Source organism: Streptomyces sp. WAC06614, from assembly GCF_003949795.1.
Classification (GTDB): domain Bacteria; phylum Actinomycetota; class Actinomycetes; order Streptomycetales; family Streptomycetaceae; genus Streptomyces.
The window spans coordinates 1-42,873 of record NZ_RPRY01000025.1; the positions used below are offsets into that span (position 1 = coordinate 1).

Sequence of the window (42,873 nt, forward strand, 5' to 3'; positions counted from 1 at the left end):
CGTACGCACGCTGCGGCGGCCGCCGTGCCGCCGCAGCGTGCGTACGACGAGCCGCCGCCGGCCCGGCCCCGGCCGGCGGCCGTCCCGCCGGGGGCCGGTCGGCCCGGGCTTCGGCGGCCGCCGTGCCGCCGCAGCGTGCGTACGACGAGCCGCCGCCGGAGGACGAGGAGCCCCCCTTCGACCTCCACGAGGTCGAGGACCCGCCGTGGGACGACTGGCAGTGACCCCGGCCGATCGACCCGCGGCCGGGCCTCGGCTCAGGCCCTGCGGATGCCCGGGCCCCCGCCCGGAGACGGGCGGGGGTAGGTGCGGGACTGCTTGACGCTGCCGTAGGCGAAGCTCGACTCGATCGAGGCGATGCCGGGGATGGCGTGGATCGTCTCGCGGACCAGGGCCTCGTACGCCGCGAGGTCCTCGATCACCACGCGCAACAGGTAGTCGCTGCTGCCCGCCATCAGGTAGCAGTCCTGGATGTGCTCGATGACCGCCACGTGCTCCTCGAAGAGCCGGACCGCCTCCGCCGTGTGCCGCTCGAGCCGGATCCGTACGAAGACGGTGATCGGCAGACCGTAGGCGACCTGGTCCACCACGGCCGTGTAGCCACGGATCAGGCCCGCCTCCTCCAGCCGGCGCACCCGGCGCAGACACGGCGAAGGGGACAGCCGGACCCGGTCGGCGAGGTCCTGGTTGGACAGCCGGCCGTCGGCCTGCAACTCCCGGATGATCTGCAGATCCACCGCGTCCATGGGCATTCCTCCGCAGTCCTCGGTCGATCCGGCCGATCCTTGGCAGATCCTGCCCCAAACGTACGTCCGAGAGGCAGAACTAGCAATCGGCTGCCCCGCCCCAGGCCCTACCGTTGCCGCGACGGACAGATGTCACCGGACAGACGTCACCGGACGCACGTGACCGGGCAGACGTCACCGGACGCACGTCACGGGACAGACGTCACCGGACGCACGTCACCGGCCGCACGTCACCGGACGCACGTGACCGGGCAGACGTCGACGGACCCGTCACCGTATTCACCACCCCACGGTCGGAAGGCGGGCCATCCCCTTGGTCGCGACGCACCCCCCGGAGGCACCCGCGGCAGCCGCGGCACCCGCCGCCCCGGCGCAGGCCCGCGCGGCCCGCCGCGGCCCGCACCGCCGTCTGCTGCCCTCCCCCCACGCCCAGGGCATGCTCGCCCTGCTGGTCACCGTGACCATCTGGGCGGCGTTCGCGCTCAGCGCCCGCGCCCTGAGTGCCTCCTCCCTCCTGCCCGCCGACGCCGCCCTGCTCCGCTTCGGCGTCCCCGTGCTCGTCCTGCTGCCGGCCCTCTGGCGGCGCCGGCGCCGCATCGCCGCCGTCCGGCCCGGACCCGCCCTGAAGATCGTCTGCGGTGCCGGCGTCCCCTTCTTCCTCGCCGCCATGCACGGCGGCGCCCTGACCTCGGCGGCGTTCGTCGGCTCGATCGTCCCCGGCATGGTCCCGCTGTTCGTCGCCGCGCTCATGACCGCCCGCGGCCACCGCGCCCCGCGCGGCACCCAGGCCGTCGGGCTGGCCCTGATCGCCGTCGGCGTCCTCGCCCTGGTCTGGCGCTACGTCGTCCCCGTCGACACCGGCGTCCTCGCCGGCGCCGGGATCCTCCTGGTCGCCAGCGGCCTGTGGGCGCTGTACACCGTCGGCCTGCGCGAGATCGACCTCGACCCGGTCGGCTCGATCGGCCTGCTGTGCCTGCCCTCCTTCGCCGTGATCGCGCTGCTGGTGCTCACCGGGGTGCTCCCCACCGGCCTGGCGCACGCCGCCGGCGGCGACATCGCCCTGTTCCTCGTGGTCCAGGGCCTCGGCGTCGGCCTGTGCGCCGGCCTGCTCTACGCCTTCGCGATCCGGAGGCTGGGCCCCGGGCGCAGCTCCACCGTCGGCAGCCTCTCGCCCGTCGCCGTGGTCCTGCTGGCCATGCCCCTGCTCGACGAATCACCCACCCTCGCCGTGGCGATCGGCGTCCCCCTCATCACCGCCGGCGTCGTCCTCGCCAACCGCCGCCCGAAGCCGAAGGTCCCCGCCGATGCTTGAGCTGCTCCCGCCGCCCCCCACCGACCCGCTGTGGGACCTGACCGAGGCGTACGGCGCCGACGCCCGCCCCGAACGCCTCAACCTCGTGCTCGGCGTCTACCGGGACGACACCGGCCGCACCCCGGTCATGGCCGCCGTCCGCGAGGCCGAGATACGCCTCGCACACCGCTCCGACTCCAAGGAGTACCGCGGACTGTCCGGCAACACCGCCTTCAACCGGGCCATGCTGGACCTGGTCCTCGGCGCGCACGGCCCGGTCGACCGGGCCGCCGCCGTCCAGACCGTCGCCGGCACCGGAGCCCTGCGGCTGCTCGCCGACCTGATCTGCCGCACCCGCCCCGGCACCACCGTCTGGATCAGCGACCCGGCGTACGTCAACCACCGCCCGATCCTGGAGGCCGCCGGCCTGACCGTGCGCCCGTACGGCCGGCGCGACGCCGAACTCGGCTTCGACACCGCCGCGATGCTCGCCGACCTGCGCGCCGCCGGCCCCGGCGACGTCGTGCTGCTCCAGGGCTGTGCCCACAACCCCACCGGCGTCGACCCGAGCCCCGCGGAGTGGGAGTCGCTGGCCGAGCTGGCGGCCGTCGCCGGCTGGGTCCCGTTCGTCGACCTCGCCTACCACGGTCTCGGCGACGGCCTCCAGGCCGACCTGCGCCCCACCCGGCTGCTGGCCGAGCGGCTGCCCGAGGTGCTCGTCGCCGTCAGCTGTTCCAAGAACTTCGGCCTCTACAGCGACCGCACCGGCTGCGCCATCGTCCTCGGCGCGTCGCGCGCCGCGGTCCGGCACGCCGAGACGGCCCTGCAGAACGCCGCCCGCACCCTGTACTCGATGCCGCCCGAGCACGGCGCCGCCCTGGTGACCACCGTCCTGCAGGACGCGGACCTGCGCGCGCAGTGGCAGGCCGAACTGGAGGCGATGCGTGGCCGGATCGCCGCCAACCGCACCGACCTGTGCGCGCACCTGGAGGCGCTCGGGTGGGGCGGGCCGGCCCGGGCGCTCGCCCGGCAGAAGGGCATGTTCTCGATGCTGCCCCTGACGGCCGGACAGATGCTCCGCCTCCGCCGTGACCACGCCGTCTACGGCACCACCACCGGCCGGATCAACATCGCCGGTATCGCCGGGCACCAGGTGCCCCGCCTGGCCCAGGGCATCGCGGCGGTCCTCGCCACGTCCTGACGGCACTCCGGCTGGATTTGGCCCTAGCTCCGCCTCCGGGTGCGGTGATCGAATCGACGCCATGCCGCACCCGGATCCGTACGTCACCGCCCGTCACCGCGGGGCCCGGCTCGCCACGGCCCGGTCCGGCCCGTGCCCGGGGCATGTGCCGGGGGCCGCCGGAACCCCGCCACGGTCGGCTCAGATGCTCCTCCACTCCGGACCCCGCACGGGGGATGATGGTCCGGTGGCCGGCTCCGGGGGGTCACCCGGGGTCAAGAGCCGTGAGACGTAGGCGTGTCGGGGCGGCCGAGGGGTGCCGCCGGAGGACTGAGCATGAAGTTACCCGGCTCTGGGTCACCGATGTCGGAGGCCAGGCGGCGCAGGCGCCGCCTGAAGGAGGTGCACCGCACCTGTCAGGCGCTCCTCGCGGAGTGGGGCATGGAACACGGCTGCGGGATCGACGAGCTCCACCACTACCTCAGCGAACGGCGTGCGCGTCCCATCCACCTGATCCCGGCCGCCATCCCCGACCGCCATCTCTTCGGCCTCTGGCTCGACATGGACGAATGCGACCTCGTCGTGTTCGAGAAGTCGGCCACCCCGTCGCACAAGGAACACATCATCGCCCACGAATTGGCCCACATCGCCTTCCGGCACCGCGGCTCCGTCCGCCTCGACGAGGCCGTGCCCGGCCGCTCGTTCGCCGACCTGGACCCGGCGGCCGCCCGGAGCGTGCTGCTGCGCTCCCGCTACAGCGACGAGGAGGAGCAGGAGGCCGAGACCCTCGCCTCGCTGATCCTGGCCCGCGCCGCCAAGCGCTGGACCGAACCGGCCTGGGGCGTCCCGGCCGAAGCCGCCGACATCGTCGCGCGGATCGAGTACGGCCTCGGCAGACCGGAGCACGAGTGAGCGTGATCTACGCCGTCCTGGCCTGGGTGTGCACGTTCGTCGGCATCGCCGCCTTCGCCTACCGGCTGCCCGAGGCGCTGCGCCGCCGCACCGACGTCGCCCTCTGGGCGCTGTGCACGTACTTCCTGTGCTCCGGCATCAGCTTCCTGGTCGACCTCGACCTGCTCCGGCTGCACATCTCCGCCTTCTTCGGGCTGCCCAACATCACCTCGCTGATCACCCAGGTCGCGGTCGTGGTGCTCACCGCCGCCCAGCAGGTGGTCCTCGTCTACTGGTCCGCCCCGCCCGCCGAGGCCCGGGGCATGGCGGTCCGCCGCGTCGCCTTCTTCACCGCCGCCCTCACCGTGCTCGTCGCGGCCTCGTTCGTCGTCGGGCCGGTGTCGAAGACGGAGACCGCCACCTCCACCATCCTGCTCAGCATCCAGGACGGGCACTACGCCCTCTACATGTCCTTCTACCTGCTGATCTGCGCCGTCGGCCAGTTCGAGACGGTCCGGCTGTCGCTGCGCTTCACCCGGCTGGCCAACCGCCAGTGGCTCGCCGTCGGCATGCGCACCGTCACCCTCGGCGCGAGCATGATCCTCGTCTACTGCATCACCCGCAGCATCCAGATCGCCGGCACCCGGCTGGACTTCGACGGCGCCGCCCTCGACCCGATCCAGTGGACCTGCGGCAGCGTCGGCGCCCTGCTCCAGGTCACCGGCTGGACCATCCCCGCCTGGGGCATCCGGATCACCCGCGCCCGCGGCTGGCTCCACAGCTACCGGGCCTGTCTGCGGCTGCGCCCGCTGTGGCGCGCGCTGCACCGGGCCGCCCCGGACATCGCCCTGGACCCGCCCCGCTCCTGGCCGCGCGAACTGCTGCCGACCCGCGACCCCCACTACCGGCTCTACCGGCGCGTCATCGAGATCCGCGACGGGCAGCTCATGCTGCGCAGTTCCCTGTCCCTGGACGACTTCGTCCGGGTGGCCCGCTCCCTGGACCTCCCCGAGGACCCGACCTCTCCGCTCGGCGAGGCGCTCCAGGTCCGTGCCGCGCTCAACCGGAGGCCCGACGAGGACTCCGGGTGCGACGAGGACGACGGCACCGCGGCCGCCGACCCCTCCTGCGAGCTGCCGGCGCGCCCGCCGCACGAGGACTTCCGCCAGGAGGTGGAATGGCTCACCGCGGTGGCCGCCGCGTTCACCGCCCTGGAACGCACCCGCCGCACCCCGCACCCGGCCGACGCCGACGCCGACGCCGACGCCGGCGCCGTGGGGGAGGCGGCGCGGTGACCGGTACGGACACCGGGGCGTGGACCGGTACGGGCACCGGGGCGTGGACCGGTACGGACACCGGCGCGGTGCTGCGGACCGTCCGGCAGCTGCTGGACCTCGACGCCACGCACGGCGCCCGCGCGGCCGTACCCGGCGCCCGGCGGGCCGTACGCCGCTTCCCGGAGCTCACCGCCGGGCCCCGTCACGGTCACCGCGCCGACCGCCTCGCCCAAGCCGACCGCGTCGCCCCGGCCGACCGGCTGGCCGCCCTCGCCGAACTGGCCGAGGTCATCGGCTGGATCCTGTTCGACGCCGGCCACTACGCCCCGGCCCGGCGGATGAACGCCCGGGCGCTGGCCCTGGCCGAGCGCTGCGGGGACCGCTGGACGGCCCGGCTGGTCCTGCTCAACCACAGCATGCTCCAGTCCCGTACCGGTCGGCCGCGGGCGGCTTACCGGACCGCGGCCCGGGTGGCCGGGCCGCGCCCGCTGCCCGCGCGCGTCGAGAGCCTGGTCCTGGTCCGCCAGGCGCACGCCGCCGCCCAGCTGGGCGGGCGGACCGCCGCACTCGGTCGCATCGGCCGGGCCAGGGACCGGTTCGAGGACGGGCCGTCCCGGCACGACCCGCCCTGGGTCTGGTGGATCGACCGCACCGAACTCGTCGGCCACCAGGGCTGGGTGCTGTCCCGGCTGGGGCTGTGGGACCGGGCCGTCCCGCTGCTCCACGAGGCGGCCACCGCGCCCGGGCCGTCGTACCGCCACCTGTTCACCGCCGAGCTCCTCGCGAGCCTGGCCGGGGCCGGGCCCGGCCGCCCGACCCGGGCCCGGCCACCTGACCCGGGCCCGCACGCGGACCCTGCGCCGGACCCCTGCGCCGGGCCCCTGCGCGGGCCCGGCGCCCGGCCCCGTACGGCTCCACGCCGGGCCCTGGAACCAACGCCCGGCACACCCTTCACCCGACAGATGAGGACTCCATGCCCCAGATCAGGATCAGCACGCCCGCGGCCGCCTTCCTCGCCCTGGCCGCCGCCCTGCTCGCCTTCGGCAGACCCGTCGCCGACGCCACCCTCGGCGGCCCGGAGGCCGCCCCGGTGACCCGGCAGGTGGCCACCCAGGAGGACGCGGCCGCCCAGACCGGCAGCGCGTACATCTCCACGCACCTCTACTTCGGCACCGGCCGCCACGGCGGCCAGCCGCCCATCCCGGAGGAGGAGTTCCTGCAGTTCGTCGCCGAGGTCATCACCCCGCGCTTCCCCTCCGGCCTGACCCTGGAGGAGGCCCGCGGCCAGTGGCGCGACAAGGAGGGCGACATCAACCGCGAGCGCTCGTACGAGCTGACCGTGCTGTACCCGGTGACCGAGGCGCGCAAGCGCGACATCGACATCGAGTACATCCGCCGGGCCTACTGCCTGCGCTACGGCCTGGAGTCCGTCGGCCGCGCCGACGTCAAGGCGCGCGCCGACTTCTGACCCTCCGGACCCGGCCGACGGCTCCGGGCCCGCCCGGGGCCGTACGCCGGGGGATGCCGAGCGCGCCGCGACCGGCGCGACCCGCGGCGACGCGCGCCGCGGTGCGGCGCCTACCCGGCGCGCCGGTCCCTGCGCTCCCGCACGTGGAAGGCCAGCCATCGGTGACACCGTCCGCACTCCGACCACTCGGCGACCTCCAGGCCGCCGGTGCAGCTGTGGACGAGCTCGGTGCGGGTCGAGCGCGGAGTGTTCTCCCCGCACTGCGGGCAGGCCGCCAGGCGAGCGCCGGAGGTCATCGCCGTCCCCCCTCGGCGGGCCGTCCGGCGATCAGGAGGCAGGCGGCTGCCGGCAGCAGCCATTCCTCCTGGAGCGCGGCCGCCCGGGCCGCGGGGGACATCACCAGCACGATGCCCAGGACGAGCGTGGCCACGAAGGCCACGCTCGTACACGGCAGGTCCATCCTGAAGTTCACGAGCACGAGAGTCTCCTTTGTGTGCGAACGGAAGACCACGATGCGGCCGTGCGGTCCTGGGGACAACGGCTGGGAGACGCGCGTAGAACACACCGGACGAAGCAGAACACTCCCGAACGCTGGCGAAGTCCTGTAGCACTGACGAACAATGACGGACCAACAGTGCAGTTCTGTGGCATCCGAGCATCGAAGCATCCACGGGGGGACCATGCCTGGACGGCGAACTCCGCCGGAGCCGGCGGAGGCCCAGCTCGCCTTCGCGGCCGAGCTGCGCGAACTCCGGCGGCGGACCTACAGGAAGCCGACCGAGGAGGCGTTCGCCCGGAAGATGGGCTGCGGTCGCAGCACCGTCTCGGCGATCCTGAACGGCCGGCGCTTTCCGAACTGGGAGCACACGGCGGCCTTCGTCGAGGCATGCGGTGCGGATCCGTCGAAGTGGCGGGAGCGCTGGCTGCAGGCGAACCGGCAGATCGAGGAAGCCTCCAAGGGGCAGCCCTCCCCCTTGACGCCGATACCGTTCCTCGGCGGACCGCAGGCCGAGGGGGAGGCCCTGCTGGCCGCGCGCTGGTACCGGAACAACCGCGAGTTCTACGAGGCGGCCTCCGCGCGTGCCCGGCAGGCCCGTTCGGAGATCCGGGTCACCTACACGCGCCGTTACCCGCCCACGCAGTACACCACCCCGGCCTCCGCCGCGTACTTCAGGACCATCATGGACTGGGCCGGCGAGGACAGCGACGACGAACGCAGCGTACGGCGCATCATCGGCATCCCCGAACGTGACGGCGTGCCGGACGGCGACATGCTCGCCTGGGCCCGCCAGCACCACGAGGACACCAAGCACGTCCTCACCTACGAGGCCGGCGTCCTGCGGTGGACGGCGGCGGCCGACGGTCTGAACATGGCGCTGATCGACGACAGCGTGGTGTTCCTGGCGTTCTCCGGAGGTCCGCGTCAGAAGTTGAACGGCCTCAGCGTCGAGGATCCCACGTTCATGACCTACTTCGCCGCGTACTTCGACCAGCTCTGGGCCGCTCTCCAGCCCCTGGGGACCTACCTCGCCGCCGTGGACGGCAGCCGCCCCGACAAGCCTGCCGCCTCACCGTGATCACCCGCCCCGCCTCGCCGTGCCCCGCCCCGACGCGCCGGGGCCGGGCCCCGGAGGCCGGGGCCCGGCCCCGGGGAGGCGGCGGGGTCGAGGTCAGAGGGCGTCGGTGGCGATGTTCGCCGCGACCTGTTCCAGGAGCGGGCCGGCGTTCGCGATGCAGCGGGCCGGGTCCGGCTCCAGGTCGGTCAGCGGGTAGGCGCGGCGGATGCCCGCCGCGCGGAGGGTCTCCTGCTCCAGCAGGAGGCGGCCGCAGACCGCCACGACCTCCTTGCCCGCCGCGCGCGCCGCAGCCGCCACGCCCGCCGGGGCCTTGCCGTGCAGGGTCTGCTCGTCCAGGGAGCCCTCGCCGGTGATCACCAGCGTGGCCCGCTCCAGCGCCGGGGCGAAGCCGAGCACCTCCAGCATCAGCTCGATGCCGGGCCGGAAGCTCGCGCCCAGCAGCAGCGCGCCGTAGCCGATGCCGCCCGCGCCGCCGGCGCCCGGCGAGGCCGCCAGCTCCGTGGCCTTCGGGCCGATCGCCTGCTCCAGGACCTGGGCGTAGTGCGCCAGCGCCGCGTCGAGCGTCGCCACGTCCTCCGGCGAGGCGCCCTTCTGCGGGCCGTAGACCGCCGCGCAGCCCTTCGGGCCGGTCAGCGGGTTGTCCACGTCGCTGGCCAGGACGAAGTCCACCTCGGCGAAGCGCGGGTCCACCCCGGACAGGTCCGCCGACGCCAGCTCGGCCAGGGCGCCGCCGCCCGGGCCGACCGGCCGGCCGGCCGCGTCCAGGAACACCGCGCCCAGCGCGGCCAGCATGCCCGCACCGCCGTCGGTGGTGGCGCTGCCGCCCACGCCGAAGACGATCGTCCGCGCGCCCGCGTCCACCGCGGCCTTCAGGACCTCGCCCGAGCCGTACGTGGTCGCCGTCAGCGGGGCGAAGACACCCGGCGGGAGGAGCTGGAGGCCGGAGGCCTCCGCCATCTCGACCACCGCGGTGCCGTCCCGCAGGGCGAACGCAGCCGTCACCGGCTCGCCGAGCGGTCCGGTGACCCGTACCTCCCGGCGTTCGAACCCGGCCGCCACGGCGGCCGCGACCGTGCCGTCGCCGCCGTCCGCGACCGGGAGGGTCTCGACCTCCAGGTCCGGTACGGCCCTGCGAAGGCCGGCCGTCACCCGCTCGGCGACCTGTACGGCCGTGAGCGAGCCCTTGAATTTGTCCGCGGCGATGAGCACGCGCGCGGTCTCAGTTACTGCTCCGTCCGTCACCTTGCTATCCCTTGCTTTCGAACAGTGCAGTCGCGCCACCCCGAGCCTATCCGGAGGATCCTCCTATGCCCATGGGTGGCCTGGGCCACACCCGGCGCGCCATGACCATAAAGGGTGATTTGCCCCACCATAGTGGGGCCCCATGAGCATGGATTCACCACCCCCGTCGCCTGCCGGCACCCCGCAGGACACCTCGGGTGCCCCCGCCGACGGCGCCCCCGACCACGCGGTCGTGGGGCTCGGGGTGCTCGCCGTGCTGGCGGTGGTCGGCTGGGCCGCGCTCGGCAAGGGCTCCTTCGACACGGCGTCGCGGACCGCCCTGACGTGGGTCCTGGACAACTTCGCCTGGCTGTTCGTGATCGCCGCCGACGTCTTCCTCGTCCTGTGCGTGGTCCTGGCGGTCAGCCGGTTCGGCCGGATCCGGCTCGGCGCCGACGACTCCGAGCCCGAGTTCAGCAACCTCGCGTGGATCGCCATGATGTTCAGCGCCGGCATGGGCATCGGCCTGATGTTCTACGGCGTGGGGGAGCCGCTCACCCACTACCTGCTCCCGCCCCCGGCCAGCGGCGCCGCCCTACGCACCGGCGGGTCCGCCCTCGCGGCCATGGAGTACTCGTTCTTCCACTGGACCCTCACCCCCTGGGCGATCTACGGCATCGCCGGCCTGGCCCTGGCCTACGCCACCTTCCGCAAACGCCGCGGCAACCGCCTCTCCGCCGCCTTCGTGCCGCTCATGGGCCTGCGCCGGGCCGACGGCTGGCCGGGCCGGGCCGTCGACCTGCTCGCCGTGTTCGCCACCGTCTTCGGCACCGCCACCAGCCTGGGCCTGGGCGCCCTCCAGGTCGCGGAGGGCCTGCACCTCACCGCCGGGGTCGAGGACTCCACCGCCCTCGAACTGATCATCATCGGCTCGCTGTCCGCGGCCTTCGTGCTGTCCGCCTTCTCGGGCCTGCACAGGGGCGTCAAATGGCTCAGCACCCTCAACATCGTGATCGCCGCCGCCCTGATGCTGTTCGTCTTCCTCCTCGGCCCCACCGTCTACGTCCTCGACGTGATCCCGGCCGGCGTCGGCGGCTACCTCGACCAGCTCGTCCCCATGGCCAGCCGCACCGGCGCCTTCACCGACAGCACCTGGCTCGGCGCCTGGACCATCTTCTACTGGGCCTGGTGGCTGAGCTGGGCGCCGTTCGTCGGCACCTTCATCGCCCGCATCTCCCGCGGCCGCACCGTCCGGGAGTTCCTCACCGGCGTCCTGCTGGTGCCGTCCGGGGCGACCGTCGTCTGGTTCTGCGTCATGGGCGGCACCGCCATCCGGCTCGACTCCACCGGCGCCGCCGACCTGGCCGCCACCGTCAAGGACGGCGCGGAGGCCTCCTTGTTCGCGATGCTGGAGGCGCTGCCGCTGGGCACCGTCACCTCGTACGTGGCCATGCTCCTGGTGATGACCTACTTCGTCACCAGCGCCGACTCCGCCTCCCTGGTCATGGGCTCCCTCACCAGCCGCGGCGCGCTGCACCCGCCCACCTGGCTGGTCGTCACCTGGGGCGTGCTCATGGCCGCCGTCGCGGCCGTGCTGCTCGTCGCCGGGGGCCTGAAGTCCCTGCAGACGGCGACCATCCTGGTCGCCCTGCCGTTCGTCGTCGTGATGCTGCTGCTGTGCTGGGCGCTGGTGAAGGAGCTGCGCGAGGACCCCGGCGCCGGACCCGCCCGCCACCCCGCCCTCCACGGGATGCGCGACGCGGTGAAGGCCATGGTCGGCGACGCCGTCACCGGACAGGGCTCGGTACGCCACCCCCGGCTGCACCGGGCCGCCGCCTCCCGCACCCGCGACCGGGAGGAACCCTTCGGCCCCGACGACGGACGGGGCCGATGATCGCCGGGCGGCCCGGCGGCTGGGTAGGGTTGCCGCTGTGACCACCACTGACTACGCCAGTTACATCGCGAGCCTGCCCCGGGTGCTCGCCGGCGCGGCGGCCCTCTTCCGGGACGCCACGGGCCGGGTCCTGCTCGTCGAGCCCAACTACCGCGAGGGCTGGGCGCTGCCCGGCGGGACCATCGAGTCGGACCGGGGCGAGTCGCCGCGTACGGCGGCGCGCCGGGAGAGCGCCGAGGAGATCGGCCTCGACGTACCGCTCGGCCGGCTGCTCGCCGTCGACTGGGTCCTGGGCACCGGCCGTCCGCCGCTCGTCGCGTACGTCTACGACGGCGGGGTCCTGGACGAGCGGCAGCTGGCGGACATCACGCTCCAGGAGGAGGAACTGCTCTCCTGGAAACTGGTCGGACCCGACGAACTCACCGCGTACCTCCCCGGATCGCTCGGCCTGCGGATCCAGGAGGCCTACCGCGTGCTGGAGTCGGGCGAAGGCACCGCCGAACTGGAGAACGGACGACGCCCCGCATGACCATCCACACCCTGGAGATGTACGCCTGGCCCAGCACCAGCGACGAGGGCCCCGACGCCCTGCCGATGGTGCACTTCACCACCGAACAGCTGGTCGGCGACGAGGTGACGCCCGAAGGGGTGCCGGTCTGGCTGTTCGACACCGCCATACGCGACGGCGGCTGGGTCCACTTCACCGACTACGAGGGCTGGGCCGCCACCGCCGCCGGCTGGAACGCCGTCTATCGCCAGGAGGACGACGCCCTCTTCGTGACCGGCCCCGGCGCCTGCGAGGGCTGGTACCAGGGCTACCTCGGCGCCCCCGAGGACTGGCGGGCCGCGGCGGCCGCCCAGCAGAAGCTGGTCCTGCTCACGGCCCCCGTCCCGCACCCCTCCCACTACGCCCACGCCGTGGAACAGGGCGCGGGCTTCGCCCTGCTGGTGCCGCTGAGCGTGATCTGAGCGGGTCCGGGCGGGCGCGCGCGGCCCGGTAGGCTCCGCGCCCGTGGACGACATACGACGTACGACCGTGCGCTTCCGCGGGACCCTGACGCGCGAGGAGTTCGACGAGGCCCTGCGCGTCTGGGGCCTGTTGAGGCACCTGCGCCGGATCCTCCTTGCGCTGGCGGTCCTGAACGCCGCCCTCGGCGTGGTCACCGCCGACGGGGGCTCGCCGGACCTCACCCGGCTCTCCCTCGCGCTCGCCTGCGCGGCGCTCGGGCTGCTCGGGCCCCCCTTCCTTGCCGGCCGGATGTTCCGCGCCGACCGGGACCGGGGCGAGAAGCAGTGCGTGGTCGACGGGTCCGGCATCACCGTCTCCCGCGGGGACGAGCAGATCCTGCGGGTGTCCTGGCCACAGGTGAAGCGGGTCCACGAGACCGCGCGCCTGTACGTGGTCACGGGCCGGGTCGGCTGGAAGAACTGCATGGTGGTGCTGCCCAAGCGGCTGCTCGCCGGCGCCGGCGGGATCGAACTGACGGGCCTCCTGCTCGACACCCACGTCGGCCGCCGGCACTGACACCCTCCGGCACCGTCCTGCCCCCGCCGGCACCGGAACCCACCGCCGGAGCCGGCGGCGGCCGGTCACCTGGGGCGGCCCGAGCGGAGCTGGGTGATGACCTCCTCCAGCTCCTCGCAGGCCTCCTCCACCTTGATGCGGATGTTGTTCTGCTCGGTGACCAGGGCCGACAGCAGCAGCCCGGTGAGGGCCGCGGCGCCGTTGAAGGCCTGGAGGTTGACCATCAGCTCGAAGAGGGTGTGCCCGGCGAAGGGGCCGTCCCGGGCGATGGCCGCCGTGATCGCCACCACCGAGACGATCAGCACGCACGGCGCCGCACCGGGCAGCTGGAACCGTACGGCCGCCCAGATGATCAGCGGGAAGACCAGGAACAGCAGGGACATCTCGGTGTGCGCGACCACCGACGCGGTCAGCCACGCCGCGAGCAGCAGCACCGTCGCCTCCACCGCCCGCAGCGGCTCGATCGGCAGCTCGGGCCGGCGCACGCACAGCAGCACCGGCGTGAGCACCAGCACCCCCATGGTGTCGCCCGCCCACCAGGCCGACCACACCCCCCACACCCCGGCCGTCGGCAGGCTGCCGGCGGCCACCAGCACCCCGGTGCCGGCGGTGGCGCTGATCAGCATCGGCAGCAGCCCGCCCAGGAAGACCAGCGCCAGCCCGTCGTGCAGCCGGTCCAGCTCGGTACGGAACCGGGCCCGGCGCAGCAGCGCGTAGGCGCACAGCGGGGCCGCGGTGTTGCCGACCAGGATCCCCACCGCCGTCCAGTCGAACGGGCTGATCGAGGTGATGACCAGGTACGTGCCCAGCACGATCGCCGGCCAGATCCGCGGCCCCAGCCGCAGCAGCGCGGCCAGGGCGATCCCGGTGGGCGGCCACAGCGGTGTGACGTGCGCGCCGTCGACCACGATGCGCTGGGTCAGGCCGATGCGCCCGCCCGTGTAGTAGGCGGCGGTGACGAGCAGGATCCACCCCACGGTGGCGGCGGTACCCCGCCAGGGCTCGGTGCGCACCTCCGTATGAGACAACGCCCCCTCGCGCGGACGGCGCGTGACACGCCTGCGGGGCCGGCCCGCTACCCGGGCGCCGCCGCGTCGTGCCGCAGGACGAGCACGGCCGCGTCGTCGAGGTGGCCGGTGGAGTCGGCCACCTTCATCACCGCGGCGGCCAGGTCGTCGGGGTCGGCACCCGCCCCCTCCCGCACCACGCGGGCGACCTCGGCCAGCCCCCGCTCCAGCGGGAACGCGGGCCCCTCCAGGATCCCGTCGGTGACCAGCACCCAGGCCCCGGCCTCGGTGAGCCGGTGCCGGGTCACCGGGTAGCCCGAGCCGGGCAGCATGCCCAGCGGCAGCGCGCCGCGGTCCTCGGCGATGCCGTGGCAGCCGTCGACGGTGGCCCATACCGCCGGGACGTGGCCGGCCCGGGCGCCCTGGAGCTCCCAGGTGTCCGGGTCGAAACGGAAGAAGCTGCAGGTGGCGAACAGACCGCGGTTGACGGAGAGCAGCAGGTCGTTGACCCGGCTGAGCACCTCGCCCGGGTCGTCCACGGCGGTCGCCACCGCGCGCAGGGCGATCCGGACCTGGCCCATGAACGCCGCCGCCTCCACGTCGTGGCCCTGGACGTCGCCGATCGAGAAGGCGAGCGCGCCCTGCGGCAGCCGGAAGCCGTCGTACCAGTCGCCGCCGATGTCCAGCCCGCGCCGGGCGGGCTGGTACCGGGCCGCGGTCCGCAGGCCCGGTACCGCCGGCAGGCCGGCGGGCAGCATCTCCCGCTGGAGCGCCTCGGCCAGCTCCACCCGGGCGCGATGGAACTCCGCGCCCTCCCGGGCCTGGGCCGTGAGCCGCCCGAGCGTGCTCAGCAGATCGTCGGCACTCGCCGACCGCGGGTGACGACGCGGGGTCATGGGCTGCTCCGATGAGACGACCGCCCCCATCCTAGGCCCGGGACCCGCTCCCCGCTCGGCCACCGCCGGACCACCCCTGACCAGGGCAAATGCCCTAGAAGAGGGCCTGCGGGCCGACCGCCCGGCCCCCGGACTCGAAGGCCAGCAGCCGCTCCTTGCGCTCCAGCCCGCCGCCGTAGCCCGTCATGGAGCCCGACGAGCCGATCACCCGGTGGCAGGGGACGATGATCCCGATCGGGTTCTTGCCGTTGGCCAGCCCCACCGCGCGCGAGGCGCCGGGCTTGCCCAGCTCGGTCGCGAGCCGGCCGTAGGACCAGGTCTCGCCGTACGGGATGCGGACGAGCTGGGCCCACACGCTGCGCTGGAACGCGGTGCCCTCCAGCCGCAGCGGCAGGTCGAACGCGGTCCGCTCCCCGGCGAAGTAGGCCGTGAGCTGCCGGGCGACCTCCGGGAACGGCTCTTCCTCGGGTCCCACCCGCTCCCCGAAGGACTCCTCCGGCGGGCGGTGCCGCTGCCCGGTCATGTACAGGCCGCTGAGGACCCCGTCGGTCGCGACCAGCGTGAGCGGGCCGTAGGGGCTGTCGACGACGGTGTGCTGCTTCGTGGTGCTCATGGGGTCGATGTCCTCACGTGGTCAGGCGGGCAGGTGGTTGATGGGGTGGGAGTCGGTCGCCCACAGGTACTGCACGGCGTACGCCCGCCAGGGCCGCCAGGCCGCCGCGCGGGCGGTCAGCGCCGCCGGGGTGGCGGGCAGGCCCAGGCCCTGGGCGGCCCGCCGGACGCCGAGGTCCGAGGGGAGGAAGGCGTCGGGGTCGCCGAGGGCCCGCATCGCGATCACCTCGACGGTCCACGGACCGAAGCCGGGCAGCGACGCCAGCCGGGCCCGGGACTCCTGCCAGTCGCTGTCGATGCCCAGCGGCAGCGAGCCGTCGGCCAGGGCCCCGACCAAGGTGGTCAGCGTGGCGCGCCGGGTCCGCGGCAGGGCGAGCGCCTCCGGGTCGAGCCCGGCCAGCGCCTCGGGGGAGGGGAACAGGTGGGTCAGCCCGCCGTCCGGGTCCACGACCGGCTCCCCGTGGCTGCGCACGAGCCGGGCCGCGTGCGTCCGGGCCGCGGCCGTGGAGACCTGCTGCCCGAGCACCGCCCGGACGGCGAACTCGGCGGCGTCGACCGTCCGCGGCACCCGCCGCCCGGGCGCCTTGTCCACGACGGGCGCGAGCAGCGGGTCGCGGCGCAGCTGCTCGTCCACGGCCTCGGGGTCGGCGTCCAGGTCCAGCATCCAGCGGCAGCGGCTGATCGCGAGGGTCAGGTCCCGCAGGTCGGTCAGGGCGAGCTGGCAGCCGATGTGGTCGGGCCGGGGGGTCAGGGCGACCACGCCGGTGCCGTAGGGCAGCCGCAGGGTGCGCCGGTAGGCGCCGGCCCGCCACTCCTCGACCCCGGGGACCGCCGTCGCGGCGAGGTGCCCGAAGAGGTTGTCCGGGTTCAGCGGGGCGCGGAACGGCAGCCGCAGGGACAGCACCCCCGGCAGCCGGGGCTCGCCGGCCCGTCGGCCGCACCGGCTGCGGGTGCGCAGCTCGCTGGGGGAGAGGGCGAAGACCTCGCGGACGGTGTCGTTGAAGGCGCGGATGGAGGCGAACCCGGCGGCGAAGGCCACGTCGGCCATCGGCAGGTCCGAGGTCTCGATCAGCAGCCGTGCGGTCTGGGCGCGCTGGGCCCGGGCCAGGGCGAGGGGGCCGGCGCCCAGCTCGGCGTTGAGCTGCCGTTCCACCTGCCGGGTGGAGTAGCCCAGGCGCGCGGCGAGGCCGGGGACGCCCTCGCGGTCGACCACGCCGTCCCGGATCAGCCGCATGGCGCGGGCCACGGCGTCCGCCCGGGCGTTCCACTCGGGGGAGCCGGGGCTGGTGTCGGGGCGGCACCGCTTGCAGGCCCGGTAGCCGGCCTGCTGGCAGGCGGCGGCACTGGGCAGGAAGACCATGTTCTCGACCTTGGGCGGTACGGCCGGGCAGCTCGGACGGCAGTAGATCCCCGTGGTCCGCACGGCCGTGAAGAACCAGCCGTCGAACCGTGCGTCCTTCGACTGCACGGCCCGTACGCAACGCTCGGTGTCGGTGTGCATGGCTCCAGCATCCGGGGTGGTGACCGTCCAGGCTGGCGGTTTTCCGACATCAAGATTACGCCGGACACGCCCGAGGGCCCCGGTCGCCTGGTGGCGGCCGGGGCCCTCGTACGGGTGTGCGGCGGGGCTAGTGGACCTGGCTGGCCCGGGCCTCGCGGCGGTTGTGGCGGATGGTGTTGACCCGCCGGGTGGTGGCGAACAGCGGGATGGTCGCCGCGAGCACGATCTGCAGGGCGCAGCCGGTCTGGAGCAGCAGCTGACCGCCCGGGGCGTCGAAGGCCCAGGCCGCCAGCAGACCCATCGCACTGACGATCCAGCTCAGCATGGCCACCGCGAGGACGCCCCGCGGCTTGGGGTACTCGACCCGGCTCACCATCAGCCAGGCCACGCCCACGATCGCCAGCAGCGTCGGGACGAACGGCAGCTCCAGCAGCACGATGGAGACGACCGTGAGCGCGCCGAAGGGGCTCGGCATGCCCTGGAACATGCCGTCCTTCATGGTCACGCAGCTGAATCTCGCGAGGCGCAGGACCACCGCGAGCAGCACCACGATGGCCGCGAGCGCGGACATCCGCTGGTGCGCGTCGTCGGCGACCATGCCGTAGACGAGCACGAAGTACGCGGGCGCCAGACCGAAGCTGATCAGGTCCGACAGGTTGTCCAGTTCCGCACCCATCGGGGAGCTGCGCAGCTTGCGCGCCACCAGCCCGTCGCAGAGGTCGAAGACCGCGGCGAGGAGCATCAGTATGACGGCGGTCGCGGCGCTGTGACGCGCCATGCCCGATTCGTCACTGCCGGTGAGGTGCGGGATGAGGATGCCGGTGGTGGTGAAGTACACCGCCATGAATCCGCACGTCGCGTTGCCGAGGGTGAGGGTGTCCGCTATCGACAGCCGCAGCGAGAGGGGCATCTCCTCGCCGTCGGTCTCCTCCTCCGCGGACCGGGGAACCCAGTCGGTGCGTGATTCGGGATCAGTCACGGTCAATTCGAGTCACCCCCGCAGTGGTGGCCTGTCCGACCTCGACCGCGACCTCGACGCCCTCCGGGAGGTAGATGTCGACGCGCGAACCGAAGCGGATCAGGCCGATGCGCTCGCCCTGCTCGACCTTCGTGCCGGCCGGCACGTAAGGGACGATGCGGCGGGCGACCGCGCCGGCGATCTGCACCATCTCGATGTCGCCGAGCTCGGTGTCGAAGTGCCAGACAACGCGCTCGTTGTTCTCGCTCTCCTTGTTGAACGCCGGCACGAAGCCGCCGGGGATGTGCTCCACGGACGTCACCGTGCCCGCGAGGGGCGCGCGGTTGACGTGGACGTTCAGCGGGCTCATGAAGATCGCGACCCGGGTCCGGCCGTCCTTCCACGGCATGATGCTCTGCACCACACCGTCGGCGGGGGAGATGACCCGGCCCTGAGCGATCTCGCGCTCGGGGTCGCGGAAGAACCACAGCATGCCCGCCGCCAGGGCGGTGGTGGGCACGGCCGCCGCGGCCCAGCGTCCGGACTTACGGGCCCGGGCGAGGCTGAGCGCCGCGGTGGCGACCGTCGGCAGGAGCCACGGCGATGCTCCGCGCGCGAGGCGTACGCCGAGGAGGCTGTCGCGAGGTGCAGAGGTTTGGCTGTGGGGCATGGATGACCTTCGTAGCGGGTGATTGCCGCGCCGCAAACAGGGGGACGGGACGGCGGCTTTACTGGAATGCTATCGGTTGCGCGCAACAACTGGGCAAGCCAGAAGCCGAGTCGGTGGCCGGAACCTGGTGACTGGATGTGATTCTTTCGCCACGGAATTTTGGTCATTCCGTGGCGAAAGGGACTTTCAGCCCTGGATCCGGTACTCCTCGAGCAGCCGTCGCCCAATGATCATTTTCTGGATCTCGGCGGTACCTTCACCGATCAGCAGCATCGGCGCCTCGCGGTAGAGCCGCTCGATCTCGTACTCCTTCGAGAATCCGTACCCACCGTGGATGCGGAAGGCGTCCTCCACGACCTCCTTGCAGTATTCGGAGGCGAGGTACTTCGCCATCCCTGCTTCGAGGTCGTTTCGTTCCCCGGAGTCCTTTTTGCGTGCTGCGTTGACCATCATGGCATGGGCGGCCTCGACCTTGGTAGCCATCTCGGCCAGCTTGAACTGGATGGCCTGGTGCTGGGCGATCGGCTTACCGAAAGTGTGACGTTGCTGGGCGTACGAGACACCCAGTTCGAACGCACGCTGCGCGACGCCGCAGCCACGGGCCGCCACGTTGACGCGGCCGACCTCGACCCCGTCCATCATTTGGTAAAACCCTCGGCCGGTGACCCCGCCGAGCACACGATTGGCCGGAATGCGCAGTCCGTCCATGATCAGCTCGGTGGTGTCGACCCCCTTGTAGCCCATCTTGTCGATCTTGCCCGGGATCGTCAGGCCGGGACGGACCTCGCCGAAGCCCGGCTCCTTCTCCACGAGGAAGGTCGTCATCGACCTGTGGGGGGCGGTGCCCTCGGGGTGTCCTTCGTCACTGCGGACCAGCACGGCCACCAGCGTGGACGAGCCGCCGTTGGTCAGCCACATCTTCTGGCCGTTCAGGACGTACTCGTCGCCGTCCTTGACCGCCTTCGACGTGATCGCCGACACGTCCGAGCCGAGCGCCGGCTCCGACATCGAGAAGGCGCCGCGGACCTCGCCCAGCGCCATCCGGGGCAGGAAGTGGTCCTTCTGCTCCTGCGTGCCGTGCTGCTTGAGCATGTACGCCACGATGAAGTGGGTGTTGATGATGCCCGAGACGGACATCCAGCCGCGGGCTATCTCCTCCACGCACAGGGCGTAGGTGAGCAGCGACTCACCGAGACCGCCGTACTCCTCCGGGATCATCAGACCGAACAGGCCGAGCTCCTTGAGCCCGTCCACGATCTGCTGCGGGTACTCGTCCCGGTGCTCCAGCTCGGTCGCGACCGGAATGATCTCCTTGTCCACGAACTCGCGGACGGTCTTGAGGATCTCCTGCTGGACGTCGGTCAGCCCGGCGGTCTGGGCGAGTCGTGCCATGGCTACTTCCCCTGTTCCTTCAGCTGCGGGCGCCCGGGCTGCTCGCCGCCGCGCTCCTTGATGTACGTCTCGGTCGGGACCATCACCTTGCGCCGGAAGACGCAGACGAGGGTGCCGTCCTGCTTGTAGCCCTTGGTCTCGACGTGGACGATGCCGCGGTCGTTCTTCGACTTCGACGGGGTCTTGTCCAGGACCGTGGTCTCGCCGTAGATCGTGTCGCCGTGGAAGGTCGGCGCCACGTGCCGCAGCGACTCGATCTCCAGGTTGGCGATGGCCTTGCCGGAGACGTCCGGCACGGACATGCCGAGCAGCAGGGAGTAGATGTAGTTGCCCACCACCACGTTCTTGCCGAAGTCCGTGGTGTTCTCGGCGTAGTTCGCGTCCATGTGGAGCGGGTGGTGGTTCATGGTCAGGAGGCAGAAGAGGTGGTCGTCGTACTCCGTGACCGTCTTCCCGGGCCAGTGCTTGTAGACCGCACCGACCTCGAACTCCTCGTACGTGCGTCCGAACTGCATGCTGCTCAGGCCTCCGGGATCTCGAACTTCGACGTGCGCTGCATGCCCGCGGCCCGGCCCTTGCCGGAGATGACCAGGGCCATCTTGCGGCTGGCCTCGTCGATCATCTCGTCGCCGAGCATCGCGGAGCCCTTCTTGCCGCCCGCCTCGGAGGTGTAGTAGTCGTACGCGTCCAGGATCAGCTCGGCGTGGTCGTAGTCCGCCTGGGAGGGGGAGAAGACCTCGTTGGCCGCCTCGACCTGGCCCGGGTGCAGCACCCACTTGCCGTCGAAGCCGAGGGCGGCGGCGCGGCCGGCGACCTCGCGGTAGCCGTCCACGTTCTTGATCTGGAGGTAGGGGCCGTCGATCGCCTGGAGGTTGTTGGCGCGGGCGGCCATCAGGATGCTCATCAGGATGTAGTGGTAGGCGTCCGCCGGGTAGCCGGGCGGCTGCTCGCCCACCACCAGCGACTTCATGTTGATCGACGCCATGAAGTCGGCCGGGCCGAAGATGATCGTCTCCAGTCGCGGCGAGGCCTGGGCGATCGCGTTGACGTTGTTCAGGCCCTGGGCGTTCTCGATCTGGGCCTCGATGCCGATCTTGCCGACCTCGAAGCCCATGGTCTTCTCGATCTGCGTCAGCAGCAGGTCCAGCGCGACGATCTGCTGGGCGTCCTGGACCTTCGGCAGCATGATGCAGTCCAGGTTCTGGCCCGCGCCCTCGACGACCGTGACGACGTCCCGGTACGTCCAGTGGGTGGTCCAGTCGTTGACGCGCACGACCCGGGTCTTGCCGGTCCAGTCGCCCTCGTTGAGGAACTTGACGATGGTGTGCCGGGCCTCGGGCTTGGCCAGCGGGGCGCAGGCGTCCTCCAGGTCCAGGAAGACCTGGTCGGCGGGCAGCCCCTGGGCCTTCTCCAGGAACCGCGGGTTGGAACCCGGGACCGCCAGGCAGGAGCGGCGCGGGCGCAGCCGGTTCACCGGGGACAGTGCCGAAGGGGCAGCGGCGAAGCCGCTTCCGCCAAGGGCGGCGGTGGGCGACGGGTGGGCGGTCATGCGGGGACCTCCAGAGGGTCGAGCTTGTTCGCTTTCCGGATCTCGTCGACGATACGGCCGATGATCTCCGTGATACCGAAGTCCTTCGGGGTGAAGACGGCAGCCACTCCGGCGGCCTTGAGTTCCTCGGCGTCGGCATGCGGAATGATGCCGCCCACGATGACGGGCACCTCGCCCGCCCCCGCGGTGCGCAGACGTTCCAGCACGTCCGGGACGAGCGCACTGTGCGAACCGGACAGGATGGACAGTCCCACGCAGTGCACGTCCTCGGCCAGGGCCGCCGAGGAGATCTGCTCCGGGGTCAGCCGGATGCCCTGGTAGACCACCTCGAAGCCGGCGTCACGGGCCCGTACGGCGATCTGCTCGGCGCCGTTGGAGTGCCCGTCCAGGCCGGGCTTGCCCACCAGCAGCCGCAGCCGGCCGGTGCCGAGCTCCTCGGCGGTCCGGGTGACCTTCTCCCGGACCTCGGCCAGCGGGGTGCCGGGCTCGGCGGTGACCGCGACGGGGGCCGAGGAGACCCCGGTCGGGGCGCGGAACTCGCCGAAGACCTCGCGCAGGGCGTCGGCCCACTCGCCGGTGGTGACACCGGCGCGGGCGCACTCCAGCGTGGCCTCCATCAGGTTCTCGGTCCCGGCCGCGGCCTCCTTCAGCCGGTCCAGGGCCTGGCCGACGGTCGGGAAGACGAACGGGTCGCCGTTGCCCTGCCGGTCGGAGGACTCCTGGCGCTCGGCGCGCCAGCGCCGGATCCGCTCGACCGTGAGGTCCTCCACGGCCGCGTCCACCGTCATGATCGCGGTGTCCAGGTCGGCGGTGAGCGGGTTCTCCTCGGTCTGCTGGAAGCAGTTCACCCCGACGATCTTGTCCTCTCCGGCCTCGATCCGGGCCCGCCGCTCCGCGTGCGAGGCGACGAGCTGGGACTTGAGGTAGCCGGATTCGACGGCGGCCATCGCGCCGCCCATCTCCTGGATCCGCTCGATCTCGGTCAGGCAGTCCGCCACCAGGGCGTCCACCTTGGCCTCGATCACGTGCGAGCCGGCGAAGATGTCGTCGTACTCCAGCAGGTCGCTCTCGTGGGCGAGGACCTGCTGGATGCGCAGCGACCACTGCTGGTCCCAGGGCCGGGGCAGGCCCAGCGCCTCGTTCCAGGCGGGCAGCTGCACGGCGCGGGCGCGGGCGTCCTTGGAGAGGGTGACGGCGAGCATCTCCAGCACGATGCGCTGGACGTTGTTCTCCGGCTGGGCCTCGGTCAGACCGAGGGAGTTGACCTGGACCCCGTAGCGGAAGCGGCGCTGCTTGGGGTCCTCGATGCCGTAGCGCTCCCGGGTGACCTGGTCCCAGATGCGGCCGAAGGCGCGCATCTTGCACATCTCCTCGATGAAGCGGACGCCCGCGTTCACGAAGAAGGAGATCCGGGCGACCACCTCGCCGAACCGTTCCTGCGGGACCTGCCCGGAGTCGCGGACCGAGTCCAGCACGGCGATGGCCGTCGACATCGCGTACGAGATCTCCTGGACCGGGGTCGCCCCCGCCTCCTGGAGGTGGTACGAGCAGATGTTGATCGGGTTCCACTTCGGGATGTGGTTGACCGTGTACGCGATCATGTCGGTCGTCAGGCGCAGGCTCGGGCCCGGCGGGAAGACGTGCGTCCCGCGGGAGAGGTACTCCTTGACGATGTCGTTCTGGGTGGTGCCCTGGAGCTTGGAGATGTCCGCGCCCTGCTCCTCGGCGGCCACCTGGTAGAGCGCCAGCAGCCACATGGCGGTGGCGTTGATCGTCATCGAGGTGTTCATCTGTTCCAGGGGGATGTCCTGGAACAGCCGTCGCATGTCGCCCAGGTGGGAGACCGGGACCCCGACCCGGCCCACCTCGCCGCGGGCGAGGATGTGGTCGGGGTCGTAGCCGGTCTGCGTCGGCAGGTCGAAGGCGACCGACAGGCCGGTCTGGCCCTTGGCGAGGTTGCGGCGGTACAGCTCGTTGGACGCCTCGGCCGTGGAGTGGCCGGCGTACGTCCGCATGAGCCACGGACGGTCCTTCTGGCGCTCTGTCATCTCAGGCGGTCCTTATGGCCTTTGGATGGAGTCAGACGTTGCGGAAGCGGTTGATGGCGTCGAGGTGCTGGGCGCGCATCTCGTGGTCGCGCACGCCCAGGCCCTCCTCCGGGGCGAGGGCGAGGACGCCGACCTTGCCCTGGTGGAGGTTGCGGTGGACGTCGTAGGCGGCCTGGCCGGTCTCCTCCAGGGAGTAGACCTTGGAGAGGGTGGGGTGGATCTTGCCCTTGGCGATGAGGCGGTTGGCCTCCCAGGCCTCGCGGTAGTTGGCGAAGTGGGAGCCGATGATGCGCTTCAGCGACATCCACAGGTAGCGGTTGTCGTACTCGTGCAGGTAGCCGGAGGTGGAGGCGCAGGTGGTGATGGTGCCGCCCTTGCGGGTGACGTAGACGGAGGCGCCGAAGGTCTCGCGGCCGGGGTGCTCGAAGACGATGTCGATGTCCTCGCCGCCGGTCAGCTCGCGGATCTTGGAGCCGAAGCGCTTCCACTCGCGCGGGTCCTGGGTGCGCTCGTCCTTCCAGAACTTGTAGCCCTCGGCGTTGCGGTCGATGACCGACTCGGCACCCATGGCGCGGCAGATCTCCGCCTTCTCGGGGGAGGAGACCACACAGATGGGGTGGGCGCCGCCGGCCAGGGCGAACTGGGTGGCGTAGGAGCCGAGGCCGCCGCTGGCGCCCCAGATCAGGACGTTGTCGCCCTGCTTCATGCCGGCGCCGTTGCGGGAGACGAGCTGGCGGTAGGCGGTGGAGTTGACCAGGCCCGGGGCGGCGGCCTCCTCCCAGCTGAGGTGGCCGGGCTTGGGCATGAGCTGGTTGGACTTGACCAGAGCGATCTCGGCGAGGCCGCCGAAGTTGGTCTCGAAGCCCCAGATGCGCTGCTCGGGGTCGAGCATGGTGTCGTTGTGGCCGTCGGAGGACTCCAGCTCGACCGAGAGGCAGTGCGCGACGACCTCGTCACCGGGCTTCCAGGCGTTCACGCCCGGCCCGGTGCGCAGGACCACGCCCGCGAGGTCGGAGCCGATGATGTGGTACGGCAGGTCGTGGCGCTTGGTCAGCTCCGAGACGCGGCCGTAGCGCTCCAGGAAGCCGAAGGTCGACAGCGGCTCGAAGATCGAGGTCCACACGGAGTTGTAGTTGACCGAGGAGGCCATCACGGCGACCAGGGCCTCGCCCGGGCCCAGTTCGGGCAGCGGGACCTGGTCCAGGTGCAGGGACTTGCGGGGGTCCTTGTCGCGGGTGGCGAGCCCGGCGAACATCTCCGTCTCGTCCTTGTGCACCGTGATGGCGCGGTAGGACTCGGGCAGCGGCAGGGCCGCGAAGTCTTCGGTCGTGGCGGCCTGCGACTGGATCGCGTCGAGGATGTGCTTCACGGTGATGCCTCCGGCGAGCGCTGAATGAGGGTGCGCTGAGGTGAAGTGCTGAGCTGGGTGGTGGGTGCCTGGTGCCGTCGGTCCGGCGGTGCGTGGCGCTTGGTGCTGTGGCGACGCCTGTGGTGGGGCGTGAGGGGTGCCTGTGACGCAGGCGTCCGGGGCGCGTTCCCTGTCTGTGCCGACGGGACCGCGGGGACATCCGGACGACTTCAACGTATGGCACCCCGTGTCACTCGGCAAGGCACTGCGTGCCAAAAATTTCTCTCATTTGCCGATTGACCTGCGCAGATGAGCGATGATCGATCAGAGTTACTCGTGAGTAGGGGCAACTCGGGCAAACGCGAGCGGCCGCCCCCCACCAGGGGAGCGGCCACTGTGACGCGCGTGACGCGGGGCGACCCGCGGGGCGCTACTTCTTGCGCAGTGCTTCCTCGATCGTCCGCATGACCTCGTCCAGCGGAGCGTCGGTCCGGGCGACGGCCACCAGCACCTCGCCCTCGGTCCGCGCCTGCGCCACCGGGGCGGGCGCGTCGCCCCCCGCGGTCCGGCCGGCCCCGATCCCGGTGCCGAAGGTCTTGCGTACGATCGCGAAGGCGTGGTCGAGCTGGGTCTCCACGTCGCCCTGGCCACCCGCCCGCAGCCAGCGCCGCAGCACGTGGTTGTGGGCCGTGACCACCGCCGAGGCGGCCACCTCGGCCAGCAGCGGGTCGTCGTTGCCGTCGTGGTGGTCGTGCTCGTCGAAGTGGGCCAGCAGATAGCGGGTGAACAGCCGCTCGTAGCGGGCCACCGAGGCGATCTCCCGCTCCCGCAGGGTCGGCACCTCACGGGTCAACCGGTAGCGCTCCACGGACACCGCCGGGGAGGCGGCGTACATCTTCATGACCTCCTTGATCCCGCGGCACACGGTGTCGAGCGGGTGCTCGTGCGCCGGGGCCGCGTCCAGCACGGCCTCGGCCCGGGTCAGGGTGTCGTCGTGGTCGGGGAAGATCGCCTCTTCCTTGGAGCGGAAGTGGCGGAAGAAGGTCCGGCGCGCCACCCCGGCGGCCGCGGCGATCTCGTCGACCGTCGTCGCCTCGTACCCCTTGGTCGCGAACAGCTCCATGGCCGCCGAGGCGAGCTCCCGGCGCATCTTGAGCCGCTGGGCGGCGGCCCGCGAGCCGGCGGCGCTCTCCGGGACGTCGGAGGCGGCCGTGGCGGCGCGGGACTGGGTCTTGGCGGACTGGGACATAGTGCGAACGTACTGCATGGACGCGCGGGCGCGCGCCCGAGGGCCCGCAGGGTCCGAAGGGTGGGACGGATGCGGGGGAGGGCCCGCACTGGGCTCGGGAGGGTATGTCCGCCGTGAGGGTCCGGCGGACCCGAGCAGCCCTCCCCACGCATCCGGCTCGGGGGCCCGCGCGTCAGCGGCGGGCGTACTCACGGAATCCGCGGCCGGTCTTCCGGCCCAGGCAGCCCGCCGCGACCAGGTGCTCCAGCAGCGGGGAGGGGGCCAGGCCCGGGTCGCGGAACTCCTTGTGGAGCACCTTCTCGATGGCCAGCGAGACGTCCAGGCCGACCACGTCCAGCAGCTCGAACGGGCCCATCGGGTAGCCGCCGCCCAGCTTCATCGCGGCGTCGATGTCGTCCAGCGAGGCGTAGTGCTGCTCGACCATCTTGATCGCGTTGTTGAGGTACGGGAACAGCAGCGCGTTCACGATGAAGCCGGCCCGGTCCCCGCAGTCCACCGGGTGCTTGCGGATCCGGGTGCAGACCTCGCGGACCGTGGCGTGGACGTCGTCGGCCGTCAGGACCGTGCGGACCACCTCGACCAGCTTCATGGCCGGCGCCGGGTTGAAGAAGTGCATGCCGATCACGTCCTGCGGGCGCGAGGTCGCCCTGGCGCACGCGACGACCGGCAGCGAGCTGGTCGTGGTGGCCAGCACCGCGCCCGGCTTGCAGACCTTGTCCAGGGTCTGGAAGAGCTCCTGCTTGACCGCCAGGTCCTCGGCGACCGCCTCCACCGCCAGGTCCACCTCGGCGAACGCCTCCAGCGAGCCGGCCGGGGTGATCCGGGCCAGGGTCTGCGCAGCGGCCTCCTCGGTCAGCCGGCCCTTGGCCACGGCCCGGTGCAGCGAGGTCGCGATCGCGGCCTTCGCCGCGTCGGCCTTCTCCTGGCTGCGGGCGGCCAGCACCACGTCGAACCCGGCCTGCGCGAAGACCTGCGCGATCCCGCTCGCCATGGTCCCCGAGCCGGCCACGCCGACCGAGGAGACCGGCCGGCCCTCGGCGAGCCGGGCGTCGTCCAGCGGGGTCTGCGCGTCCCGCACCACCACCGCGCTGCCGGGGGCCTCGTACGTGTAGAAGCCGCGCCCCGCCTTGCGGCCGGTCAGCCCGGCCTCCGCGAGGTGGCCGAGGACCGGCGCCGGGGCGTGCAGCCGGTCGCCGGAGGAGGCGTACATGGCCTCCAGGACGGTCCGGGCGGTGTCCACGCCGATCAGGTCCAGCAGGGCCAGCGGGCCCATGGGCAGGCCGCAGCCGAGCCTCATGGCCGCGTCGATGTCCTCGCGGGAGGCGTACTTCGACTCGTACATGGCCGCGGCCTGGTTCAGGTAGCCGAACAGCAGCCCGTCGGCCACGAACCCGGGCCGGTCGCCGACCGCGACCGGCTCCTTGCCGAGGTCGCGGGCCAGCGCGGTGACCGCCTCGACGGCCGGCGGCGCGGTCAGCACGGAGGAGACCACCTCGACCAGCTTCATGGCCGGGGCCGGGTTGAAGAAGTGCAGGCCGAGCACCCGCTCGGGGTGCTGCGACTCGGCGGCCAGCCGGGTCACGGACAGTGCGTTGGTCCCGGTGGCCAGGATGGTCCCCGGGCGGACGATGGCGTCGAGGGCGGTGAAGACCTGGCTCTTGAGCGCGTAGTCCTCCGGCACCACCTCGATCACCAGGTCGGCGTGGACGGCGGCCTGGAGGTCGGTGAACGTGCGCAGGCGGGCCAGCACGTCCGCGCGCTCCTGCTCGGTCAGCCGCCCCTTGGCGACGGCGCGGGCGGTGGAGGCCTCCAGCGCGGTGACACAGGCGCGGGCGGCGGTCTCGCTGGTGTCGATGCCGATGACCTCGCGGCCGGCCCGGGTGAGGACCTCGGCTATGCCGGTGCCCATCGTGCCGAGGCCGACGACGGCGATGGTCTGGAGGGCGGTGTGGGTGGACTGACGGTCCATCGCGGGACTCCGGTGGAATGAGGGTGACGACTGAAAGAGGGCCGCGCGCGGGGCGCGGGGGGCCGGGAACGGCACGGGCGTGCACGGCGGCGTGCGGCGGACCCGGGGCGGCGTACGCCGCCGTGCACGCCACGGGCGTACGGGAAACGGCGTACGGAGAGGTCGTGCGGAGTACGGGAGGTACGGGCATGCGGTGCGCCGCGTACGCGCGGGGTTGCGGCGCGCACGAAGGTGCGGGGCGTGCATGCGGTCGTACGGGCATGCGTGCGGGGAATCCGGCGGGGCCCTGTCCCGGGGCGCACGCCGTGCAGCTGTGCCGAACCGATCGAACCCGAGTGCGGCTGCGTCACCAGGCCGCGCTCGTACCGGCAGATTAACCGGTCGGTAACTCCTTGGCCAGAGCACGGGAGATGTGAGCTGCGCCGCTATGGTGTCCGCGTGGATGTGCTGGAGCGGCTCCGGGCCGAGGCGGCGGGCTCACCCGACTACGAGGCCCTGCGCGCGGCCGGGCCCGACGAGCTCGCGGCGGCCCTGGCCGCCGCCGGGCGGCCCCTGTGGGCCCGCGAACTCGCGGCCTACCGGCTGGGCCTGGCCGCGGACCCGCGCGCCTTCGAACCCCTGGTCCTGCTGCTCAACCACCGCGACCCGCCGCGCTGCGCGGCCGCCGCCCGGGCGCTGGCCGCCCTCGGCGACCCGCGCACCGGGCGGGCCGCCGCGGCCCTGGCCACCAACGAGCTGCGCGTGGCCTACGCCCTGGAGCCCGTCCGGCTGCTGACGGCCCTGCGCGGGCCCGAGGCCCTACCGGCGCTGGTGACGGTCCTGTCCCGGCGGCTGGCCCCGCACGACCCCTACACGAAGGTGGCCCTGGCCTGCATCGACGGCCTGGCCGCCCTCGGCGACGACCGGGCCCGCCCCGTCCTCGTCCGCGCCCAGGAACACCCCCGCCTGGCGGTGGCGGCGACCCGGGCGCTGAAGGCCCTGGCTCAGCCGCGGTAGCCCAGCAGGCCGTGCAGGGTGGCGCCGCCGGCCGAGGCCGGGACGGCGCGGGTGGCCGTGGTCGGCTTCGGTTCCGCCTGGGCCGCGCAGGTCGCGTCGGCGGCCTTGCCGGAGGTGAGGTAGGCGGCCACCTTCTCGTCCAGGCACTTGTTGCCGCTGAGCGAGATCCCGTGGTTGCCGCCGCCCTGCTCGACCACCAGCGCCGAACCGGCCAGCTTCGCCCGCATGCTGAGGGCGCCCTCGTACGGGGTCGCGGCGTCCTCGGTGGCCTGGAGCAGCAGCGCCGGCGGCAGGGCGGTGTTGGTCACGTCCGGGGCCCGCAGCGCCTCGGTCGGCCAGAACGCGCACGGCGCGTTGTACCAGGCGTTGTTCCAGGTCATGAACGGGGCCTTGGCGTGCGTGGCCCACATGTCCGTCCGCCAGGTGTTCCAGTCCTTCGGCCAGGACGAGTCCCGGCACTGCACGGCGGTGTACGCGCTGTAGCTGTTGCCGGCCGAGGGCTCCACCGCCCCGAACCGCTCGTACGCGGCCACCAGCGGCTTGGGGTCGCCCTTGGCCTCGTACGCGGCGAAGGCCTCGGCCAGGTGCGGCCAGTAGCCGTTGTAGTAGCCGCCCGGCATGTAGGTGTCCTCCAGCTCGGCCGGCCCCACCTTCCCGCCCGCCGGGGTCTGCCGCAGGGCGTCGCGCATCGCGTACCAGCGGGACTCGACGTGCGCCGGGTCGTCGCCGAGACCGTACGTGGCGTCGTTGCGCGCCACCCAGGCCAGGAACGCCTTGTGCCGGGCGTCGAAGGCCAGGTCCTGTGCGAGGTTGTCCTGGTACCAGACCCCGCCCGGGTCCACGACCGAGTCCAGCACCAGCCGGTGCACCCGGCCGGGGTGCAGCTTGGCGTAGACCGCGCCCAGGTAGGTGCCGTACGAGTAGCCGAAGTAGCTGATCTTCGGCGCGCCCAGGGCCTGGCGCACCAGGTCGATGTCACGGGCCGCCGAGACCGTGCCGACGTGCGGCAGCAGGTCCGCGTGCCGGGCCGCGCAGGCCTGGGCGAAGGTGCGCACCCGGTCGAGGTTCGCCTGCTCGTCGGCCAGGGTGCGCGGCACCGAGTCGGGCCGGACCGGGGCGAAGTGCGGGGTGCCGCAGTCGAGCGCCGGCTCGCTCTTGCCGACCCCGCGCGGGTCGAAGCCGATGACGTCGTACTGCGCCGCCACCGCCTTGGGCAGGGCGGCCGCCACGTACCCGGCCAGGGAGCGCCCGCTGCCGCCGGGGCCGCCGGGGTTGACCAGCAGGGGGCCCTGGGAGGTGGCCGCGGTGTGCGGGACCCGGGTCAGGGCGAGGGTGACGGTCCGGCCGGCCGGGGCGTCGTGGTCGAGCGGGACCTTCAGGGAGGCGCACTGCAGGGTCGGGTAGCGCGGGGTCGCGCACTTCGTCCAGCGCAGCGCGGCGGCCGTCCGGCCGTCGTCCGGAGCCGCGGCCGTGGCGGTGGCGACGGGCGGGCCCGCGAGGGCGGTGGCGACGGTGGCGATCGAGAGCAGGACAGCGGCGCGTTTCTTCACAAGGGCCTCCCAGCCGACGGTTCTGGGCGAATCGTCCCGGAGGGCGCCCCCGGAACCCGCCGATTCTGCCGCCTTTTGGCCCGATGTGATGATGTTTCAGCGGCCGGTCACAGCAGCGTCAGCTGCGTCGGCCCGGCCGCCTCCGGCCCGCTGTCGGCCCCCTGCGGCCCTGGCTGCCCCGGCTCCGCCTCCGGCGGCTGCGGCGGGGTGATCCGGCGGGCCGCACCGCGCCGGGCGGGGCCGATCCCGTACGCGTCGGCCAGTTCGTGGACCTGACGGGTGATCTGCCGCTGGTACCAGGTCGGCGCGTAGGAGCCGCCCGCGTACATCCGCTCGTAGCGCTCCACCAGGTGCGGGTGGTGCCGGCCCAGCCAGGCCATGAACCACTCCCGGGCGCCCGGCCGCAGGTGCAGCACCAGCGGGGTCACGGAGGTGGCCCCCGACCGGGCGATGGCCCGTACGGTGGTGCGCAGCTGCTCCGGGGAGTCGCTCAGGAACGGGATCACCGGCGCCATCAGCACCCCGCAGCCGATCCCGACGTCCGTCAGGGTGCGCACGACGTCCAGCCGGCGGGCGGGGGAGGGGGTGCCCGGCTCCACGGTGCGCCACAGCCCGGTGTCGGTGAACCCGACGGAGACCGAGATGCCCACCTCGGTGATCTCGGCGGCCCGGCGCAGCAGGTCCAGGTCGCGCAGCAGCAGGGTGCCCTTGGTCAGGATCGAGAACGGGTTGGCCCGCTCGGTCAGGGCCTCGATGATCCCGGGCATCAGCCGGTAGCGGCCCTCGGCCCGCTGGTAGCAGTCCACGTTGGTGCCCATGGCGATGTGCGCCCCGGTCCAGCGCGGGGACGCCAGCTCGCGGCGCAGCAGCTCGGGGGCGTTGGTCTTGACCACGATCTGGGAGTCGAAGCCGAGGCCGGTGTCCAGGTCCAAGTAGCTGTGGGTGCGGCGGGCGAAGCAGTAGACGCAGGCGTGCGAGCAGCCGCGGTACGGGTTGACGGTCCACTCGAACGGCATCCGCGAGGCCCCGGGCACGCGGTTGACGATCGACCTGGCCCGGACCTCGTGGAAGGTGATGCCGCGGAACTCGGGGGTGTCGAAGGTGCGCGTGACCACGGCCCCGGTGCCGAACAGCGCGGCCGGCCCCGAGGGGTCGTCGGTCAGGTTGTCCCAGCGCATGGTGCCTCCTCGGTCGCTCCCTTCGACAATAGAACAAACGTTCCCATGATCGTGCGGGCCGGGGACCGCGGGGGGCGGATTTGGGCGGCCGACCCGGAGGTGGTTGGCTTGCCGCAACGAGCGTTTCCAACTGCTGGAGGAACAGGTATGGCGCAGGTCGAGGCCACCACGGAGCGGATCATCGCGGCCGACGCGGAGACGGTGTTCGACGCGCTGGCGGACTACCAGGGCACCCGCGGCAAGGTGCTCCCCGAGCACTTCAGCGAGTACGAGGTGCGCGAGGGCGGCGACGGCGAGGGCACCCTCGTCCACTGGAAGCTCCAGGCCACCAGCAAGCGCGTCCGCGACTGCCTGCTGGAGGTCACCGAGCCCAGCGACGGCCGTCTCGTGGAGAAGGACCGCAACTCCTCCATGGTCACCACCTGGACCGTCACCCCGGCCGGCGAGGGCCGGGCCAAGGCCGTCGTGACCACCGTCTGGAACGGTGCGACCGGCATCGGCGGCTTCTTCGAGCGGACCTTCGCCCCCAAGGGCCTGGTCCGCATCTACGACGCGCTCCTGGCCAACCTGGCCCAGGAAGTCGAGTCCTGACGAAGGCCGTTGACGGTGGGGCCGCCGACGCGGCCTCACCGGATCGGGTGGAATTCCCGGCCGGGGCGCACCGGCGCGCGCAGCCGCCCCCGAGGCCCCGCAGCGGCTAGGGTGGAAGGCCTGCGACCGACCCACGGGGGGCCGATGAAGATCCTCATCTCCGCCGACATGGAAGGCGCCACGGGCGTCACCTGGCCCGCCGACGTGCTGCCGGGGACACCGCAGTGGGAGCGCTGCCGCGCCCTGTTCACCTCCGACGTCAACGCCGCCGCCCTCGGCTTCTTCGACGGCGGGGCCGACGAGGTCCTCGTCAACGAGGCCCACTGGACCATGCGCAACCTGCTGCTGGAGCAGCTCGACGAACGCGTCCAGATGATCACCGGCCGGCACAAGGGCCTGTCGATGCTCGAAGGGGTCCAGCACGGCGACGTCGACGGGATCGCCTTCGTCGGCTACCACACCGGCGCCGGCGCGGAGGGCGTGCTCGCCCACACCTACCTCGCCAACTCCGTCACCGGGGTCTGGCTGAACGGCGTACCGGCCTCCGAGGGGCACCTCAACGCCCATGTCGTCGCCGAGTACGGCGTCCCCGTCGTCCTCGTCACCGGCGACGACCTCACCTGCGTCGACGCCGCCGGCTACGCCCCCGGGGCCCGGACCGTCGCCGTCAAGGACCACGTCTCCCGGTACGCGGCCCGCTGCCGCACCCCCGCCCGGACCGCCGCCGACATCCGGGCCGCGGCCAAGGAGGCGGTCGCCCTCGCGGTGCGCCACGAGCCGGTGCGCGGAGGGCCGTTCACGGTCGAGGTGGAGTTCGACGCCGAGCACCTGGCGGCCGCGGCCACGGTCGTCCCCGGTGTGACCCGGGCCGGGGCGCCCCGCCGGATCGCGTACAGCAGCAGCACGATGTACGAGGCGATCCGGACCTTCAAGGCGGTCACGACGATCGTCTCGTCCGCGGTGGAGGAGCAGTATGGGTGACATGACACGCTTCGCGGCCCCGGCGGAGCCACCGGTGGACTCTCCGGCGGACTCCCCGGTGGGCTCTCCGGTCGACGCCCTCGCCCTCGACGAGGTGGTCCGCTTCACCTCGGACCTGATCCGCATCGACACCACCAACCGCGGCGGCGGCGACTGCCGCGAGCGGCCCGCCGCCGAGTACGCCGCCGAGGCCCTGGCCGCCGCCGGGCTGGAGCCGCTCCTGCTGGAGCGCACCCCCGGCCGTACCAACGTGGTCGCCCGGATCGAGGGCACCGACCCGGCCGCCGACGCCCTGCTCGTCCACGGCCACCTCGACGTGGTCCCCGCCGAGGCCGCCGACTGGAGCGTGGACCCGTTCTCCGGCGAGGTCCGCGACGGGGTGGTCTGGGGCCGTGGAGCCGTGGACATGAAGAACATGGACGCCATGGTGCTGGCCGTCGTACGGGCCTGGGCCCGGGCCGGTGTGCGGCCCCGCCGGGACGTGGTGATCGCCTTCACCGCCGACGAGGAGGACAGCGCCGTCGACGGCTCCGGCTTCCTCGCCGACCACCACCCGGAACTGTTCGAGGGCTGTACCGAGGGGCTCAGCGAGTCCGGGGCCTTCACCCTGCACGCCGGCCCCGGCCCGGCCCTCTACCCGATCGCCGCCGGCGAGCGCGGCACCGCCTGGCTCAAGCTCACCGCGCACGGCACCACCGGGCACGGCTCCAAGCCCAACCCGGCCAATGCCGTCACCCGGCTCGCCGCCGCCGTCCACCGCATCGGCGAACACCGCTGGCCGGTCCGGCTCACCGGCACCGTCGCCGCCTGCATCACCGAACTCGCGGCCCTCCAGGGGCTCTCCGTCGACCCCCGCGCCCGGGACTTCGACCTGGACGCCGTCCTCGGCAAGCTGGGCCCGGCCGCCGCGCTGGTCGAGGCGACCGTCCGCAACAGCGCCAACCCGACCATGCTCAGCGCCGGTTACAAGCTCAACGTGGTCCCCGGCCAGGCCGTCGCGTACGTCGACGGCCGGGTCCTGCCCGGTGGCGAGGACGAGTTCCGCCGGACCCTCGACGAGCTGACCGGGCCGCACGTGGACTGGGAGTTCCACCACCGCGAGGTCGCCCTGGAAGCCCCCGTGGACGGGCCGACGTACGCGGTGCTGCGCCAGGCCGTCGAGCGGTTCGACCCCGACGGCCGGGTGGTGCCCTTCTGCATGGCCGGCGGCACCGACGCCAAGCAGTTCTCCCGGCTCGGCATCACCGGCTACGGCTTCTCCCCGCTGAAGCTGCCGCCCGGCTTCGACTACTGGTCCCTCTTCCACGGCGTGGACGAGCGGGTCCCCGTCGAGGCCCTGCACTTCGGGGTACGCGTCCTCGACCACGCCCTCAGGGCCCTGTAATGATGCCGACCGGGGCGTACGGCAGCTGGCCGTCGCCCATCGACGCCGCACTCGTCGCCGCCCTGGACGGCCGCCCCGAGTACGTGGGCACGGTGGGCGCCGAGGTCTGGTGGACCGAGCCGCGGCCCGCCGAGGGCGGCCGGCGCACCCTGGTGCGCCGCGCGGCGGACGGCGGCGACGGGGTGTCGGTCCTGCCGCCGCCCTGGAACGTGCGCAGCCGGGTCACCGAGTACGGCGGCCGCCCCTGGACCGGTACCGAACGCCCCGACGGTTCGGGGCCGTTGGTGGTCTTCGTCCAGGGCGACGACCAGCGCCTGTACGCCTTCGAGCCGGACGCCCCCGGTCGCCCCGCACCCCGCCCGCTGACCCCGCTGTCGGCCGTCGGAGCCGGACTGCGCTGGGTGGACCCGGTGCTGCGCGGCGGCGAGGTGTGGTGCGTGCTGGAGGAGTTCACCGGCCCCGCCCCCACCGACGTACGCCGCGTCCTGGCCGCCGTACCGCTGGACGGCAGCGCGGCCGAGGACCGCAAGGCGGTGCGCGAACTCACCGACGACCGCCACCGCTTCACCACCGGCCCGCGCCTGTCGCCCGACGGCGCACGCGTGGTACGGCTGGTGTGGGACCACCCGCGGATGCCCTGGGACGGCACCGAGCTCCAGCTCGCCGACGTGACCCCGGACGGCCGCCTGGAGCGGATCCGCACGGTCCTGGGCGGCCCCGACGAGGCCGTCGCCCAGGCCGAATGGACCCCCGACGGCACCCTGCTGGCGGTCAGCGACCGCGGCGGCTGGTGGAACCCGTACCGGCTCGACCCCGACGGCCCCGCGGAACCGGTCAACCTGTGCCCCCGCGAGGAGGAGTTCGGCGGCCCCCTGTGGAAGAGCGGCCTCACCTGGCTGCTGCCCCTGCCCGACGGGGCGGCGACCGGCCCGGGCGCCGTCAGGGGAGCGGTGGCCGTGCTGCACGGGCTCGGCTCCTGTGTGCTGGGGATCCTCGACCCCGAGACCGGGGACCTGGTGGACGTGGCCGGGCCCTGGACGGCCTGGCAGCCCACCCTGGCCGCCCACGGCCCGCGCGTGTACGGGGTCGCGGCCAGCCCGCGCAGCGGCTACGAGGTGGTCGAACTGGACACCGCCACCGGCCGGGCCCGGGCGATCGGCGCGCACTGGCACCGGCGGGCCCGGGCCGACATCGACCCCGCGTACTACCCCGAGCCGCAGATCCGGACCTTCCTCGGCCCCGACGACCGCGAGATCCACGCCCACGTCTACCCCCCGCACCACCCGGCCCGCCGGGCGCCCGCCGCCGAGCTGCCCCCGTACGTGGTGTGGGCCCACGGCGGCCCGACCGACCACGTGCCGCCCGTGCTCGACCTGAACATCGCCTACTTCACCTCGCGCGGGATCGGTGTGGTGGAGGTCAACTACGGCGGCTCCACCGGGTACGGGCGGGCCTACCGGGAACGGCTGCGCGAGCAGTGGGGCGTGGTGGACGTCGAGGACTGCGCGGCGGTGGCCCGGGCGCTGGCCGCCGAGGGCACCGCGGACCCGCGGCGGCTCGCCGTCCGCGGCGGCAGCGCCGGCGGCTGGACCGCGGCGGCCTCGCTCGCCGCCACCGACCTCTACGCCTGCGGCACGATCATCTACCCGGTCCTGGACCTGCGGGGCTTCGCCGCCGAGACCCACGACCTGGAGTCCCGGTACGCCGACGGGCTGGCCGGGCCGGCCGAGGCCCTCGCCGTCCGCTGCCGCGAACGCTCGCCGCTGGCCCGGGCCCACCGGATCAGCGCGCCGTTCGTCCTGCTCCAGGGCCTGGACGACCCGGTCTGCCCGCCCGCGCAGGCCGAGCGCTTCCTGTCCGCCCTGCGCGGGCGCGGCGTACCGCACGCGTACGTCGCCTTCGAGGGCGAGGGCCACGGCTTCCGCCGGGCAGAGACCATGGTCCGGGCACTGGAGGCCGAACTCGCCCTGTACGTCGCGGTCTTCGGCCTCACCCGCACCGACGTGCCACCGGCGGACCTGACCCCGTAGTCGGGCGCCCCGTCAGGAGCGCGGGGAACTGCGCGGGTGACCACCGGGGACCCGCGGTCCCCGACGGCCGGTTCGGCCCCCGGACGGCGGGACGTCGGTGGCGGTTGCGGCACGGGTCGGTTCCGAGGCCCGGCCTTCGCTCGACCGAGGGCGGGGCGGTCGCGCAGGATGGGGGAATGCGAAGCCTGGTGATGCTCGATGCCCCGTCCAACCTCGGTCTGCGCCCGCCCGCCCCCGGCACGGTGCCGGGGGTCTACAAGCTGGCCGGGGCCCTGCGCGAGCAGGGCCTGCTGGCCCGGCTCGGGGCCCGGGAGGGCGGGGTGGTGGTGCCGCCACGGTACGACCGCGGGGACTGGCGCGAGGGCGACGGCGTGTTCCACGCCCGCCCGCTCGCCGCGTACACCGTCACCCTCGCCGACCGGATCGAGAAGCACCTGCGGGCCGGGGAGTTCCCCGTCGTCCTCGGCGGCGACTGCTCCATCCAGCTCGGCGCCTCCCTGGCCATGCGCCGGCTCGGCCGCTACGGGCTCGCCGCGATCGACGCCTCCGCCGACTTCCGCCACCCCGGCAACACCGCGGTCAACGGCCCCGTCGGGGCCGCCGGTGGCGAGGAGCTGGCCCTCGCCACCGGCCGCGGCCAGGCGGACCTGGCCGACCTCGAAGGCCTCGGCCCGTACCTGCGCGACGAGGACGTCCGGCTGTTCGGGATCCGCGACGGCGACCCGGACCTGACCGAGCTGCGGGACCTCGGCATCCGGGCCGCCACCGTCGCCGAGATCCGTGAGCGCGGCGCGGTGGCCGTGGCGCGGGCCGCGCTGGACGGGCTCCACCCGCCGGTCACCGAGGGCTTCTGGGTGCACCTGGACGCCGACGTGCTCGACCCGAGCGTGATGCCGGCCGTCGACAGCCCCGACCCGGACGGACTGCTCCCGGAGGAACTCTTCGCACTGCTGGCCGAGTTGGTCCGCTCCCCGCGCTGCGTCGGGCTCAACGTCACCATCTACGACCCGGACCGGGACCCCGACGGACGGGCCGGCGCCCTGCTGGCCGACCTGGTGACCAGCGCCTTCGACGCCGGCTGAGGCCCGGCGCCCGCTCCGCACGGGCAGGGAGCCGCCGACGCGTGCGGAGCGCAGCACCGGCGCGCGGCGGGAGGTGCACCACGAGGAACTGCGAGACCCCTGTTCCGCGGCCGCGACGGCGTGTTCCATTTCCCCATGGCCACCACCGTGCGTCGCACCGTCGTCACCCTCCCCGCCGCCCCGCTGGGCCCCGAGAACCCGCTGCCCGCCCTGCGCCCGCTGCCCGAGGTGCACGTCCTCGACGAGCAGTCCCGGGCGGGCCTGCCCCGGGACATGGCCCGGCAGATCGGCTACCGCCCGCTGACCTCGCTGCTGCCGGTCCGGGTGCTCGACGGGTACGGGCGCACCCGGACCGGGACCGCCTTCGAGGCCGTCGTCCTGGAGAACGCCCACCTGCGGGTGACCGTGCTGCCCGGACTCGGCGGCCGGGTGCACTCCCTGGTCCACCTGGCCACCGGGCGCGAACTCCTCTACCGCAACCCGGTGTTCCAACCGGCCGCCTTCGCCCTCAACGGCGCCTGGTTCTCGGGCGGCATCGAGTGGAACATCGGCGCCACCGGCCACACCACCCTCGCCTGCGCCCCGCTGCACGCCGCGCCCGTCCCGGCGCCCGACGGCGGGACCATGCTCCGGCTGTGGGAGTGGGAGCGGCTGCGGGACCTGCCGTTCCAGGTCGACCTGTGGCTGCCCGAGGACTCCGCCTTCCTCTACGTCGGCGTCCGGGTGCGCAACCCCCACGAGCGCCCCGCCCCGGTGTACTGGTGGTCCAACACCGCCGTCCCCGAGGACTCCGGCAGTCGGGTCCTCGCCCCCGCCGACGAGGCCTGGTACTTCGGCCACGAGCGCACCCTGCGCCGGGTCCCGGTCCCCGAGCACGACGGGGCCGACCGCACGTACCCGCTGCGCAGCACCCACGCGGCCGACTTCTTCTACGAGGTCCCGGACGGCGAACGGCCCTGGATCGCCGCGCTGGACGCCGAGGGGTACGGACTCGCCCAGACCTCCACCGGCCACCTGCGCGGACGCAAGCTGTTCGTGTGGGGCTCGGGGGACGGCGGGCGCCGCTGGCAGGAGTGGCTGACCGAGCCCGGCACCCCCGGCTACGCGGAGATCCAGGCCGGCCTCGCGCGCACCCAGCTGGAGCACGTCCGGCTGGACGCGGGGGCCGAGTTCAGCTGGCTGGAGGCCTACGGTCCGCTGTCCGCCGACCCGGCCCCGGTGCACGGCGCCGACTGGCCGGCGGCGCGGACGGCGGCCGGGCGGGCCCTGGAGGAGGCCCTGCCGCGGCAGCGCGTGGACGAGGCCTGGGCCGCCTGGCGGCCGTACGCCGACGCCGAGCCGGGCGAGCGGCTGGCGACCGGCTCCGGCTGGGGCGCGCTGGAGGTGCTGTGCGGCGGCCACAAACTGCCCGGCACCCCGTTCCCGGAGTCGACGCTGGGCGAACCCCAGCAGCCCTGGCTGGAGTTGTGGCGGACCGGGGTGCTCCCGACGCCGCGCCGGGTCACCCCGCCCGGCCCGACCCTGGTCGCCCCGCACTGGCGCGACATGCTGGAGACCGCCCAGGCCGATCCACTGACCGAGTACCACCTGGGCGTGGCCCAGTGGCACGCGGGCGACGTCGCCCAGGCGGTGCGCAGCTGGGAGCGCGGGCTGCCGCTGGCCCCGTCCCGCTGGCCCCTGCTGCGCTGCCTGGCGGTGGCGGACGCGGTGGCCGGGAACCTGGACCGGGCCGTGGAGCGGTACGCCGAGGCGGTCGAGGACCTGGCGCAGGAGAGCCGGGGCGGCGGGACCTGGACGGCCGCGGAGTCCGCGCTGGCCCGGGAGGCGATGGCGGTCGCCCTGGCCGCCGACCGCCCGGCCGTGGCCCGCACGGTGTGGGAGCGGCTCCGGCCCGCCCTGCGCGAACAGGGCAGGTTCCGGCTGCTGGCGGCGCGGCTGCTGGCCGCCGAGGGGCATGTGGTGGCGGCCCGCCGGGTCTTCGAGGAGGGCTTCGAGGTCCCGGACCTGCGCGAGGGCGACGAAACCCTGTCCCTGCTCTGGGCCCGCCTCACGGACCGCCCCCTGCCGGCCCCCTACGACTTCCGGATGCGGCCGGCCCCGTGAACGGCGGCCCTTGACCGGCCCCCGGAACCGCGGCCCCGGGCCGGCTCCCTGAACGGACCGCGGGCTACGGCACCCGGCAGAGGATCTCCCCGTTCAGGACCGAGAACCAGGCGTCGGGGGAGCCGCCCCAGGTGCGCCAGGCCTCGGCGATCGCCGTCAGGCCGGTCGGCGTGGTGTGGCCGCCCCCGGTGGCGAGCGCGGCGTACGAGGAGGCCGTCGTCCGGTCGGCCCACAGGGCCGACCACCAGCCGGTCTCCTCGGGCGTGGCGTAGCACCAGGCGGTGGCCGAGCAGCGCACGTCCTCGAACCCGGCCGCCCGCGCCCACGCGTGCAGCCGGCGGCCCGCGTCCGGCTCGCCGCCGTTGGCGCGGGCCACCGTGCGGTACAGGGACAGCCAGTCGTCCAGCCCGGGCACGGCCGGGTACCAGGTCATCGCCGCGTAGTCGGCGTCCCGGACCGCGACCGTCCCGCCCGGCCGGCACACCCGGTGCATCTCGCGCAGCGCCCGTACCGGGTCGCCGACGTGCTGGAGCACCTGGTGGGCGTGGACCACGTCGAAGGAGCCGTCCGGGAAGTCCAGCGCGTGGACGTCGGCCGCGGCGAACACGACGTTGTCCAGGCCCCGTCCGGCCACGTGCTCCCGGGCCTGCGCCAGCACCTCCGGCGCGGCGTCGACCGCGGTGACCCGGCCGGGGGCGACCAGCTCGGCCAGGTCCGCGGTGATGGTGCCCGGCCCGCAGCCGACGTCCAGCACCCGCAGGCCCGGGCGCAGCTCGCCGAGCAGGTACGCGGCGGAGTTGCGTGCGGTGCGCCAGCGGTGCGAGCGCAGGACCGATTCGTGGTGGCCGTGGGTGTAGACGGCGCTCTCCCCGGCCGGGGCGGGCTGGTCGGACGTCATGGCGGGACCCCTCCTGTGCGTCGGAGCGTGTGCGGTCCACCGTAGAGGATCATGCCGGATCCTGAGATAGGTGTTTCGGGATGTGGACACCACCGTTGCGGCACGCGGGGTCCGGGAGGACGCTGAGGTCAGGGGGTGCGCCGACGGATGAGGACGGTGAGACCCGTGGCAGACACCAGGACGGACCCGCAGACCGAGCTGCTGGACCGGCACGCCGAGGCGCTGGCCCTCTTCGGGGAGCGGGTGCACGCGATCGCCGACGACCAGTGGGACGCCCCCACCCCCTGCACCGACTGGACGGTGCGGGACCTGGTCAACCACGTCGTCGGCGAACAGCGCTGGGTCCCGCCGCTGGTCGCCGAGGGCCGCACCCTCGCGGACATCGGCCACTCGCTGGACGGGGACCTGCTCGGCGACGCGCCCGTCGCCTCCTGGGACACGGCCGCGGCCGCTGCCCGGGCCGCCTTCACCGCACCCGGCGCCCTCGACCGCACGGTCCCGCTGTCCTCGGGGCCCACGCCCGGATCGGCGTACTGCCGGGAGCTGGTCTGCGACTGCGCCGTGCACACCTGGGACCTCTCCCGCGCCATCGGCGCGGACGAACGGCTGCCCGACACGCTGGTGGCGCTCGCCACCGAGGTGGTCACCCCGCTCGGCGACGGCCTCGCCGCGAGCGGGATGTTCGCCGAGCCGGTCCCGGTGCCGCCGGACGCCGATGCCCAGACCCGGCTGCTGGGGCTGCTGGGGCGCAAGGCGTAAGTGTGGCGCGCCGGGGCAGGCGCGAGCACAGGTGCTCCGGCAGGGCCAGGGAGGGCGTACCGGGCGGTTCTGGCCTATAAAGGGCATGCGACGGGAGCCAGGTACGACGACGAGGCGAGGCGGTGGCGGGCATGCAGCGCACGGCGCCGGAAGGGCGCGGGCCGGTCCGCTACGGTCCGCCCGCGCCGGAGCCGGGCCTGCCGGTGCTGCCCGAGCTGACCGCCGTACTGGCCGAGGCCGCGGTCCGGTCGGCGCCCGAGCCGCCCGGGGGCGGCCCGGCCGTGCGGGAGGCCGCCTGCCGGTACTGGGACTCCCGAGGCCTGCCCACCGACCCCGGCGCGGTGGCCGCCGGCCCGGGCGCGCCGGCCCTGCTGCTCGCGCTGCTCGGTGCGCACGGCGGCGACGTCATGCTGCCGCGCCCCTGCCCCGCCTGGTGGACCCCGCAGGTCCGGCTGCTGGGCCGGCGCGCCTACCACGTGCCCACCCCGGCCGAGTGCGGCGGCGTACCCGATCCCTACGCGCTGCTGGAGACCGTACGGCGGGTGCGCGCGGAGGGCGGCGACCCGCGGGTGCTGCTGCTGTCCGTGGCAGACGACCCCACCGCGACCGTGCCCCCGCCGGAACTGCTGCACGAGGCGTGCGAGGCGGCGCAGTCCGCCGGGCTGTTCGTGGTCGCCGACGAGACCTGGCGGGACACCGTGCACCGGCCGCACGAGACCCTGGTGCTCAGCCCGGCCGGGATGCTGCCCGAGCAGACGGCCGTGCTCCTGGACCTGTCCGGCGCGCTGCTGCCGGGCGGCTGGCCGGCCGCCGTGCTCCGCTTCCCCGACACCCCGCGCGGCACCTGGCTGAGGGCCCGGACCCTGGACGTCCTCACCGCCACCGGGGCCCAGGTCGCGGGCCCGGTTGCCGGCGCCGCCGCCCACGCGCTGGACGAGCCCGACGCCGTCGCCGCCCGGGTGATCGCCGCGGCCCGGCTGCACGGAGCCGTCGCCGCGGCCGTGCACCGGGAACTGCTGGCCGTCGGTGCGCTGGCCCTGCCGCCGCGGGCC

The 42,873-nt window shown here is 73.6% G+C and carries 39 protein-coding genes and 1 pseudogene; 20 read left to right on the forward strand and 20 right to left on the reverse strand.

Annotated elements, in window-relative coordinates; translation table 11 throughout:
- A pseudogene (locus EF918_RS37660) lies at positions 1-224 on the forward strand (hypothetical protein); the annotation flags it as partial.
- Between the two features lie 33 nt (positions 225-257).
- Here the strand turns inward: EF918_RS37660 and EF918_RS05570 are convergent.
- Positions 258-746: an Lrp/AsnC family transcriptional regulator gene (locus EF918_RS05570; RefSeq protein ID WP_125641690.1), complete on the reverse strand. Its 489-nt coding sequence runs from the start codon at positions 744-746 to the stop codon at positions 258-260.
- A gap of 313 nt (positions 747-1,059) precedes the next feature.
- Between EF918_RS05570 and EF918_RS05575 the strand changes: the two genes are divergently transcribed.
- From EF918_RS05575 to EF918_RS05595, 5 genes are all read left to right on the forward strand, one after another.
- Positions 1,060-2,058, forward strand: a complete 999-nt coding sequence (locus EF918_RS05575; RefSeq protein ID WP_260609838.1) for a DMT family transporter — start codon at positions 1,060-1,062, stop codon at positions 2,056-2,058.
- Positions 2,051-3,238 carry an aromatic amino acid transaminase gene (locus EF918_RS05580; RefSeq protein WP_125641693.1) on the forward strand — a complete coding sequence of 396 codons (1,188 nt, stop codon included), beginning with the start codon at positions 2,051-2,053 and terminating at the stop codon, positions 3,236-3,238. Before EF918_RS05575 ends, EF918_RS05580 begins: the two co-directional genes overlap by 8 nt.
- A gap of 381 nt (positions 3,239-3,619) precedes the next feature.
- Positions 3,620-4,129, forward strand: coding sequence for a toxin (locus EF918_RS05585; RefSeq protein ID WP_125641696.1), 510 nt, complete (start codon positions 3,620-3,622; stop codon positions 4,127-4,129).
- Positions 4,126-5,403, forward strand: a complete 1,278-nt coding sequence (locus EF918_RS05590; RefSeq protein WP_260609839.1) for an MAB_1171c family putative transporter — start codon at positions 4,126-4,128, stop codon at positions 5,401-5,403. Before EF918_RS05585 ends, EF918_RS05590 begins: the two co-directional genes overlap by 4 nt.
- A gap of 955 nt (positions 5,404-6,358) precedes the next feature.
- A complete protein-coding gene (locus EF918_RS05595) occupies positions 6,359-6,853 on the forward strand; it encodes a DUF3574 domain-containing protein (protein ID WP_125641699.1) in 495 nt (164 codons plus the stop codon).
- Between the two features lie 110 nt (positions 6,854-6,963).
- Here EF918_RS05595 and EF918_RS05600 read toward each other — a convergent pair whose 3' ends face one another.
- The gene (locus EF918_RS05600; protein ID WP_125641702.1) at positions 6,964-7,149 is read right to left on the reverse strand and encodes a hypothetical protein; all 186 of its coding nucleotides are present in this window, start codon (positions 7,147-7,149) and stop codon (positions 6,964-6,966) included.
- Positions 7,146-7,331, reverse strand: a complete 186-nt coding sequence (locus EF918_RS05605) for a hypothetical protein (protein ID WP_125641705.1) — start codon at positions 7,329-7,331, stop codon at positions 7,146-7,148. Before EF918_RS05605 ends, EF918_RS05600 begins: the two co-directional genes overlap by 4 nt.
- A 202-nt stretch (positions 7,332-7,533) precedes the next feature.
- Here EF918_RS05605 and EF918_RS05610 point away from each other — a divergent pair, with 202 nt between their 5' ends.
- Positions 7,534-8,430: a helix-turn-helix transcriptional regulator gene (locus EF918_RS05610; protein ID WP_185921602.1), complete on the forward strand. Its 897-nt coding sequence runs from the start codon at positions 7,534-7,536 to the stop codon at positions 8,428-8,430.
- A gap of 93 nt (positions 8,431-8,523) precedes the next feature.
- Here the strand turns inward: EF918_RS05610 and EF918_RS05615 are convergent, their stop codons facing one another.
- Positions 8,524-9,672: a glycerate kinase gene (locus EF918_RS05615; protein ID WP_125641711.1), complete on the reverse strand. Its 1,149-nt coding sequence runs from the start codon at positions 9,670-9,672 to the stop codon at positions 8,524-8,526.
- 148 nt (positions 9,673-9,820) lie between these two features.
- Between EF918_RS05615 and EF918_RS05620 the strand changes: the two genes are divergently transcribed.
- Genes EF918_RS05620 through EF918_RS05635 form a run of 4 tightly spaced genes read left to right on the forward strand, consistent with a single transcriptional unit; the run spans position 9,821 to position 13,070 of the window.
- A complete protein-coding gene (locus tag EF918_RS05620) occupies positions 9,821-11,545 on the forward strand; it encodes a BCCT family transporter (protein ID WP_260609845.1) in 1,725 nt (574 codons plus the stop codon).
- 37 nt (positions 11,546-11,582) lie between these two features.
- Positions 11,583-12,074, forward strand: coding sequence for an NUDIX hydrolase (locus tag EF918_RS05625; RefSeq protein ID WP_125641717.1), 492 nt, complete (start codon positions 11,583-11,585; stop codon positions 12,072-12,074).
- Positions 12,071-12,514: a hypothetical protein gene (locus EF918_RS05630; RefSeq protein ID WP_125641720.1), complete on the forward strand. Its 444-nt coding sequence runs from the start codon at positions 12,071-12,073 to the stop codon at positions 12,512-12,514. The genes EF918_RS05625 and EF918_RS05630 overlap by 4 nt, the downstream gene beginning before the upstream one ends.
- Positions 12,515-12,557: 43 nt before the next feature.
- On the forward strand, positions 12,558-13,070 hold the full coding sequence (locus tag EF918_RS05635; protein ID WP_125641723.1) for a YcxB family protein: 513 nt from the start codon (positions 12,558-12,560) through the stop codon (positions 13,068-13,070).
- Between the two features lie 65 nt (positions 13,071-13,135).
- Here EF918_RS05635 and EF918_RS05640 read toward each other — a convergent pair whose 3' ends face one another.
- The 13 genes from EF918_RS05640 to EF918_RS05700 form a co-directional block, all read right to left on the reverse strand.
- The gene (locus EF918_RS05640; RefSeq protein WP_125641726.1) at positions 13,136-14,083 is read right to left on the reverse strand and encodes an MASE1 domain-containing protein; all 948 of its coding nucleotides are present in this window, start codon (positions 14,081-14,083) and stop codon (positions 13,136-13,138) included.
- Positions 14,084-14,145: 62 nt separating this feature from the next.
- Positions 14,146-14,973, reverse strand: coding sequence for a PP2C family protein-serine/threonine phosphatase (locus tag EF918_RS05645; protein ID WP_125641729.1), 828 nt, complete (start codon positions 14,971-14,973; stop codon positions 14,146-14,148).
- 94 nt (positions 14,974-15,067) lie between these two features.
- Positions 15,068-15,586 carry a methylated-DNA--[protein]-cysteine S-methyltransferase gene (locus EF918_RS05650; RefSeq protein ID WP_125641732.1) on the reverse strand — a complete coding sequence of 173 codons (519 nt, stop codon included), beginning with the start codon at positions 15,584-15,586 and terminating at the stop codon, positions 15,068-15,070.
- A gap of 21 nt (positions 15,587-15,607) precedes the next feature.
- Positions 15,608-17,086, reverse strand: a complete 1,479-nt coding sequence (locus tag EF918_RS05655) for an AlkA N-terminal domain-containing protein (RefSeq protein ID WP_125641735.1) — start codon at positions 17,084-17,086, stop codon at positions 15,608-15,610.
- A gap of 127 nt (positions 17,087-17,213) precedes the next feature.
- Positions 17,214-17,996, reverse strand: coding sequence for a CDP-diacylglycerol--serine O-phosphatidyltransferase (gene pssA / locus EF918_RS05660; RefSeq protein WP_185921603.1), 783 nt, complete (start codon positions 17,994-17,996; stop codon positions 17,214-17,216).
- Between the two features lie 61 nt (positions 17,997-18,057).
- On the reverse strand, positions 18,058-18,714 hold the full coding sequence (locus EF918_RS05665; protein ID WP_125641741.1) for a phosphatidylserine decarboxylase: 657 nt from the start codon (positions 18,712-18,714) through the stop codon (positions 18,058-18,060).
- 186 nt (positions 18,715-18,900) lie between these two features.
- Positions 18,901-20,106, reverse strand: coding sequence for an acyl-CoA dehydrogenase family protein (locus EF918_RS05670; protein WP_125641744.1), 1,206 nt, complete (start codon positions 20,104-20,106; stop codon positions 18,901-18,903).
- Positions 20,107-20,108: 2 nt separating this feature from the next.
- On the reverse strand, positions 20,109-20,621 hold the full coding sequence (locus EF918_RS05675) for a MaoC family dehydratase (protein WP_125641747.1): 513 nt from the start codon (positions 20,619-20,621) through the stop codon (positions 20,109-20,111).
- Positions 20,622-20,626: 5 nt separating this feature from the next.
- On the reverse strand, positions 20,627-21,589 hold the full coding sequence (locus tag EF918_RS05680; protein WP_125641799.1) for a CoA ester lyase: 963 nt from the start codon (positions 21,587-21,589) through the stop codon (positions 20,627-20,629).
- A 62-nt stretch (positions 21,590-21,651) separates the two neighbouring features.
- Positions 21,652-23,703: a protein meaA gene (locus EF918_RS05685; RefSeq protein ID WP_125641750.1), complete on the reverse strand. Its 2,052-nt coding sequence runs from the start codon at positions 23,701-23,703 to the stop codon at positions 21,652-21,654.
- 31 nt (positions 23,704-23,734) lie between these two features.
- Entirely contained in the window at positions 23,735-25,072 is a 1,338-nt protein-coding gene (gene ccrA, locus EF918_RS05690; RefSeq protein WP_125641753.1) for a crotonyl-CoA carboxylase/reductase, read from the reverse strand.
- A gap of 409 nt (positions 25,073-25,481) precedes the next feature.
- Complete coding sequence (locus EF918_RS05695; RefSeq protein WP_260609842.1) at positions 25,482-26,300, reverse strand: TetR family transcriptional regulator; 819 nt, start codon at positions 26,298-26,300, stop codon at positions 25,482-25,484.
- A gap of 172 nt (positions 26,301-26,472) precedes the next feature.
- Positions 26,473-28,269, reverse strand: a complete 1,797-nt coding sequence (locus tag EF918_RS05700) for a 3-hydroxyacyl-CoA dehydrogenase family protein (protein WP_125641759.1) — start codon at positions 28,267-28,269, stop codon at positions 26,473-26,475.
- Between the two features lie 438 nt (positions 28,270-28,707).
- On the opposite strand from EF918_RS05700, the gene EF918_RS05705 reads away from it, so the two are divergent.
- Positions 28,708-29,265 (forward strand): HEAT repeat domain-containing protein, encoded by a 558-nt coding sequence (locus EF918_RS05705; RefSeq protein ID WP_125641762.1) that lies wholly within the window; start codon positions 28,708-28,710, stop codon positions 29,263-29,265.
- On the opposite strand, the gene EF918_RS05710 is transcribed toward EF918_RS05705, so the two are convergent.
- Both EF918_RS05710 and EF918_RS05715 read right to left on the reverse strand, forming a co-directional pair.
- Complete coding sequence (locus EF918_RS05710) at positions 29,253-30,815, reverse strand: alpha/beta hydrolase (protein ID WP_125641765.1); 1,563 nt, start codon at positions 30,813-30,815, stop codon at positions 29,253-29,255. The genes EF918_RS05705 and EF918_RS05710 overlap by 13 nt on opposite strands.
- 107 nt (positions 30,816-30,922) lie before the next feature.
- Entirely contained in the window at positions 30,923-31,993 is a 1,071-nt protein-coding gene (locus tag EF918_RS05715; RefSeq protein WP_125641768.1) for an Rv2578c family radical SAM protein, read from the reverse strand.
- A gap of 147 nt (positions 31,994-32,140) precedes the next feature.
- On the opposite strand from EF918_RS05715, the gene EF918_RS05720 reads away from it, so the two are divergent.
- The 6 genes from EF918_RS05720 to EF918_RS05745 all read left to right on the forward strand — a co-directional run bounded on the left by EF918_RS05720 (position 32,141) and on the right by EF918_RS05745 (position 40,164).
- A complete protein-coding gene (locus EF918_RS05720; protein WP_125641770.1) occupies positions 32,141-32,584 on the forward strand; it encodes an SRPBCC family protein in 444 nt (147 codons plus the stop codon).
- 144 nt (positions 32,585-32,728) lie between these two features.
- Entirely contained in the window at positions 32,729-33,565 is an 837-nt protein-coding gene (locus EF918_RS05725; protein WP_125641773.1) for a M55 family metallopeptidase, read from the forward strand.
- Position 33,566: 1 nt separating this feature from the next.
- Entirely contained in the window at positions 33,567-34,949 is a 1,383-nt protein-coding gene (locus EF918_RS05730) for a M20/M25/M40 family metallo-hydrolase (RefSeq protein WP_125641776.1), read from the forward strand.
- Positions 34,949-36,979 (forward strand): prolyl oligopeptidase family serine peptidase, encoded by a 2,031-nt coding sequence (locus tag EF918_RS05735; protein ID WP_125641779.1) that lies wholly within the window; start codon positions 34,949-34,951, stop codon positions 36,977-36,979. The genes EF918_RS05730 and EF918_RS05735 overlap by 1 nt, the downstream gene beginning before the upstream one ends.
- Before the next feature lie 176 nt (positions 36,980-37,155).
- The gene (locus EF918_RS05740; RefSeq protein WP_125641782.1) at positions 37,156-38,061 is read left to right on the forward strand and encodes an arginase family protein; all 906 of its coding nucleotides are present in this window, start codon (positions 37,156-37,158) and stop codon (positions 38,059-38,061) included.
- 135 nt (positions 38,062-38,196) lie between these two features.
- Positions 38,197-40,164, forward strand: coding sequence for a DUF5107 domain-containing protein (locus EF918_RS05745; RefSeq protein WP_125641785.1), 1,968 nt, complete (start codon positions 38,197-38,199; stop codon positions 40,162-40,164).
- A gap of 64 nt (positions 40,165-40,228) precedes the next feature.
- On the opposite strand, the gene EF918_RS05750 is transcribed toward EF918_RS05745, so the two are convergent.
- Entirely contained in the window at positions 40,229-41,062 is an 834-nt protein-coding gene (locus EF918_RS05750; protein WP_125641788.1) for a methyltransferase domain-containing protein, read from the reverse strand.
- A gap of 165 nt (positions 41,063-41,227) precedes the next feature.
- On the opposite strand from EF918_RS05750, the gene EF918_RS05755 reads away from it, so the two are divergent.
- Together EF918_RS05755 and EF918_RS05760 are read left to right on the forward strand one after the other, a co-directional pair.
- On the forward strand, positions 41,228-41,821 hold the full coding sequence (locus EF918_RS05755; RefSeq protein WP_260609844.1) for a TIGR03086 family metal-binding protein: 594 nt from the start codon (positions 41,228-41,230) through the stop codon (positions 41,819-41,821).
- A 131-nt stretch (positions 41,822-41,952) separates the two neighbouring features.
- Positions 41,953-42,873 (forward strand): aminotransferase class I/II-fold pyridoxal phosphate-dependent enzyme (locus EF918_RS05760; RefSeq protein ID WP_125641794.1); only part of this gene is annotated, 921 nt, incomplete at its 3' end.

Coding starts and splice junctions, on each gene's coding strand:
- EF918_RS05750 (WP_125641788.1), bottom strand. CDS start 41,062: ATGACGTCCGACCAGCCCGCCCCGGCCGGGGAGAGCGCCGTCTACACC.
- EF918_RS05670 (WP_125641744.1), bottom strand. CDS start 20,106: ATGGCACGACTCGCCCAGACCGCCGGGCTGACCGACGTCCAGCAGGAG.
- EF918_RS05645 (WP_125641729.1), bottom strand. CDS start 14,973: ATGACCCCGCGTCGTCACCCGCGGTCGGCGAGTGCCGACGATCTGCTG.
- EF918_RS05730 (WP_125641776.1), top strand. CDS start 33,567: ATGACACGCTTCGCGGCCCCGGCGGAGCCACCGGTGGACTCTCCGGCG.
- EF918_RS05735 (WP_125641779.1), top strand. CDS start 34,949: ATGATGCCGACCGGGGCGTACGGCAGCTGGCCGTCGCCCATCGACGCC.
- EF918_RS05700 (WP_125641759.1), bottom strand. CDS start 28,269: ATGGACCGTCAGTCCACCCACACCGCCCTCCAGACCATCGCCGTCGTC.
- EF918_RS05675 (WP_125641747.1), bottom strand. CDS start 20,621: ATGCAGTTCGGACGCACGTACGAGGAGTTCGAGGTCGGTGCGGTCTAC.
- EF918_RS05580 (WP_125641693.1), top strand. CDS start 2,051: ATGCTTGAGCTGCTCCCGCCGCCCCCCACCGACCCGCTGTGGGACCTG.
- EF918_RS05650 (WP_125641732.1), bottom strand. CDS start 15,586: ATGAGCACCACGAAGCAGCACACCGTCGTCGACAGCCCCTACGGCCCG.
- EF918_RS05745 (WP_125641785.1), top strand. CDS start 38,197: ATGGCCACCACCGTGCGTCGCACCGTCGTCACCCTCCCCGCCGCCCCG.
- EF918_RS05725 (WP_125641773.1), top strand. CDS start 32,729: ATGAAGATCCTCATCTCCGCCGACATGGAAGGCGCCACGGGCGTCACC.
- EF918_RS05600 (WP_125641702.1), bottom strand. CDS start 7,149: ATGACCTCCGGCGCTCGCCTGGCGGCCTGCCCGCAGTGCGGGGAGAAC.
- EF918_RS05655 (WP_125641735.1), bottom strand. CDS start 17,086: ATGCACACCGACACCGAGCGTTGCGTACGGGCCGTGCAGTCGAAGGAC.
- EF918_RS05620 (WP_260609845.1), top strand. CDS start 9,821: ATGGATTCACCACCCCCGTCGCCTGCCGGCACCCCGCAGGACACCTCG.
- EF918_RS05715 (WP_125641768.1), bottom strand. CDS start 31,993: ATGCGCTGGGACAACCTGACCGACGACCCCTCGGGGCCGGCCGCGCTG.
- EF918_RS05695 (WP_260609842.1), bottom strand. CDS start 26,300: ATGTCCCAGTCCGCCAAGACCCAGTCCCGCGCCGCCACGGCCGCCTCC.
- EF918_RS05630 (WP_125641720.1), top strand. CDS start 12,071: ATGACCATCCACACCCTGGAGATGTACGCCTGGCCCAGCACCAGCGAC.
- EF918_RS05665 (WP_125641741.1), bottom strand. CDS start 18,714: ATGCCCCACAGCCAAACCTCTGCACCTCGCGACAGCCTCCTCGGCGTA.
- EF918_RS05685 (WP_125641750.1), bottom strand. CDS start 23,703: ATGACAGAGCGCCAGAAGGACCGTCCGTGGCTCATGCGGACGTACGCC.
- EF918_RS05610 (WP_185921602.1), top strand. CDS start 7,534: ATGCCTGGACGGCGAACTCCGCCGGAGCCGGCGGAGGCCCAGCTCGCC.
- EF918_RS05570 (WP_125641690.1), bottom strand. CDS start 746: ATGGACGCGGTGGATCTGCAGATCATCCGGGAGTTGCAGGCCGACGGC.
- EF918_RS05740 (WP_125641782.1), top strand. CDS start 37,156: ATGCGAAGCCTGGTGATGCTCGATGCCCCGTCCAACCTCGGTCTGCGC.
- pssA (WP_185921603.1), bottom strand. CDS start 17,996: ATGCCCCTCTCGCTGCGGCTGTCGATAGCGGACACCCTCACCCTCGGC.
- EF918_RS05595 (WP_125641699.1), top strand. CDS start 6,359: ATGCCCCAGATCAGGATCAGCACGCCCGCGGCCGCCTTCCTCGCCCTG.
- EF918_RS05720 (WP_125641770.1), top strand. CDS start 32,141: ATGGCGCAGGTCGAGGCCACCACGGAGCGGATCATCGCGGCCGACGCG.